Here is a 40,807-nt window from a genome sequence, read left to right on the forward strand (position 1 = left end):
GGGGGCCTCCGGCCATGGGGGGGGGCCCCTGTTACGGGGGGGAGCCGCTTTTGGTGGGCGGGGGGAGGGGGGGGGGGGGGGAAGAACCGCAGATCCGCCGGATACCCCGTAGGCGCCCCCGGCCCCGCCCGCTTCCTCGAACGCCCGCTCCCTCGCGCCCCCGCCCCCGCCCCCGCACACCGAGCCCCCGCCCCCTCACACCGCGGCCCCCGCCCCCTCACACCCCCGCGCGTTGGGGGGCGTGGGCGAATTCCGTCATGCCATTGGTGAAGGGGGTTGCCGCGTGCCAGCCCAGCTGTTCGCGGATTCGGTGCGATGACGCGGTGATGTGCCGTACGTCGCCCAGCCGGTATTCGCCCGTCACCACGGGTGCCGGGCCGCCGAACGCCGTGGCCAGGGCGGTGGCCATCTCGCCCACCGTATGGGGGTCGTCGCTGCCGGTGTTGTACGCGGTCAGGGTGGACGGGGCCACCACTTCCGAGGCCGCCTCCAGGGCGGCGACATTGGCCGCGGCCACATCCCGGACATGGATGAAGTCCCGGCGTTGGCCCCCGTCCTCGAAGACCGTGGGCGCCTCGCCGCGCGCCAGGGCCGAGCGGAAGAAGGAGGCGACCCCCGCGTAGGGGGTGTCGCGCGGCATGCCCGGCCCGTACACATTGTGGTAGCGCAGCGACACCGCGCGGCCGCCCGCCGACCGGGCCCAGGCCGCCGCCAGATGTTCCTGGGCCAGCTTCGTGGTCGCGTACACATTGCGGGGATCGGCCGGTGCGTCCTCCTCCACCAGACCGGGCCGCAGCGGTGTGCCGCACCCCGGGCAGCGGGGGTCGAAGCGGCCCGCCGTGAGATCGGCCTCGGCGCGCGGACCAGGGCGTACCCGGCCGTGGCGGGGGCAGTCGTAGCGCCCCTCGCCGTAGACGACCATGGACCCGGCCAGCACCAGTTCGCGCACCCCGCGCTCCGCCATCGCCGCCAGCAGCACCGCGGTGCCCAGGTCGTTGCAGCCCACATAGGCGGGGGCGTCCGCGAAGTCCTTGCCGAGGCCGACCATCGCCGCCTGGTGGCATACGGCGTCCACGCCACGCAGCGCCGCCGCCACCGCCTCCCGGTCCCGCACATCGGCGTGGATCCACTCCCCGTCCAGCGGAGGGGGCGGCGGCGTCGGATGGGCGGCCGGCAGGAGGGCGTCGAGGACGACGGGCTCATGGCCGTGTTCGGTGAGGGCGGTGACGATGTGCGAGCCGATGAAGCCCGCACCTCCGGTGACCAGTACACGCATGGGCCCGACGCTAGGCCCGAGCGGGCGCCGGAGCCCGCGTCCACGCCGTTCCGTCACCGCCCCGTAAGACCTTCCGGAGGAGACGTGGTCACAAGATGGTCACAAGAGATACGGCCCGGCGTTGCCTTTCACTGCGACCGTGGCGGCCACTCGCGTCCCCCGGGACCCCGTCCCCGAGGACCCCGCCCCCCTGGGGATCCCGGACACCTACAACCGGACACGTCTCTCCAGACCGCCGCCATCGACGAACAGAGAGCCACATGACGGTCACCACCGCTCCCGCGGCCCAGCGTCCCCGCAATCTCAATGACGTCAAGGGCTGGTTCCCCAGCCTTGACCAAGTGCTGTTCGACCGCTTCCTCACCCGTCAGGAGCGCCTCGGGCAGCGTGGGGATCTGATGGAGATGGGCGCCTACATGGGCAAGAGCGCCATCTTCACCGCCTCCTATCTGCGGGCGAACGAGCAGTTCACGGTCTGTGACCTGTTCGACGCGGAGGCGCCGGACGAGAAGAACGCGGCGGAGGCGCGCAAGTCGTACTCCACCCTGACCCGCACCGCCTTCGAGCAGAACTACCTGGCGTTCTGGGACGAGCTCCCGGTCGTCATCCAGGGGCCGACCTCCGTCGTGCCCGACCACGTCGGCGCGAACACCTGCCGCTTCATCCACGTGGACGCCTCCCACCTGTACGAGCATGTGGCGGGCGACATCGACACCGCGCACAACACGCTGGTGCCCGACGGTCTCGTCGTCCTCGACGACTTCCGCTCCGAGCACACCCCCGGCGTGGCGGCCGCGACCTGGGAGGCGGTGTTCACCCGGGGCCTGCGGCCCATCTGCCTGTCCACGCAGAAGCTCTACGGCACCTGGGGCGACCCCGGGCCGATCCAGGACGAGATGCTCGCGGACGAGGCGTGGCGCAAGGGGATGCACACCAGCGTGCAGGAGATCGCGGGCCGCAGGGTGCTGCGGTTCTCGGGGAAGCCCGCGAACCCGACCCCGCCCACCTCCCGCTACGTCGATGAGCCGCGCGACCCCGACCCCGACCCCGAGCCGCGCTCCGCGTCCACCGCTTCGGCGTCCACCGCCGCGCCGCGCCGTCGCCCCACCGCGGTCCGGCGGATCGCCGCCGATGTGCTCCCGCCGGTCGTCACCCGCGCGATCCGCCGCCGCAGGGGCTGAGCGCTCCGCCGGCAGCTGGAAGTGCGCTGAGCCGCAGTCGGCCCGCCGCGGCCCCGTCGTGGCCGGCCGCGCGGTGCGAAAGGCGTCGAAGGGGCGCCTTTCGCACCGCGGCCGACTTCCGCCGATCCGCTGAGCCGGCCCCGGGAGCGGAAGGAACCCGGCGCGCCGCGGACGGCCTTACCGCCGCCGTAGCGCCGGGTGGTCCGCCACCACCGTGCAGGACCCCGGCGCGATCTCGGTGTACCCCGCGTCGCGCACCACCGGCAGCCCGCTCGTGGTGAGCTCGTCCCATCGCTCGGCCGACGCCGTGCGCACCGCCAGCGGGAACCCGGCCTCGCGCCAGGCCGCCCGCTCCGCGTCGTCCAGCTCCCACCAGGCCAGCTGCGCACCGTGTCCGGCCTGGGCCATCGCCTTGCCCGCCGACATCTCCACCTGGGGGCTCAGCCACAGCACCGGACCGGTGAGGTCGGGGGCGGGCGGCGGCACGGGGTCGTCCAGGTCGGTGCCGGAGACCTGGAGCTTGGCGAGTTCCTTGGGCCAGCCGTCCAGTGGCACCGGCGGGAACACCCGCACCTCGGCGGCGGCCGAGGTCTGGTCCCCGGCGGTCGCCGAAGGCTCGTCCCCGGCGGCGGTCGCGGCCGGTGTCCGGCCCGTGACCGTGATGCCCGGCAGCTGGGCCGCGCGCCGCCACTCCGCGCCGCGCGCCCGCCGTACGACCTTGCGGATCCGGGCGTCCTGCCAGTCCCGTACGGCCTGGGCCCACTCGCCGTCCACACCGTTCTCGCCGTCCGCGCCGTCGGTGGTCCTCGCCCGCTCGTCCGACAGCAGCACCAGCACCGCGCGCGCCGCCGTCTCCAGGGCGTCCGTGCGTGCCGGGGGCGCGGCCTTCTCGATCCGGACCACCAGGGGCAGGACGAACTGCGGCGCGGCGTCCCGGTCGGTCTCGGAGTGCCGGAAGGGGCTGCTGCGGGCGCCGGATCCGGTGCCCTGGTGAGTGGTCGCTGAGGTGCCGGTCTCGGTGTCGGCGTCGGTGCTGGTCACGCGCCCAGTGTGCCAGGACCGCCGCGGGGAGCCGCCGGACGACGGTCTCGGCACACGGCGTCCGGGCCGCCGGGCACCGGACTTGGCAGCGGGCGTCCGGGCCGTTGGGCGCCGGTCTGACACACGGCGTCCCGGCCGCCGGAAAACACGCTGCCCCCGCCGCCGGAAAACACACGCCGTCCCGGCCGCCAGAAGACACACGCCGCCCCGGCCGCCGGGAGCCGGGGGCGCGCCTATGCTCAACCGGCATGAGACTGCGAGGAGTCGGCCGCCGCTACGGCCTGGGCGGGCCGTGGGTGCTGCGTGGTGTCGATCTCGATGTGCCGCCGGGTTCGCTGACCCGCGTCCAGGGGCACAACGGCAGCGGCAAGTCCACGCTGCTGCGGGTGCTCGCCGGGATCGACGCCCCCAGCGCGGGCCGGATCACCGGCCGCCCGCCCACCGCCTACGTCCCCGAGCGGTTCCCGGCCGAGCTGCCCTTCTCCGCCCTCGGCTACCTCACCCATCTGGGCCGGATCCACGGGCTGTCACGCGCCGTGGCGGCACGCGGGGCGGGGGAGTGGCTGGAGCGGTTCGGCGCGGACGGATACGCCGCCACCCCGCTCGCCGAACTGTCCAAGGGCACCAGCCAGAAGGTCGCCGTGGCCCAGGCGCTGCTGGCCGCCCCCGGGCTGCTGGTCCTGGACGAGGCGTGGACCGGCCTCGACCAGGCCGCGCGCGGGGTGCTGGACACGGCGGTCACCGAGCGCGTCGCCGACGGCGGCGCGGTCGTCTTCGTCGACCACGATCCGCGCCGCCTCGCCGGGGTCCCGGCCCGGGTGCTGCGCGTCGCCGAGACCCGGCTGGAGCCGGTGGACCACGCGCCGGCGCCCCCCGCCGGGCCACGGGTCCGGGTGGAGGCCGAGGCGCCGCCGGGAGCCGGGGCCGCACTGCCGACGGACCTGCCGGGCGCGCCCGTCCATGACTCCGACACGGTCGCCACCGGCCGCCGCGTCGTACGGCTGAGTGTCGCGGCGCCGCACTCCGACGCCCTGCTCCGCGCCCTCCTCACGGCCCGGCCGCCCTGGCACATCCGCGCTGTGACGACCATCGGCGGCCCCCAGGAGCGGGCCGAGGCGCCGCAGGCGCCCCCGGAACAGCTCACCGAAGGGCTTCCGCGGCCCGCCGAAGGGCCGGAGGGGAAGGCATGACCGCGCTGCTGCGCTACCAGGCGGCCCTGCTGGTCCGCTCGCACCGCTGGCTGCCGCCACTGCTGCTCTACGGCGCGTTCCTCGGCATCGGGGTGCAGACCGGGCAGCCGATCCTCGACTCGCTCGGCTACGCCGCCGCCGCGCTGCTGCCCGTCGCCGCCTGGCTGGTGCGGGTGGGCGTCACCCAGGAGCCCGCCGCGGCCCGCGACTGCGCCGCCGCGGCGGTGGGGCCCGGCCGGGCGCACCTCGCCTCCGTGCTGACCGGGCTGGGCGCGGCGCTGGTGCTCGGCACCGCCGGGACGCTGTTCGTCGCGGCGGTCAGCGATCCGCACACCGCGGACCACCGGCAGGAGGTCCCGGTACCGGAGGCGACCGTCGCCGGGCTGCTCGCCGCCGTCGCGTGCGCTCTGCTCGGCACGGCCGTCGGCGCGCTGTGCAACCGGCCGCTGCTGCGGCGCCCCGGCTGGGCGATCCCGTCCACCATGCTCGCCGCGCTGCTGGTGTCGGTGGCCGGTGCCTCGCCCGCGAACGCCGCCGTGTCGGGGCTGGTCGACGGCTCGCACAGCGGCGCCGTGCCGATGCCCCTGCTGCCCCTGGCCCTGACCGGCGCGGCCGCCGCCGGGGCGACCGCGCTGGCCTGCGTGCTCAGCTCCCGCCGGTCGTAGGGTTCGGGGCATGGACGACCGTACGGAACTTCCCGAGGGCCCGCCGCACGCCGACTGCGTGCTGTGCGGCGAGCCCACCGAGTACCCCGCCTCGCGTCCCGGGGCCACGCTGTGCCCCGTCTGCGAATGGCAGGAGGGCCAGCGCACCGCCTGCTCGGGCTGACGCTCCGCTGGAAGTGCCCTGACCTGCTGGAAGTGCCCCGATCTGCCGTTGATCGTCCGCGGCGCCTTCGTGGCTGGTCGCGCAGTTCCTCGCGCCCCTTCGGGGCGCCCCGAAGGGGCGACGGCGCCGCAGACGATCAACGGCAGATCAGCCCACTTCCGCGGAGCCCTCAGTGGCGCCAGGGCCCCGTCACGGCGAACGTCGTGCCCGGGGTGTAGCAGTTGACATACATCGTGCGGCGGTCCGGTGCGAAGGTGACGCCCGCGAACTCACCCCACTCCGGCTCCTCCGGGGTGCCGAGGTTTTGCTGTCCCCGGGCCATCGCATAGACCTCGCCGCGCCGGGTGACCCCGAAGACGTGCTGCGCGCCGTTGCCGTCCTCGCAGACCATCAGGCCGCCGCTGGGCGCGAGCGTGATGTTGTCGGGGGACTCTCCGGGCAGTTGGACATCCGTCTCCGGGCCGAAGACGATCACCAGCGTGAGGCGCCGCCGATCGGGGTCGTAGCGCCAGATCTGACCGTAGTGGTCAGCGGCCGAGCCGTCCGCGCTCTTGGCGAAGCTGGAGACGAAGTAGACCGACGAACCGCCCCAGTAGCACCCCTCCAGCTTCTGGGCGTGGGTGATGCCTCCGGGGCCGAAGTCCTGGAAGCGGATGGGGGTTTGGCGGGCGAGTGGGTCGGGGACGTCCACCCACTCGACGCGGTCGAAGGTGGTGCCCGGCTCCTGGATGGTGGACAGATCGGGCACCCCCGGCACCCGCAGCGCCTGGAGCTCCCCACCGGCCCGCAGTGAGCCGATGCCGCCGAGGGGCTTCTTCGGCCGGAAGCGGTAGAAGAGCCCGAAGGGCTTGTCGAAGGCGTCCTCGGTCTCGTAGACGACGCCGTTGCGCGGGTCGACCGCGATGGCCTCGTGCTGGAAGCGGCCCATGGCGGTGAGCGGCACGGCGCCGGTGCGGCGCGGATCGTAGGGGTCGACCTCGAAGATGAAGCCGTGGTCCTTGGTGTAGCCGTTCGTACCGGCCTGGTCCTCGGTCTCCTCGCAGGTCAGCCAGGTGTGCCAGGGGGTGGGGCCGCCCGCGCAGTTGACCGCGGTGCCCGCGATGGCCACCCGCTCGGACCGTACGCGGTTGCCGGAGTCGAGCTCCAGGGCGGTGCAGCCGCCCATGCCCGTCGGGTCGTAGGTGAGACCGGCCACGGCGGGGACGCGGATCGCGGCGTCCGGGCGGTTCTCATGGTTGCGGACCAGGTGTCTGGCACCGTGGCGGCCGCCGGAGCGGCCCGGGAAGGCGGCCATGCCGTCGCAGTGGCTGGGGACCTTGCCCTCACCGGAGCGGAGCTCATCGCCTTCGCGCGAGAGCACCCGGTAGCGGAACCCCTCGGGGAGGTCCAGCAGTCCATCGGGGTCGGGGACCAGGGGGCCGTAGCCGCCCCGGCCGAGCGGCTGGGGATCGGGTTCGGCGGCCGCGGCCGTTCCGGCGAAGAGCTCGGAGACGGCGCCGGTGAAGGCGATGGAGGCCCCCAGCGCACCGGTGCGGCCGAGCAGTTGACGTCGTGTCGCTGACATGCGGTAACTCCCTGCTGGCGGACAGAGAAGATGACCGCATGTGTGTATCACGGGTGCGGGTGCTCGGGAACCGTTCGATCAGCGATGCGCTGGAACCGTCCGGTCAACGGCTGTACGACGCCTCGGCCAGCCCCTTGGCGTCCCGGGCGAGGGCGGTGAGCCGGGATATCGCCCGGAAGTACTTCTTCCGGTAGCCGCCGCTCAGCATCTCCTCGCTGAAGAGCCGGTCGAACGGCACCCCGGAGGCCAGCACCGGCACCTCGCGGTCGTAGAGCCGGTCGGCCAGCACCACCAGCCGCAGCGCGGTCGACTGGTCGGGTACCGGGGTGACCCCGGTCAGGCAGACGGCCTGGACGCCGTCGCACATCGCGCCGTAGCGGCTCGGATGCACCCGGGACAGATGGTCCAGCAGGGCGGGGAAGTCGTCCAGCGAGGCGCCGGGGGTCCGGTGCGCCGCCTGGATGACTATCTCGTCGGCGTACGGGGGCGGGGCCGCGGGCAGCCCGCGGTGGCGGTAGTCCTGGCCGTCGATGCGCAGCGCGCGGAAGTGGGCGGACAGCCCCTGGATCTCGCGCAGGAAGTCGGCCGCGGCGAACCGGCCCTCGCCCAGCTTGCCGGGCAGCGTGTTGGAGGTGGCGGCGAGCGCCACGCCCGCCTCGACCAGCTTGCCCAGCAGCGTGGAGACCAGGACCGTGTCGCCCGGGTCGTCCAGTTCGAACTCGTCGATGCACAGCAGCCGATGGCCGCTCAGGGTCTTCACGGTCTGCTGGAAGCCGAGGGCGCCGACCAGGTTCGTCAGCTCCACGAAGGTGCCGAACGCCTTCAGCTCGGGGGCCGCGGGGGTGGTGTGCAACAGGGAGGCCAGCAGATGGGTCTTGCCGACGCCGTAGCCACCGTCGAGATATATGCCGCGCGGTCCGCCGTCCACGGCGGGCCTGGCCTCCCGGCGGAACCAGTGCCTGCGGCGTCCGCCCTTCGCGTCCGCCCCGCCGCCGAGCCGTCCGGCGAACCCTCTCAGCGCCTCGACCGCCTCTGCCTGGCTGGGCTGGCCGGGGTCGGTGATGTAGTTGTCGAAGCTCACGGTCGCGAAGCGGGGCGGGGGCACCATCTCGGCGACCAGACGCTCCGCCGGAACCTGCGGCGCACGGGTGGTGAGGGCGGACGGAGCGGCCGGAACTGAAGGGGCTTCGGCGGCTATGCGGCCTGCCGAGCCGGATGCGGTGGTTGGTGCGGACACGGATGTCCAGGGTAGTCGCTCTTCACCGGAGCACTGTCCGAGAGGGAGGCATGTCACACTGCGGCCTATGCGACGCCTGTTCCCCGTGCCTGCCGAAACGTCTGCCGAAGCATCCGCCGTGGCGTCCGCCCGAGCATCCGCCGAAGATCGCGAATGGGGCCTTGGCGAACTGGCCGACGCCTATGCGTACCCGGAGCCGCCGCACGGCCCCTCCGGCGCCTGGCTGCGGGCGAACATGGTGTCCTCGCTGGACGGGGCCGCCCATCACGACGGCCGGTCGAAGGCCCTGTCCTCCGACGCGGACATGCGGATCTTCGGGGTGCTGCGCGGGCTCGCCGACGCCGTGGTGGTGGGCGCGGAGACCGTACGCCGCGAGGGCTACCGCCCGGCGCGTGCCCGTGAGGCGTTCGCCGAGCGGCGGGCGGCGCTCGGCCAGTCGTCCGCGCCCGCGATCGCCGTGGTGAGCGCGAGCCTGGACCTGGACTTCTCCCGGCCGCTGTTCACCGAGCCGCTGGTCCCGACGATCGTGATCACCGGCGCGACGGCCGCGGAGGAGCGGGTCGGGCGGGCCCGCGCGGCGGGGGTCGAAGTGGTGTTCGCCGGGTCGGGGCCTTCCGGGCGGGTGGACGCGGCCGCGGTCGTGACGGCGCTCGCGGAGCTCGGCCACACCCGGCTGTTGACCGAGGGCGGCCCCACGCTGCTGGCGGAGTTCGCGGCGGCCGGGGTGCTGGACGAGCTGTGTCTGGCGGTGGCCCCCCTGGCCACCGCGGGGGACGCGAAGCGAATCATGAACGGACCCGAGTTGAGGGAACCGGAACGGTTCGCTCTCGCTTCTGTTCTGGAGGAAGCCGGGTTTCTTTTCACCCGCTACCGTCGGATTTACCAATAACTTATAAAAACGTCTGCAAACCCGCGAAAAGGATCGCGAAGGAGAAGGGCATCCGCCGTGTTCACGAGCGTATTGATGATCGAGAAGCCCCTGACCCCCGCCGACGTGGAATTCGTCACCACCCTGCACGGCGATGACCCGATCTCCTTCGTCGTCCTGATGCAGCCCCGGGGCAGCAAGGACCGGCTGCTGCGCGCGATCGACGACATCGCCCTCGGCGAGCTGGAGCAGGCCGCCCAGGAGGGGGAGGAGCCGGAGGGCCGGGAGGCGCTGGAGCCCGCCGAGCGGGCGCTTGCCCACTCCGTGGCGGCGCTGGAGGCGGCCGGGAGCCGGGCCCGGGGCCATGTCGTCCAGCGGCATCCGCTGGAGGTGCTGCGCGGTGTCGTGGAGGAGACCCGGGCCGATGAGGTGATCGTGCTCACCGCCCCGCATTTCGTGGAGGAGTTCTTCCACCGGGACTGGGCCTCGCGGGCGCGCCACAAGGTGGGCGTCCCGGTGCTGAAGCTGTTCTCGCACGCGGTGGACGAGGACCAGCCCACGTCCGGCGGCTGAGCCACGACCCGGGGCCGTGGCCGGCGCGGCCCAGGCGGTCCCGGCGGCACCGGGCCCGGTCCAGGCCCAGGTCCAGGCCCGGCGGCCCCGGGCCCGGCCCCGGTTATGGCGCGGCGGGCCCGGCCCCGGTTCTGGCGCGGCGGTCCTGGCTCGGCGGCCCCGGGCCCGGCCCCGGTCTCGACGCGGTCCAGGCCCGGCTCTGGTCCTGGCGCGGCCCAGCTCCCGGCTTCAGTCCCGGCGTGGCCGAGCTCCCGGCCCCGGCCAGGCCCAGCCCGGCCCCAGTCCCAGCCCGGCCCCGGACCAGGCCCCGGCAGCCATCGGCCGAGCCATGCCCTCCGGTCCCGCGCCCTCCGGTCCCGCACCCCCGGTCCCGGTCCCGCACCCCCGGTTCCGCGGCCATCGGCGGGGGCGGGCCGCCGGGGGTGCGAGAATCGGCCCGACAGCACACACCGAGCACCAACCCACCGAGCACCAGGGGAGACCCGTACATGGCACCGGCCGGCACCGCCTCCGACCCGCTCGATCGACCGCACTTCATCGGCATCGGCGGCGCCGGGATGTCGGGTGTGGCGAAGGTCCTCGCCATGCGCGGCGCACGGGTCTCGGGCAGCGACACCAAGGACTCGCCGATCGTCGGGGCGCTGCGGGAGTCCGGCGCCACGGTGTATATCGGCCACTCCGCCGGGAACATCGCCACCGACGCCACCAGCGTCGTCATCTCCAGCGCCATCCGCCCCGACAACCTCGAACTGGTCACGGCGCGGGAGCGCGGTATCCCGGTGGTGCACCGCTCCGACGCGCTCGCCGCGCTGATGGACGGCTCCCGGCCGATCGCGGTCGCGGGCACCCACGGCAAGACGACCACGACCTCGATGCTGGCCGTCTCGCTGCGTACCCTCGGCCTGGACCCGTCGTACGTCATCGGCGGCGATCTGGACGCCCCCGGCTCCAGCGCCGTCCACGGCGATGGCGAGATCTTCGTCGCCGAGGCCGACGAGAGCGACCGCAGCTTCCACAAGTACGCGCCCGAGGTGGCGATCATCCTCAATGTGGAGCTCGACCACCACGCCAACTACGCCTCGATGGACGAGATCCATGAATCGTTCGAGACGTTCGTCGGCCGGATCCGGCCCGGCGGCGCGCTGGTGATCTCCGCCGACCACCCCGGCGCCCGTGAGCTGACCGCCCGGGTCACCGGGCGCGAGGGGCTCCGGGTGCTCACCTACGGCGCGGACGAGGGCGCGGACGTGCGGGTCCTGGCCATCGAGCCGCACGGGCTGACCAGCGAGGTCACCGTCCGGCTCGCGGAGTCCCTGGGCGGTGCGGAGCTCACCTTCACCGTCTCCGTCCCCGGCCGCCACTACGCGCTCAACGCCGTGGCCGCCCTCACCGCGGGCGCCGCCCTCGGCGTGCCGCCCCGCGAGCTGGCCCCCGCCCTCGCCTCGTACACGGGCGTCAAGCGGCGGCTCCAGCTCAAGGGCACCGCGGCCGGGGTGCAGGTGATCGACTCCTACGCACACCACCCCACCGAGATCGCCGCCGATCTCGAGGCGATCCGCGGCGGCGCCGGGGAGGGCCGGGTCCTGGTGGTCTTCCAGCCGCATCTTTTCAGCCGCACCCAGGAGCTCGGCGCCGAGATGGGCGAGGCGCTCGCGCTCGCCGACGCCTCCGTGGTCCTCGACATCTACCCCGCCCGCGAGGACCCGGTCCCCGGTGTCACCAGCGCCATGGTCATCGACGCCGCGGCCCGCCAGGGGGCGGATGTGACCGCCGAGCACGACCGGGGAGCGGTGCCGGAGCTGATCGCCGGAATGGCCAAGCCGGGTGACCTTGTTCTCACCATGGGCGCGGGTGATGTGACCGACCTCGGTCCGGAGATTCTCGCCCGTCTGCAAAGCCCGGAGAACTGAGGAGGTCCGTCCCCATGGCGTACGAGATCGACAAACCGGAGGAGCAGTGGCGCGCGGAACTGACCCCGCAGGAGTACCACGTACTGCGGGAGTCCGGTACCGAGCGAGCCTTCACCGGTGAGTACACCGATACCAAGACGGTCGGCGTCTACTCCTGCCGGGCGTGCGGAGCGGAGCTCTTCCGCTCGGATACGAAGTTCGAGAGCCACTGCGGCTGGCCGTCGTTCTACGACCCGGCGGACAGCTCGGCCGTCGAGCTGATCGAGGACCGTTCGCACGGCATGGTCCGTACCGAGGTGCGGTGCACCCGCTGCGGTTCGCATCTGGGCCATGTCTTCTCGGGGGAGGGCTACCCCACCCCGACCGACCAGCGGTACTGCATCAACTCCATCTCACTGCGGCTCGACCCCGAGCAGGGCTGACCCCGAGCAGGGCTGTCCCCGAGCAGGGCTGTCCCCGAGCAGGACTGTCCCCGAGCAGGGCTGACCCCGAGCAGGGCTGACCCCGAGCAGGGCTGACCCCGAGCGGGATCGGGCTCAGGAGCCCCGGCCCACGCGCAGCACGGCGGCGGTCTCGGGCGGCAGCCTCAGCGTGCCGTCCGGGCCCGGGGGCTCGATCCGCCGCCAGGCGGCGACCACCTCGGTGATCTCGCCGGTCCGGGGCCCCAGCCAGGTCCTGACCGGCCGGTCGCCCGGGTTGAGAAGGACCCGCAGCGGGCCGCGCTGAAAGCTGAAGCAGCCGTCCGAACCGGTGGACAGACCCGTGTACGACCAGGTGGGGTCGGTCAGGGCCGGTTCGGCACGGCGCAGCGCGATCAGCTTCCGGTACCAGTCGAGCAGCGCCCGGTGCGGCTCCCGCTCCGGCTCCCGCCAGTCCAGACAGGACCGCAGCCGGGTGGCCGGGTCCTGGGGGTCGGGCACATCGCGCTCCGCCCAGCCGTGGGCGGCGAACTCCCGGCGGCGGCCGGACCGCACCGCCTCGGCCAGCTCCGGATCCTGGTGGTCGGTGAAGTACTGCCAGGGCGTGCGGGCGCCCCACTCCTCGCCCATGAAGAGCATCGGGGTGAAGGGCGCGCACAGCACCACGGCCGCCGCGCAGGCCAGCAGCCCGGGGGAGAGCCGGGCGGAGAGCCGGTCGCCGACCGCCCGGTTGCCGACCTGGTCATGTGTCTGGGCGTAGCCGAGCAGCCGGTGCGCGGGGGTGGTGTGGGGGTTCAGCGGACTGCCGTGGCGGCGGCCCCGGAACGTCGAATGGGTGCCGTCGTGGAAGAAGCCGCCCATCAGCGTCTTGACCAGGGCCCCGGGCCCCTCGGCGGCGAAGTCCGCGTAGTAGCCCTGCCGCTCACCGGTGAGGAAGGTGTGCAGGGCGTGGTGGAAGTCGTCGTTCCACTGTGCGTGCAGACCGTGGCCGCCCGCCTCGCGCGGGGTGGTGGTGCGCGGATCGTTGAGGTCCGACTCGCCGATGAGGAACAGCGGGCGGCCGGTGCGGGCGGCCAGCGCGTCCACGGCGGCCGACAGCTCGGCCAGGAAGTGCCGGGCCCCGGTGTCGCGCAGCGCGTGCACCGCGTCCAGCCGCAGCCCGTCGAGGCGGAAGTCGCGCAGCCAGGCGAGCGCGCTGCCGATGAAGTACGCCCGCACCTCGTCGGAGCCGGGCGCGTCGAGGTTGACCGCCGCGCCCCAGGGGGTGTGGTAGGTGTCGGTGAAGTACGGGCCGAAGGCCGGGAGGTGGTTCCCGGAGGGGCCCAGATGGTTGTGGACGACGTCGAGGACCACGCCCAGGCCGTGCCGGTGCGCGGCGGCCACGAACCGCACCAGCCCCTCCGGCCCGCCGTACGGCTCGTGCACCGCCCAGGGCGCCACACCGTCGTAGCCCCAGCCATGGGTCCCGGGGAATGGACAGACGGGCATCAGCTGTACATGTGTGACGCCCAGTTCGGCGAGGTGCGGCAGCCGTTCGGCCGCCGCGTCGAAGGTGCCTTCATGGCTGAAGGTGCCGATGTGCAGCTCGTAGAGGACCGCGCCGGGCAGCGGCCGCCCGAACCACTCCCGCTCCCAGCGGAAGCGGGAGTGGTCGACCACCGCGCTCAGCCCCTCCGGGCCGTCCGGCTGGCGGCGGGAGCGCGGATCGGGCAGTGGCGGGCCGCCGTCGAGCGCGAAGCCGTAGCGCGTCCCGTGCCCGGCCCCGGCCTCGGCCCGCCACCACCCCGCGCGGTCCGGGTCGGGCTCCATGGGGCGGTCGTGTCCGTCCACATGGAGCCCGACCCGCCCGGCGTGCGGCGCCCACACCTCGAACAGCACTGGCGTCTCCCTACGTCGACCCGTCGGCGGTCCCCGACCATGCTGCGGGACGCGGCACCGGCGGCGCAGCAGGGCGACACCGGTCAGACGAGGTCGATGCGCTCCTGGGTGATCGGGTAGCCCGCCCTGGCGAAGTGCGCGGCCATGGGGAGGTTGGGCTGGTCCGTGGCCGCCGCGATCTTCGTGGCCCCCCGTTCCACCAGGTCGTGTGTGCACTCCACGAGCAGGTCGTACGCATAGCCATGGCCGCGCTGTTCGGCGACGACCCCGATGAAGCCCACACACGGACCCGACGGGTTGTGCGCGGGCACCTGGATGCCGACCAGCTCACCCTCGGGTGTCCAGGCCAGCCGCCACCACTCGCGCGGCGAGGGGCACCAGGCGAAGAAGTCCATGAGCTCGCGCACCGCGGCCTCGACACCTCCCCGGGCGATGGCGCGCCGGTCATGGGCGTCGAGCGTGTCCGGCATGATGCGCCGCAGCACGTCCTCGATCGCCGCGTCATCGGGCTCCGGCCGGAACTCCAGCCGCCCCGGGCGCTCGGGCAGCCCGCACTCCGACGTCCACTCATAGCGGTAGCGCTCGACCAGCGGCTCGAGCCCGGCCGCCACGGCGGCGTCGATACGGGCCCGGGCGGCGGCCCGTGCCTCGGGCTCATCACGCCAGCCGGGCGGCGCCAGCAGGCTGTACTCGGCGCGCAGCGGTGCGGTGCGCAGCAGTTCGGCGGCGGCGTCGGCCTCGCCCTCGGCGAAGTCGAACCAGTCCAGGGCGATGGGCGCGGAGTCCTCGGGCCCGGACCACCATGCGGCGCGGGCCACGACCCGCCCCTCGCGCAGCGCCACCCAGGTCCACTCGGGGCGGTATTCGCCGCCCTGGTCGACGGTGGCGTAGGTGTGGCCGAAGCGGCCCCGGCCGACGAGCGCGGGGACCCGCAGGGTGTGGAACAGATGGGCGTCGCCCTCGGTGAGGGCGCGGATGACCAGATCGGTCATGGGGTTCCTTCCAGGAGAGTGATGCGCTCCCGGTCGGATGCGTGATCAGACGCGGATACGCCCGGCGGACAGGGGGCGGGAGCGCGGAAACGTCGTGATGTCCATTGCTCTCGCCTCCTTCCTCGATCAAGGGCGTGCCCGCACTCTATGGGTGGCCGTCTCCCCGTGTCCACGCGGTTTTCCCGGGCGAGGCCGGTCTGCCGCCCACGAGGGGGAAGGAGCGGCAGACCGGCGCGGGATGAGGTGCACCTGACAGATCAGTGAGCGGGTCGGAGCACCTGCGTGGACCGGTGTGTGAAAGGCAGACTAGTGCACCATGCAGATCGGCGCGGCCGCGGTGTCCGGAGAGCCGCCGCCGGCCGCATAGCCGAAGGTCGTGGACGCCCCGGTGGCCAGTGAACCGTTCCAGTCGGCATTGGTGACCGACGCCGATGAACCGGTGGCGGTCAGCTTGCCGTTCCAGACGCTGTCGATGCGCTGCCCGGACGGCACCGTCCAGTCGACCATCCACGAGGAGATGGGCGTGGCACCGGAGTTGGTGACCGTCACCTCGGCCTGGTAGCCGCCGTTCCAGGTGCTGGTCACCTTCTGGGTGGCGGAGCAGGCGGCCGTCGGGGGGTTGCCCGGCGGGTCCGTGGGGTTGCCGCCACCGCCGCCGCTGGTGGCGCCCGGGACCGTCACCTCACCGTTGCCGCCGTCGAAGACCACGTCGGAGCAGCTGTAGAAGGTCTCCTGGCTGTCCGAGCGCGTCCACACGGTGTAGATGATGTGGCGCCCGCTCTTGCCGGAGGGCAGATTGGCCGTCCAGGTGTACTTGCCGTCGACCGTGCCGACCTGGCCGGACAGCGGCGGGTCCGTCACCGTGTTGAACGGCTGGTCCTCCAGGTCGTTCCAGGTGAGCGGCTTGGTCGGGTCGATCGGGGCCTTGGTGACGTAGCTGCGGAACGACCCCGGGTGCGCGGCCCAGGCGTTGTACGAGAACTGCATCGACTTCCCGGCCGTCAGATGGGTCACCGGCCAGTCGTTGCTGCCCAGGTCGAAACCGGAGAAGTCATAGACGGTGGCCGCGCCGCTGCACAGCTTGCCGTCCGGGATGAACCCCTTGGTGCGGCCCCCGCCGTCCGAGCGGAGCACCGCGAACCAGTTGTAGAAGGGCGTCGCCCCGCTCTTGTCGAACGCGGCCTTGCACGCCGGGTTGGTCGGCTTGACCTCACCGGTCGAGGACATGCTGTATTTCCAGCAGAGGTAGGTGCGGCTGCCCGGCGCCATCGGGGCGCCGTGTGCCGAAGCGTTGCCTCCGGAGAAGAAGACAAGGCCCAGGGCGGGCAGCACCGAGAGCAGGACCAGCAGTACGGACCGGCGCGCGCTGAAGCGGCCCGGTGGGCGTGTGGACATGGCGATGGTCAGTGATCGTCGAGGCATTGCGCGTGCTTTCCCTTCGACGTGAACGGGTCAGGAACCGTCGGTGTGGGAGCGCTCCCAATTTCTTGGTGAACGTAGCGCGCCCCCGCGCACCTGTAAATGCTTCAGGACGTGAAGACGGCGGACTTTCTGGTGGGCCGTCAGGCAGGGAGGCGGACGGGCCGTTCAGCTGGGTCCTGTGGACCCACCCGTCAGATCCGGACCAGCAGCGCCACCGGAAGCCGGGACAGCAACTCCTCCAGCGGCACGGCCCCCTCGGCCGTCCGCCCGGTCAGCAGATCCCGCCAGCGGCCCGGTGGCAGCGGCAGCCGGGTGGTGCCCCAGCCGCCCGCCTCCGCCAGCCGCCGCGACAGCCGGGTGACGACGGCGACCGCCCCGCGCTCGCCCACGGCGGTCCCGGGGCCGTCCACGCTTGTGCGGACGGAGGCGCCCGTCTGCTCGGAGGCCCCTGTCTGTACGGGGGTTTCCGTCCGTTCGGAAGTCCCCGTCCGTACGAAGGCCGTACAGTGCGCCGCCGTCGGCCCCTCGGCGGTCAGCGGCGCATAGCCGCTTCCCGGGCCGAACCATCCCGGGTGCTCCCGGCGCAGCCGCAGCGCGGCCCTGGTCAGCAGCAGCTTCTCGGCGGAGAGGCTGTGAGCCTCGGGCTTGCGACCGAGCTCGGGCGGTCGGCGGTTGTCCGGGTCGACCAGGGCCGGGTAGATGTGTTCGGTGCCCATGTAGAGGTCGGGGACGCCCGGCATGGTGAGCTGGAGCAGAGCGGCGCCGAGCGCGTTGGCCCGCGCCGGTCCGTCGAGTTCGGCGCCGATCGCGGTCCACACCGACGGGTCGGCCGCGCACGGCCCGGCCTCCAGGAAGGCGGTCACCTCGGCCTCATACGCGGCGTTCCGCTCCGTCCACGTCGTCCGCAGCCCCGCCTCGCGCACCGCCTTGAGCACGGCCGGGACCAGCCGTTCGGCGTCCCCGTGGCCCAGTGCCAGCGCGGTCTGCCAGGCCGTCCAGGCCAGATGGGGATCGGGGGCGGGAGCCGAGCGGGTCAGCTCCGCCACCGTCCGCCCCCACCAGGCCGGGCATTCGGTGAGCGCCGCGAGCCGGGCCCGCGCGTCCGCGCTGCGCTTGGTGTCATGCGTGGACAGCACCGTGCCGGTGGCGGGCCAGTCCCGTGAGCGCCGGGCGGCGAACGCGTGGAACTCCTCGGGGGACACGGCCGGCCGCCCCGGATCGCCGCCCACCTCGGCGGCCGACAGCAGCGGGGCGTAGCGGTAGAAGGCGGTGTCCTCGACCGACTTGGCGCGCAGCGCGGCCGCCGTCTGGGCGAAGCGGGCGCAGAAGTCGCGGTGGTCCGGACCGTCCCCGAGCCCGCCCAGCGCCGCGTCCCGCACGACATGCACCACCTGGGCCTCCTGCTCCACCGTGAACGCCTCCCGGGCGTCCGCCGCCGCCGAACGCAGCATCATCGCGTCGGCGCCGGTCGCGGACGGCCCGCCCAGGGAGGCGTGAGGCCCGCCCACGGAGGTGGACGGACGGTAGATCGAGGCGAACGGCCTGCCCACCGAGGCGTACGGACGGTAGACCGGCAGCCGCACCAGCAGCTCGCGGATCGCCGTACGCAGCGCCCAGGGCGCGTGGTCGCGCAGCCGGGGGTCGGCCGCGCAGATCCGGGAGGCGGTGCGGGTCAGACGTGCCACCTCGGCGGCCAGTTCATGCGTGACCACCTCATGGGCGGCGCGGCGGACCGTCGCGGCCCAGTCGCCGCCGAGGTCGGCCGGGGGAGCGGCGAAGGCGCGGTAGAGGGCGGTCAGTTTCTTTAGACCGTCCGGATCGACGAAGAGCCCGTCGATGTGGTGCAGCGCGTCATAGCCGGTGGTCCCGGCGACCGGCCAGGTGTCGGGGAGCCGCTCGTCCCGAGCGAGGATCTTCTCGACCACCGTCCACCGCCCGCCGCCGCCTTCCGGCGTGATCCGTTGCCCGCCGCCTTCGGGGGCGGTCCACCGACCGTTGCCGCCTTCCGACGCGGCCCCATGGTCGTCCCCGTCTTGCGGCGCGATCTCCCGGCCGCCGTTGGCTTCTGGCGCGGTCCCTCCGCCACCGCCTTCCGGCGTGATCCGTTGCCCGCCGCCTTCGGGGGCGGTCCACCGACCGTTGCCGCCTTCCGACGCGGCCCCATGGTCGTCCCCACCTGCCCCCGCCTGCCCCGTCGCCGCCCGTACCGCCCGGTCCAGCCGCCGCAGATACCCCTCCGGGTCGGCGAGGCCGTCCGGGTGGTCGATCCGCAGCCCGTCCACGACCCCGTCCCGCATCAGCCTCAGCAGCGTGGCGTGGGTGGCGTCGAAGACCTCCGGATCCTCCACCCGCACCGCGATCAGCTCGGAGATGGTGAAGAAGCGCCGGTAGTTGAGTTCGGTGCGGGCCAGCCGCCACCAGCAGAGCCGGTACCACTGGGCGTCCAGCAGCCCGGCGAGCGGCAGCCCCTCGGTGCCGGGCCGCAGCGGGAAGGCATGGTCGTAGTAGCGCAGCGTGCCGTCCTCGACCCGCAGCCGCTCCCACTCCTCGCCCAGCGGACCGCCGAGCACCGGCAGCAGCACCTTGCCGCCCTGCGCCTGCCAGTCGATGTCGAACCACCGCGCGTACGGCGACTCCGGGCCCTCCCGCAGCACCTCCCACAGCGGGGCGTTGAGCCGTTCGGGGGCGGGGGCGGCCATATGGTTCGGCACGATGTCGACGATCAGCCCGAGGCCGTGCGCCCGCGCCGTACGGGCGAGGGAGCGCAGCCCCTGCTCACCGCCCAGTTCGGCCCGGACGGCGCGGTGGTCCACCACGTCATAGCCGTGGGTGGAGCCGGGCACCGCCTCCAGTACGGGGGACAGATGCAGATGGGAGACGCCGAGCGAGGCCAGATACGGCACCGCTCGCTCCGCCGCCGCGAAGGGGAAGGCGGGCTGGAGCTGGAGGCGGTAGGTGGCGGTGGGCGTGCCGGGGTCAGCCGTCATATGAACGTACGTACCCACCCGGCGCGCCCCACCAGAGCCTCACCCACCCGAACGGATGGCGACGCGCGCGTGTTGTCCGGCGGATCGGGCCGCCTGCGGCGGGCTGTTCCCCGCCCCTTCCCGACACCTGACGATATGCGGCTCCGCCGCGTGGGGGCTCTGCCCCGGACCCCGGCCGCCTCGCAGACGGCGCAGACGGCGCAGACGGCGCGAACGCCGCAGGCGGGGCGGTCGGCGCGGTCGGCGCCCTGGCCGGTGAGCTGATCGCGGCGACGGTCGGCTCACCGGCCCCGGGTTCCAGGGGGCGGAACCCCTGCCACGCGTAACCCCCGCCACGCGGCAGTTACGACGGAGCCGCAGGAGAAGCAACCGGTACTCCCAGCGGAGCGCTCAGGCCGGTCGCTGCAACACCATCAGGCTGCGGTCCACCAGGGTCAGCCGGTCGCCCGCCGCGACTTTCGCGCCGCTACCCGGCGGCACGCCCTCCTCCGGGACCGCCGTGTCCACGATGACCTGCCACTGCTTGCCGTGGTCGATGGGCACGACGAAGTCCAGCGGTTCGTGGTGCGCGTTGAACAGCAGCAGAAACGAGTCATCGCTGATCCGCTCACCGCGCACCCCCGGTTCGGAGATCGCGCTGCCGTTGAGGAAGACCGCGAGGGACTTGGCGTGCGCCGCCTGCCAGTCGCGCGGGATCATCTCCTCTCCCTCATGGGTGAACCAGGCGATGTCCGACAGCTCGTCATGGGTGCCCTCCACCGGTCGCCCGTGGAAGAAGCGGCGGCGCCGGAAGACCGGATGGTCGCGGCGCAGCCACACCAGGGAGCGGGTGAAGCGCAGCAGCTCCAGCGCCGAGCGGTCCTCCCGCTCGCCGTCCTGCCCCTTGGCGTGGTCCGGCCAGCGCACCCAGGACACCTCGCTGTCCTGGCAGTACGCGTTGTTGTTGCCGCCCTGGGTGCGCCCGAACTCATCGCCGTGGCTGAGCATCGGCACGCCCTGGGAGAGCATCAGGGTCGCGATGAAGTTGCGCATCTGGCGCTCGCGCAGCGCCCGTACCGCCGGATCGTCGGTCTCGCCCTCGACCCCGCAGTTCCAGGACCGGTTGTAGCTCTCGCCGTCCTGGTTGGACTCGCCGTTGGCCTCGTTGTGCTTCTCGTCGTAGCTCACCAGGTCGCGCAGGGTGAAACCGTCGTGGCAGGTGACGAAGTTGACCGAGGCCAGCGGGCGGCGGCCGTCGCCCTGGTAGAGGTCGGATGAGCCGGTCAGCCGGGAGGCGAATTCGGCCAGCGTCCTCGGCTCCCCGCGCCACAGATCCCGCACGGTGTCCCGGAACTTGCCGTTCCATTCGGTCCACAGGGGCGGGAAGTTGCCGACCTGGTAGCCGCCCTCGCCGACGTCCCAGGGCTCGGCGATCAGCTTCACCTGGCTCACCACCGGATCCTGCTGGACCAGGTCGAAGAACGAGGACAGCCGGTCCACCTCGTGGAACTGCCGGGCCAGCGTCGCCGCCAGATCGAAGCGGAAGCCGTCCACATGCATCTCGGTCACCCAGTAGCGCAGCGAGTCCATGATCAGCTGGAGCACGTGCGGGGAGCGCATCAGCAGGGAGTTCCCGGTGCCGGTGGTGTCCATGTAGTACCGGCGGTCCTCGGTCAGCCGGTAGTACGAGGCGTTGTCCAGGCCCCGGAAGGAGAGCGTGGGGCCCAGGTGGTTGCCCTCGGCCGTGTGGTTGTAGACCACATCCAGGATGACCTCGATACCCGCCTGGTGCAGCGCCCGGACGGCCGATTTGAACTCCAGCACCTGCTGGCCCCGGTCGCCCCAGGAGGCGTAGGCGTTGTGCGGGGCGAAGAAGCCGATGGTGTTGTAGCCCCAGTAGTTGGCCAGCCCCGCGTCGGCCAGCCGGTGGTCGTGGACGAACTGGTGGACGGGCATCAGCTCCAGCGTGGTGACGCCCAGCTCCGTCAGATGTTCGATGATCGCCGGGTGGGCGAGCGCCGCGTACGTCCCGCGCAGCTCCTCCGGCAGCCGGGGATGGCGCATGGTCAGCCCCTTGACATGCGCCTCGTAGATGACCGTGCGGTGGTAGTCGGTGCGCGGCGGGCGGTCGTCGCCCCAGTCGAAGTACGGATTGACCACGACCGACGCCATGGTGTGCGGGGCGGAGTCGAGGTCATTGCGCTTGTCGGGGCGCCCGAAGTGGTAGCCGTAGACCTCTTCGCCCCAGTTGATCCGCCCGCTGATCGCCTTGGCGTAGGGATCCAGCAACAGCTTGGCGGAATTGCAGCGGTGGCCGAGCTCCGGTTCGTACGGGCCATGGGCCCGGAAGCCGTAGCGCTGCCCCGGCATGACCCCCGGCAGATAGGCGTGGCGTACGAACGCGTCGGACTCCCGCAGCTCGACCGCCGTCTCCGAGCCGTCGTCGTGCAGGAGGCACAGCTCGATGCGGACGGCGGCCTCGGAGAACACCGCGAAGTTGGTTCCGGCGCCGTCGTAGGTGGCGCCAAGGGGGTAAGCCTGTCCCGGCCAGACCTGCATACGTCGACTCTTCCACTTCTTCTCCGGGGGCCGCGAGCACCCCGGGCACCGGACGGAACTGACCGACCCTGCATCCTTTCCCAACTGACCGGAGCCATCCGCTCTTTCGATAGAACTTCCTCAAAAGGGAGGCAACCTACGGCCATATCGGTTCGTCCTACCGGGTGACCCGAGGCATACGCGTATCCCGCTATGCGATCCGATATGACGACAGGGGGGAATGGGGGAGGATGTGCGCAAGATGATGCACCACCGCCACCTGGGCAAGGTGGTGGCGGGCGCGGCCGTGGCGGCCACCGCGACGGCGGTCTTGATCGGGGTGACGCTCCCGGGGAGCGCGTCCGGCGAGGAGAGCTCGGGCGGGGGACCCCAGAGCTCATCGGCGGAGCAGGGCCAGGCGGCGGCCCGGCAGCTGCCCGGTGTGGTGGAGGACGCGCCCGAGCAGGGCCGGACCGGCACCGGCCGCGATCCGCTGACCGACGATGAGATCAAGCGCGCCCAGACGCTCGCGGCCGGCCGCGACTTCCGCGCGAGCAGTGAGGACGTCAAGGGCGCCAAGGGCCCCGAGCGGCTCTCCACCGACCTCGCGGAGCTGGGCCCCGACGAGGTGGGGGCCGCCGAGGCGCCGCGCCGCGCCGAGGTGACGTACTACGACTACAAGGACGACACCTACGTCACCAAGACGGTCGACCTCGGCAGCGGCAAGGTCACCGGCACCGACACCCAGCACGGGGTGCAGCCGCCGCCCGGCCATGACGAGGTGATGGAGGCCGCGCGGCTGCTGATGGCCGACAAGCTGGGCGAGGGGCTGAAGAAGGACTTCAAGGACGCCACCGGCAAGGCGCTGACCCGTCCGGACCAGCTGACCGTCACCGGCTTCGTCTACCGCGCGGGCGAGGGCAGCAACCCCGGTCCGGCCTCGGTCGGGGACTGCGGTGAGCACCGCTGCGTACGGCTGTTCACCCGGGTGGTCAACGGCCCCTGGATCGACACCCGCCAGATGGTGATCGACCTCAGCGCCCACAAGATCGCCAAACTGAGCTAAGGCTCCCCTTTTTTCGGGGCTCGGTTCGCCTCCGGGGCGCCTTGGTCTCCCCCAGCTACCGCTGGGAGGTGCCCCCTGTCGACGGTCGACGTGCTCGGTCGCTCGTTCCTCGCTCCCTGCGCGCGACTCCCTTTCGACAGCGACGCGCCCCTTCGGCTCGCCCCCAGCTACCGCTGGGAGGTACCCCCGGCCGGAAGACCCAAGCTCCCCCCTCGACGCTTCACTACAGGAGTCTCCCCATGCCTGAGAACAGGCTCCGCCGCGCCCGTGCCCGGGCCGCGGCGGCCATCGGCGCCTCGGCGCTGCTCGGCACCGTGGCGATCGCCGCCGGGCCGGTCGGCAGCGCCCAGGCGGCCCCGCGGACCCCGGCCGCGGCGGATTGCAGCGCCCCGTACAGAATCGAGCAGAAGCTGGACGGCGGCACCACCTGGCGGATGTGCTGGCACTACGAGAGCAAGGCCGGCCTCGTGCTCGACGACGTCTCGTACCAGCCCAAGGGCGAAAGCGCCCCGATCAAGGTGCTGACCTCGGCCAAGCTGGGCCAGATCCATGTGCCGTACGACGACGGCAGCAATGAGTACGACGACCTCACCGGGCAGAACTTCGCCCAGGGGCTTCAGCAGCTGGACCCGGCCGAATGCCCCGGCGGCACCATCAAGACCGTGCGGGTGCCCGGCGCCTGGGACCCCGAGCATCCGAATGTGAAGGGGCTGTGCGCCACCACCCGGGCCCACGGCCACGCCTACCGCATGGGCGAGGGGGGCTTCGGCGGCTCGGACAACAAGGTCTACCAGTTGCAGGGCAAGGACCTGCTGCTCTACACCGTCAACCAGGTCGGCTGGTACGAGTACATCACCGAGTGGCGGTTCTCCGGAGACGGCACCATGACCATGCAGGTCGGCGCCACCGGCACGCTCTCCCCGATGGACTACGACGCGGGCGACGGGCGCGGCTGGCCGATCGGCAAGGGCGCCAAGGACTACGCCACCAGCCACGCCCACAACGTCTTCTGGCGGCTGAACTTCGGGCTCGACGGCTCGCCCAGGAGCAAGGTCGAGCAGTACGACTCCAAGACCACCGCGACCGCGGGGCGGATCCCCAAGACCAAGACCACCCGCACCCAGGTCACCAAGGAGCTGGCGGGCGACGCGGCGGCGGCGCGGTGGTGGCGCGTGGTCAGCACGGCGGGCAAGAACAAGGACGGCCATCCGCGCAGCTACGAGATCGTCCCCGGCCACACCACCAAGTACCAGGGACGTAGTTTCACTAAGCGCGACGTCTATTTCACCGAGTACAACAAGTGCGAGCAGTTCGCCAGCAACAACCTGCGGAACTGCGGCGCGGGGGCCGGGAAGAGCGTCGACAAGTGGGTCAATGGCCAGACCCTCAAGCACCCGATCGTGTGGGTCAATATCGGGTTCCACCACATCGCCCGGGATGAGGACCAGGAGCCCATGCCGGTGCACTGGCAGGGCTTCCAGCTGTCCCCGCGCGACGTCACCGCTATGAATCCCCTCACGCCTCCTGCACTGTCCGGACACAACGGCCATACAGAAGAGGCAGGTTGATTCGATAGGCAGGACCTGAGTGTCGCACCGCCCCCGCCAGCGCAGTAGTCTGCGGTGATCGTTGAACGGGGGCGGAAGGCGGTGCACAGGTGAGCTCGGGCGGGCTGGAGCTGCCCCCTGGGGACGGTGGTCCCGGGGGTGACGGCTCCACCGACGCACCTCCCGGCGCGGTGTCCCTGGTGCGGCCGATGGAGATCGGAGCGGAACTGGACTGGGGCGCCGACGCCTGGAGCGAGGTGCGCACACGCGCACGCCGGGCCGGGAGGGCCTATATCTGGCTCAATCTCGTGGAACAGCGGCTGCGCGCGGTCGTCAGCGCCGTGCTGCGGCCCATCTATGAACCCGTCCACGGCGAGGACTGGGTCATCGCCGCCGCCGGACCCGCCGGACAGGAGTGGGTGCAGCGGGCGGTCGCGGTACGGGAGGTGAGCCGCCGCAAGGGCTATCTGCTCGACCCGGCCGACGACAACGTCATCAGCTTTCTGACCCTCCCGCAGCTGCGGGAACTCCTCGTCCAGCACTGGCCGTGCTTCGAGCCGTACCTCGACGACCGCCGCGAGGTGGAGCTGGTCCTGGACGAGCTGGAGGTCGCCCGCAATGTGGTCTCCCGCAACCGCGCCCTGTCCGAGACGGTCCTCGCCCAGGCCGAGCGCGCCTCCGCCCGGCTGCTGGAGATCCTCGGCAGCGGCACCGGCTCCCCCTCCGCCGACCGGCTGCCCATCGACGCCGTCGAGGACCTCGTCGGCGACCGCTACGCCGATGTCGTGGGCGTCCATCCCGACCGGGTGCGGCTACAGCGCCAGCTGCCCGCCGAGGACCTCTTCGGCAACGCCCGCCGCCTCGACGCCGTCGGCATCGGGCTGAACCTCCTGGTCCAGAACTACTCCGGCCGCCGGCTGGTCCGGCTGGCGGAATCCGGCTGCCGGGCCCGGCTGCTCTTCCTCAACCCCGCGAGCAGCGCGGTGCGGCGCCGGGAGCGCGAACTGGGCCTGAAGAAGGGCGAGATGAGCCGCTCGGTGGAGATGAACATCCTCCATATGCGGCGGGTGCGCGCCCGGCTGCGGGACCCCGACGCCTTCGAGATCCACGTCTTCGACGAAACCCCCCGTTTCACCGCCTACCTGGTCAACGGGGACGGCGCGGACGGCCTCGCGGTCGTCCAGCCGTATCTGCGCAAGGCCCGGGGCATGGAGGCCCCGGTCCTGGTGCTGCGCGGCGGCGGGCGGGGCAGCGAGGTCGTCCGGGAGGGCGGACCCGAGGAGGGCGGCCTCTTCGGCACCTACCGCGAGGAGTTCGAGAGCGTCTGGGCGGACTCCCGGCCGGTGTCCTGAGGCGTCGGCGGGACCCGGTACGGCCGCCCCGCAAGAAGTCGCCGCGCTGGAGCGTGCTAGGGGGCTTTTGTCGTGCCCGGGGTCAGTGCAGGGCCTCGATGGCCTTCAGGATCAACGCCCGCGCTTCGGCCCCGTACACCGCATGTCGGTGCAACTCTCCGAACGCCTTGAGGTACTGCACCACCTCATCAGGCGCCGTGATCTTCACGGAAGCCGACAGCGGCTCGTGGTCCACGCGTTCGTCGTCAAAGACCGTGAAGGACTCAATGGACCACATGGTCCGCTCCACGGAGGCCGGGATGATCCCCAGCGACACCGAGGGCAGGTCCATCGCTGAGAGCAGCGATCCGAGTTGCCCGGCCATGACGCCCGCGTCTCCGAGCCGGTATCGCAGCACCGTCTCTTCCAGGAGGATGGCGAAGGTGCGCCCGGGCTGCCGGATGATGGAAGAACGGTCCATGCGGGCAGTGACAGCGTCGGCCACATCGTCGGGTAGGCCACGGAACGTGGCGATGGCGCGGAGGAGCGCGGTGGCGTAGCCGGGGGTCTGGAGGAAGCCGGGAACCACGTTGGAGCAGTACACCTTGAAGTGCTTGGTGCGCTCGAACAATGGCAGGTTTGCCTTCTGGAGCTGCTTGAGCCCTGTGCGCTGGAGCCGCTTCCACTGGACGTACATGGAATCGGCCTCTCGATTGGCCGCGACCAGGGCGGGCGCCTGCTCCTCGGCCTCGCAGGCACGGCACCAGGCCCGGAGGTCGTCGTCGGAGGGCGCGGTGCGGGCGTTTTCGATTCGAGAGGATTTCGCCTCGCTCCACCCGCACCGGACTGCCAACTCTCGCTTGGTGATCCCCGCGTCCAATCGGATTTCGCTGAGCCGCGCAGCGAGCGCTTCACGCGCGGCCTGCACTCTGGATGATGGGGAACTTGGCGGCATGCTGTTCTGTCGTACTCGTACTAACGGATCTCGTACTGGTCGTGCGGTACAGCCCGCTCCCAGATGCTCTCAAAGGCATCTGCGTTGCGCTCGACGAGTGCCCTGTCGTCGAAGAACTCCTCACCGAGCCAGTCGCCATTCCCTGAAAAGTTGTGGACTCGGATCACCTGATTGTCGAAGATCCAGAAGTCGCAGCCGGGCATCAGGAGGTCGGCGGTTCGGCGGCGGGGCAGCCACCGCACCTGCTCGCCCGCTTCCATGTTGGCGCGAGTCTGGTAGTGCTCCCAGCGGATGTAGTCGCTGACCGGCTCCGAGACGACCCGGGCACGGCGTACCGCCACGCCGCGGGCTACGGCGTCCGAGATGTCCTGGTGGAACGGACGCCACCAGGAGGCGCGGTCGTCCCAGTTGACACGGTCGCCTTCCTGCCATGCCTCGAAGCGCGGATTGCTGTAGTACGTGTCCCGCATCTCCAGGTGAACGGCAGACCGCTTGGCATTGCCCAACTGCTCATCGAACGACGTCGGGATGCTCGATGGCATCACATGCCTCCCTCAGAATGTGCACCATGCGTGCGGGGATCCGCACGACCGCCTCGTAGTCGGGCAGCGGCCCGGTGGACCGCACCTCACCCTCCAGCTCCTCGCAAGCCTTCCAGCCCTGGAAGACGAGCTCCTTCTTCTCCTCGTCCACCCACACGCGGGGACAGTTCTTCTCGTCGGTGTCCGGATCAATGCCGATGAACCGTAGCGCCATGATGCCCTCCAACGCTCTCTTGTTTACACGGACTTGCACCACCGTGGGCCCTTCGAGTGAGGCCGTCAAGGGCGCGAAGAGGCATCGGACCTCATGAGAAAACTCAGGTGCAAGCTGCTGCAAGTTTGTGGCGTCTGCAAGGCCCGGGTTCCTAGCGTCGGCGGGTACGTAAAGACCCCGGCGAGGTGCTGGTCTCCCGGGGCGCGGCCAACGTCACCAGGAGCGTCAGCATGGCCACTTCTACCGCCCAAGCCTTCCCGTGGGCGCCGCCGAACGCCATGGACGTCGAGGCGTTACCGGTGGGCGAATGGTGGGATGCCATCTCCGCGCCCACGTCTGTCGCGGACCGAGCCTTGGAACTGCTCGGCGACCGGTCCGGAGCCGTCATCCAGGACGACACCTACGGCAAGACGTACTGGCTCATCGGCATTGACACCGCCCGTAGCTGGTGCATGCGGCAAGTCCGCGTCCTTACTGCACTCGCCGACGAGGGCACTCTCCTGGGTGTACCGCCCGTTTCCTGGGGGCCCGAGCACCGGACGCACTGGCGGATCCCGCTCGGCCCGGACCGGTATCTGACCGATACCAACCGCCTTGCCCGTGCCCTGCGCCGCGCCGTTGACGAGGTCCTCGGTCCGGCACCGGACGGCCGACAGCTGTGCTACCGCTGCCAGCTCCCCACGGATGAACCGGTCCTCGTCGCGATCGAGCACAGCGGCAGCGTCGCCAGAACGACCGTCTACGCCTGCCCCGCCCACGCCCGGGACTACTCGCGCGACACGGTGGCTCAGGCCGCCGCGAGGCGCCGCGCCCGCGAGTTCGGAAGGTCCCGATGACGGCCCCCGAGCAGACCGCCGAGGAGGCCAAGGGCCCGTCCACCGGCCAGGCATGGCGTACGGCCATCGGGCACGCCGCGGGCTGCCTGGTCTGCTGGACGCCCGGCGTCGAGTGCGAGACCGGGAGGCAACTGCTCAGCGCCTACGAGGAGGTCATACGGGAGGCCCGCGCGGAGGAGATCGCGTGAAGCACCGATGTGCGGCCACCGGCGAGCGGGCGGCGCTCTTCGCCTTCCGCGCGGCCGGGCGGGGCCTGTTGCTCGCCGCGGTCCCCGCGCTGCTGGTGCTCGTGGTCCGGCTCTGTCTCGTGAGTACCCCGGCCCCGTAAGCCGGGTGGGTCGTTGGTGTTCTGGGCTCCCGTCCCGGACGTGTCGACGCCAGCGGCCCATCCCTTCCAGACACCCTGCGGTCGGTGCAGCCGAAGTGTGGCCGCCGGCCGCAGGGCAGGCACTCCGGCCCCGACTTGGGGGTCGTGGGCCGGAGTCCCATTCACACCAGCGGTCAACCGACGAATTACCTGACCTGGAGCTTCGCCGATGGTCGGGTGTGCGGATCCGGCGCTTAGTCGGCCTCTCGCCCGCCAGAAGTAACTCGCCGTCTGCGGTAGCCACGAAAGCCCCGGCGCAGCGCAAGGGCGCACCATATGAACGCTGCCGTCAGTGCGGCTGCGGCCGAGGCAGCCAGCACCGGTGGCTCCGGCCGAAAGCCCAGGGAAAGCCGGGTGCCCATGAAGGTGAGTATGACTACGAGCGTATCCGGGCCGTGGAGCGGAACCCTGGCGGCGACAGCCCGCAGCGCGGCTGCCGCCGTCAGACCGGTCGCGGTCCAGGCCAGCAGATACGGCCGCACCTGCCCCGGAGCGGCGAGCGGCATCCCGAACTCATCGGGGCCGGAACGGAACGACGCGCCGGCCCAGCCCAGGCCCACCCCGAGGATGGTGACGCCCGCTGCCCACAAGGCATGGCGCCATAGCGGACCAGGCCGCAGGGACGCTTCGTCGCCGTCAGAGCTCGCGCAGTTGTCAACGCCGGAGAGGCCGGGCGATTCAGTCACGGCCAGAAGGACGCGGCCCGGAAGCCGCAGGTTCCCGCCCGAATCGCCGACCGATGCTTTCGCGCCGGCCGAAAAGCACCGCCGAGGGGTCCTTGCCGGATGCGCTGCCTTCTCAAGGCTGACGGGGCCGGTCTACGGGGCCTCTGTCACGCCCGGAGTCAGTGCAGGGTCTCGACAGCCTTCACGACCAACGCCCGCGCCTCGGCCCCGTACACGGCCATGCTGCGCAAGCGCTGGAATGCTTTCAGGTACAGGTCGATCTCGGAGGGCTGTGTCACGTTCACCTCGGCGGAGACCAGTTCGACTGACACGAACTTGTCGTCGTACACACTGAACGTCTCCTCCGGCCAGTGCCCCCGCTCTCGCGTCGCCATCGGGATGATGCCGAGCGACACTGTCGGTAGCGTGCCCGCACTGAGCAAATGGCCGAGTTGGCCATCCATCGCGTCCGTGTGAGCCATCTGGCAGTACAGGACGGATTCCTCTATGAGCGGTGTGCATCGTGAAGTCGCAGGTCGCGGGTCTGGTGTGAATGGCGAGTGGGGTACTCGTGCCGGTCGGCGGCCGATGACCCTGGCGTAGATCATCGGGCGGGTCCGGCTCCGGCGGGATGCCGGGTTCGGCTGCGCCCACGGCCGGCCCCCGCCTACGATCCGTCAGCAGGTCGGCACGCCGTGAGAACGCGGGAGGGTGCGGGGGATGCAGGAACGGCAGTGGATCACCGATCGGCGGAGCGAGCTGGACACCCTCGCCGAGCAGCTGACCAAGCAGCTTCAGGAGGTCCAGGCCGAGCGCGATGAACTGGCGATCGCGGAGCGGGTGTTGAACCGCCTGGCCGAGCAGGCCCTCGCCGACGCCGCGACTGTCGCTCCGGCATCGGCGAAGGTGGCCGGGCGGGCAGTCCTGCTCATCCCGCACCGCGGCGACGCTGCCGACGAGGGCGCGCTGCCGGGCGACTACCGCAAGATCCTGGCGATCGTGCGGGAGGCCGACGGTCCGGTGCAGGTCAGGGCGGTCGGCGAGCGGCTGGGCCTGGATGCCTCGGTGCGCGGCAAGCTGGAACCTCTGCGGGCCAAGATGACCAAGCTCGCCGACCGCGGCTGGTTGCACAAGCGGGGCGACGGGCGGTTCACGGCACGTCCGTAGTCGCGCGGGGCGCGCCAGTAACTGACGGTCCCCCGAAGGCAGTTGAGTTTGTGTGAAGAAAAACAACAGTTCCGTCGAGGGCCCTGACGGTCTTGTCTACACCGCCCGCCTGCCGCTGTCGAGTGCCACCCTGAACTGGCTCGCCGACCTGATACGCGGCCGCCTCAAGAAGATCGGTTCGCGGTGGCGTGCCCTGCCCGCGGGGAACATCGCCACCATCGTGCTGGCAGTGCTGCGCTGTGACCAGCGGCCCGGCGACCTGGCCGGCGGCAACGGAGTGCACCGCACCACCGTGACCCGATGGGTGAGGGAGGTCGTCGGCCTGCTCGCCGCCCGCGCCCCACGCCTGGACCGGGCCCTGAAGAAGATCGCCCGAATGGGCGGCGGCATCGTACTGCTGGACGGATCGGTGATCCGCACCCGGCGCAGAACCGGGAAGGAGAACCGGAAGAACTACTCCGGCAAGAACAAATGCCACGGCCTGCTTGTGATCGCCCTCACCGACGACCGGGGCCGACTGCTGTGGATCTCGGCGGCCCGCCCCGGGCGCACCTCGGAGATCACCGCCTGTCGGCACGACCAGCTCACCGCCAAGCTACGGGCGGCCGGACTCGGGGCCATCGCCGACCTGGGCTTCGTCGGCCTCGACGACAGTGATCCCGGCGCCGACCCGGCGGTGATCACCGGCTACAAGGCCGCACGCAACCGGCCCCTGACCCGAGGGCAGAAACTGTCCAAGACGGCACTGGCAGCCGTCCGGGGACCCGTCGAGCACGGCTTCGCCCACCTCAAGAACTGGCGCGTCCTCGGCAAGGTCCGCACCGACCCGAAGTGGGCGACCGCCCTGGTCCGGGCCCTGCTGGTCCTCACGAACCGCGAAGTCGCCCGATGACCGACGATCTTCACCAAAGTCACCTGCCAGCGACCAGCACGAGCATCCCGACGCCCACACCCCCGTGACCAGCAACTTCAACTTGCACACCGCTCAGTGGCCGAAGCGGCCTGAGAGCGGCGGAGTACGAGACGTTCAGCCCGGTGGCATCGGCAAGATCCGCCAGCAACCGTGCCCCGGCATGGCCGACCACCCCCGAACCGTCAGCGGAGATTCGGAGCTTGGGACGAGAACCGATACCCTGCACGCAGAAAATGCCTTCCGCCTGGACCGACAGAACCCCTCGACAAGGTTCATCGTCCCAGCTCAGAAGGCACTTTCCTGATTCCGCCCCGCATCCGGCCTCACCCCGATCGAAACGGCGAGGTCAGACGGCTGCGCGCTGTCGTACGCTCAGCCCACCTGCACCGGTCCGCCCGCCCCGGTCACCAGCAGGCCGTAGTTCTCAGTGGTGAGGTAGGTCGACAACTGGGCGTGCCGGGCACCGACGTTGAGGTCCCGCCAGAAGCGTTGCAGCGGGTTGTCAAGGGCGAATGCACTGGAGCCGTGCAAGTCCAGCAGCAGGTCGACGGCGCGCAGGAACTGCTGCAGGATGGAAACCACCTCCATCCGTAGGCTCGATCGCTGCACGGCGGTGACGTCGTCGCCGGGCCACTGCTCGACGATGCGGCCCGCCAGGCTGATCAGCCGGTCGTAACCACTGGTCACCATGTGCTCGGCCTCGGCGAACACGTGTCGGGCCGACGCTGATTCGGCGAGACTGTTGTACTGCGTCATGGGCGGCTTGCGCGTTTTTACAACGGCTTTCACCACGTCCAGCGCACCGAGCGCCGCTCCGGCCAGAGGCGCTGTGACCGAGACCGCCTGCAAGACGACCTCCAGTGGCCTGCCCATGAGGAAATCGGGCCCGCCATCGGGACCGAGGGGGAACTCGAAGAAGCGCTCCGCAGGAACGAAAACGCCGTCGGCGACAACAGTGTGACTGCCCGTGCCCTGCAACCCGGCCACTCGCCAGGTCCGCTCAATGGCCAGCTCGGACATCGGCACGAGCGCACCCCCCACATGAGGCACACCGTCGTCTCCCACGGACGCCACCGCCATGAACGCCCAGTGGGCATCCTCGGCTCCCGAAGCGTAGGCCCATCGCCCGGTGACCTTGACCCCTCCGGGAACCGTGACAGCCTGGCCGGGTGTCGAGCCGGCACACCACCGCACATCGGGATGGGAGTAGACCTCGGCAAGGACCTTCTCGGGGAACCCCCTGGAGAAATGGGCCTTCGTTCCCGTCGAGATCGACACCACCCACGCCGAGGACGGACAAGCGCGCCCCAACTCGGACAGCACCCGCACCAGGGTGACCAGATCCACGTCCGCACCGCCGAACTCGACCGGAGTGCCCAGCTCGAACAGGCCGGCCTCACGCAACGCCTCGAGGCTCTCCGGGGCAAGGCGTCCCTGCTGGTCGGTGGCGTCCGCGTGCGCGGCCAGCACCGGCACGGCCGCACGTGCCTTCGCGACCAACGCTTCGGTCGTCTCCCGCATGTTTCCAGCCGCCTCTGTCATGGTCATGTAATGTTCCTTTTTCCCAAGAATGGCTTGCCGCGCCAAGCGGCATCCCTGTGCCGATAAGCGGTGCCTTGTGCCGGCCGCGCAGACGCACCTCCCGAACGTCGCTGCGCCAGCCAGAGGATGACGTCGACCCCCGAGATAGAACGGTCGGCCTCGAAGCAATCTAGCAACATCGTGAGAACGGTGATCAAGGCGGTCCCGCTGGGTATGCGACCTGGCCGTGCAATGCCGAGAACCAGCGGCTACGGACACGCTGCGTCACCACCCGTCGAGCCCGCGGACACCTCCGCACCCAATGCCGCGTAGTTAGGCGGATTCCGCCCTGGTCAAGGGCATGGAGCTGGGTCTGCGACGGTGTACTGCGCGCGTCCCGTCGTGCGGATGATGCCCGCGCTTGCCCATTGAGTGGCGTGCATTGTGAATTCGCAGGTCACGGGTCTGGTGTGAGTGACGGCTCGGGTACTCGTGCCGGTCGGCGGCTGATGACTATGCCGTAGATCATCGGGCAGGTCCGGCATCGGCGGCTGCCGGGTTCGGCTGCGCCCGTGGCCGACCCCCGCCTACGATCCGTCAGCAGATCGGCACGCCACGAGACCTCGGAGATCACCACCTGCCGACACGACCAGCTCACGCACAAGTTGCGGACGGCCGGGCTCGGGGCCATCGCCGACCTGGGGTTCGTCGGACTCGACGACACAGATCCCGACGCCGACCCCGCGGTGATCACCGGCTACAAGGCCGCCCGGAACCGACCTCTGACGCGAGGCCAGAAGCTCTCCAACAAAGTACTCGCGGCCGTCCGGGCTCCGGTCGAGCACGGCTTCGCCCACCTCAAGAACTGGCGCGTGCTCGGCAAGGTCCGCACCGACCCGAAATGGGCGACCACCCTGGTCAGGGCCCTGCTGGTCCTCACAAACCGCGAAGTCTCCCGGTGACCGATGATCTTCGCCGTAGTCACCCGCCCACGACCAGCCCGAGCACCCCGAACCCCGCGCACACCAGACACTTGACCTGCGGCTTCACGATGCACACCGCTCTATGAGGATCATGAACCGGTGGCCCCGCTCGTGGATGACGCGGGAGCGCTCGACCCGGGCCCGTGCCGCTTCGAGAATGTCATCGACGGGGAGTTCCCGGAAACTGGCGGACGTGCGTAGTACGGCGGCCGCGTAGCCCTCGGTCTGCAACAGGCCGGGGACCAGGGTGGACGAGTAGACCCGCAACAGCTCGGTGTTCCGGTAGATCTGCACCATGCTGTCTTGCAGCTGCTTCATGCCGCCGCAGAGCCGCTCGCTCCACTCGGTATGCGTGGTCATCGACATTCCCCTCCCAGTCGGCGTCGGAAGCCTTCAGCTTCTGGCCACTCAGGGTCATACACCCTTGACCCATCGTTGGCATCACAACGAAGGTGGCCATGCACCAAGGTGCAACGCCTTCGCGGAGGAGATCGCCATGCGTCTACAGTTCCTGGGCATCATCCCAAACACTCCGAACACGGACTCACCGACCATCTGGCTCGATGAGGAGACCGGTGACCTGCTGATCCAGTCCTACAAGGCCACAGAGGAAGAAGTGAAGGCGTGCCAGGAGGTCGGTTCGATCCCCGGGCACTCCACGGACGTCCCGGATCACGAGACGATCATCAGGCTCCCTAAGGTGATGCGGAAGTTCCTGCCCCGCGACGACGAGGACGACCGTGGCCAGCTTTCCTGAACGCCTGCGCACCACCCAACGGACGGCGTTCCACCTGGAGATGCGCGACAGCTACACCCCGGATGACCCGACCTATCTGAGCTGGAAGCGCGGCGAACAGCTCGACGTAATGGAGGTCTACCGGCCGTGGGTCGACATGGTGCGCGAGGTCGTAGCGCGCGGCGTCGTCGTGCGCCGGGCCCGCATCGTGTCCGAGCCGGTCACCGACTACATCCGGTTTGAGCATGCGGTGACCTCCATGAACATCGCCGCAGGCGAGGAGGTGCGCTGGCTGCCGCGCCGCCACGCCTCGAACATCGCGCTGCCCGGCAATGACTTCTGGGTCCTCGACGACACGCTGGTGCGCTTCGGGCACTTCTCCGGCGACGGGGAAATCCTCAGCGAGGAATGGACAGAGGATCCCGCGGTCGCGCGCCTGTGCGTTTCAGCGTTCGACACCGTGTGGGAGCGAGCCATCCCGCACGAGGACTACAAGATCTGACCAAGCAGAACATGCCCGCGTCACCGTCATCCAGCGCCGAGGCCGCGCGGAAGGCCCTCGCTGCCCGCTTACGAGACCTGCGCCTGGACGCTGAGTTGACGGTGCGCGAGCTCGCCGACCGCGCCGACTGGAGCCACTCCAAGGTGTCCCGGATCGAGAACGTCCGAACGGCTCCGTCCCCCGAGGACATCCGCGCATGGGCGCGCGCGTGCAGGGCGGACGGCCAGGCCGAGGACCTCGTCGCCGCACTGCGCACCGTGGAAGGCATGTGGATCGAGTGGCGCCGTATGGAGCGCAGGGGCCTACGCAAGGCGCAGGAATCCGTGCGGCCGCTGTACGAGCGCACGCGCGCGTTCCGTGCCTATGACTCGTGGCTGGTGCCGGGCCTGTTGCAGACCATGGGCTACACCACAGCGATCCTGCACGCCACCCGGAAGCGCCGTGGACTGGTCGATGACGTCGATGCCGCCGTAGCTGAGCGCATGGACCGCCAGCACGTGCTGTACGAGGGCCGCCACACGTTCGCTTTCCTCCTCGAGGAGGCCGTCCTGCGAGCAGGGATCGGCGGCCGGGAGGTGATGCGCGAGCAGCTGCGACACCTGCTGACGGTCGGGTTCCTGCCCAACGTGAGCCTCGGCATCGTGCCGATGCAACCCTCGCGCGAGGCAATGCGCCCCGTGGAAGGCTTCTGGATCTTCGACAATGCACAAGTGGCCGTCGAGCTGGTCTCCGGCTACCTGACAATCAGCCAGCCACAGGAAATCGAGATGTACGCCCAGGTGTTCCGCGAACTGGGTGATCTCGCCGTGTACGGGGAGAAGGCCCGAACTCTCATCCACGAGGCCATCACAGTCCTGGGGTGAATCGCGTGCACCAACGTGCACCAAGCTAGAACCTTGAGTCGCCCTCTCCGTACGGTCCGTAACAGGACCCGGCGAGGCGGTGGAGCCTCGCGGGGCGTCGGCCTACGCCTCAAGGAGCGTCAGCATGGCCACTTCTACCGCCCAAGCCTTCCCGTGGGCGCCGCCGAACGCCATGGACGTCGAGGCGTTACCGGTGGGCGAATGGTGGGATGCCGTCTCCGCGCCCACGTCTGTCGCGGACCGAGCCTTGGAGCTGCTCGGCGACCGGTCCGGAGCCGTCATCCAGGACGACACCTACGGCAAGACGTACTGGCTCATCGGCGTCGACACCGCCCGTAGCTGGTGCATGCGCCAGGTCCGCGTCCTTACCGCACTCGCCGACGAGGGCACTCTCCTGGGCGTACCGCCCGTTTCCTGGGGGCCCGAGCACCGGACGCACTGGCGGATCCCGCTCGGCCCGGACCGGTACCTGACCGATACCCATCACCTTGCCCGCGCCCTGCGCCCCGCCGTCAACGAGGTCCTCGGCCCGGCACCGGACGGCCGACAGCTCTGCTACCGCTGCCAGCTCCCCACGGATGAGCCGGTCCTCGTCGCGATCCAGCACAGCGGCAGTGTCGCCAGAACGACCGTCTACGCCTGCCCTACCCACGCCCGGGACTACTCGCGCGACACGGTGGCTCAGGCCGCCGCGAGGCGCCGCGCCCTTGAGTTCGGCAGGTTCCGATGACGGCCCCCGAGCAGGCCGCCGAGGAGGCCAAGGGCTCGTTCACCGGCCAGGCATGGCGTATGGCCATCGGGCACGCCGCGGGCTGCCTGGCCTGCTGGACGCCCGGCGTCGAGTGCGAGACCGGGAGGCAACTGCTCAGCGCCTACGAGGCGGCCATACGGACGGCCCGAGCTGAGGAGATCGCAGGAAGTACCGATGTGCGGCCACCGGCGAGCGGGCGGTGCTCTTCGCCTTCCGCGCGGCCGGGCGGGGCCTGTTGCTCGCCGCGGTCCCCGCGCTGCTGGTGCTCGTGGTCTGGCTCTGTCTCGTGAGCCCCCCGGCCCCGTAAGCCGGGTGGGCCGTTGGTGTTCTGGGCCCCGTCCCGGATGTGCCGACGCCAGTGGCCCACCCCTTCCAGACCCCCTGCGGTCGGTGCAGCCTAAGCGTGGCCGCCGGCCGCAGGGCAGGCACTCCGGCCCCGACTTGGGGGTCGTGGGCCGGAGTCCCATTCAGGACGGCTCGCCCCTGCCTCCCGCTTGCAGGCCAGTGGCTGGGGACGAGCACCGCGCCATCGCGCGGGGACGCCCCTGCGCGCGTGAACTCACCGGAGGCCCGATGCGATTACAGCACGTCGTCGTCCGCCAGGACCCGGACGACGGCGACACCATGCCGGACACCGACACCCCATCCCCGAGCGGTCGGACACCCGGTGATTCCGACGACGGCCGCCAGTACGCGAAGTAGTCGGCGCCCGACGTCAAAGCGGCGGCCCTCCTCGGCTGGATCCCATCCGGCCGGGGCGGGCCGCTTCCACTACGCAGGAGGTACCTGGGATGACCGCTCCGCCCCCGCCCATGCCGGCTCACTGGCACTGTTACCGGTGGACGGGAGAGCGCCGCACCTTGGATGACGAGTCCGCCCGGCGGCCGCCACACATGGTCGTGCGGGATATTTCGGCCCAGGAGTGGAAGCAGATCGCGGCGGCCAGCCCCGCCTTCATGGCGAGCGAGGTACCGCCGCTGGAGGTACCGCACTGGCTGCTCCGCCCAGCCAAAATGATCAAGGCAACATTCGAGGCCCCGGACAGAGCCTCTGCCTGGTACAAACGCCAGGTCAGCGAGGTGAGCCCGTCATTCGCTGCCCACCATGACAAAGTTTCGTCCCGGCAGGCCGAGTGGTTCGCGAACGTGGACGGTCGGCTCCGGTGGGGTGGCGATGTCGTCGGCGGCTGGTATCTGAGGGGGACTGGATTCGCGTCGGTCCAGGTGGTCGCGTGCAGCCCGAACCGCATTCGCCCGACGATCCCGTGCCCGGTGCACTGACGCGTTCCTGCGGCTGGTCTGGCCGTGCGTTCAGTTCGCTGATGCTGCTACTCGGAAGCAGGTCGTCAGCTTGGCTCGCCCGATCCACCGCGTCGGGCGGACGCATTCACCATGCCTGGGAGTTAACCGCCTCACACGACAACGGCCCTGCCCCATACTCTGGCAGTGACGAGCTGGACAGAGAGGGGCAAGGCCATGTCATCTGATGCTACCCCGGACCCACTGGACCACCCGCTGGTCTTCGGCCAGCGCATGCAAGTCCTCCGGACACGCCGAGGCATGAGCCGAACTGTCCTCGCCGGTCTCCTCGACAAGTCCCCGAGTTGGGTGAAGCAGATCGAGAACGGCACCCTCCACACTCCCGGCCTTCCCATGATCTTGCGCATCGCCGAGGTGCTACGCGTCCGCGACCTCGCCGAACTCACCGGCGATCAGAGCCTGCCCATCGACCTCTTCATCGGGCCTGGCCACGCCAAGTTGCCGGCCGTACGAGCCGCGATCGATGCTTTCCCGCTCGCCGCTGATCGCGAGGCGCCGTCGCCCGCGTACCTGGGCGCACGCCTTGAAAGTGCCTGGGTTGCCCGCCACTCCGCGCCCAACCACCGCGAAGTGATCGGTGGTCTCCTGCCGGTTCTCCTGAGGGAGGCGCAACTCGCTGTACGCCAGGCCGACCGTGCTCCCGAACGGCGAGCAGCCCAAGCGGTCCTCGCCGAGGTGTACAGCCTCAGCCAGTTCTTTATCGCCTACCAGCCTGACTCCGCCCTCCTCTGGCGCGTGGCGGAACGCGGCATGGTCGCAGCTCAGGAGAGCGAGGATCCACACGCCATCGGCGTAGCCGCCTGGCTCGCCGCCCAGGCCCACCGTGATAGCGGACCTGCTCATTTCGAGGCAGCCGACGCTGTCACGCTGGAGACGCTGCGCTACCTCACACCGCTGCTGCCGGACGCGACGGACGATGTCCGCGCCATCGCGGGTGCGTTGCAGTTCGAGGCCGGATACACCGCTGCTTGCCGTGGCGATACCGGTACCGCGTGGGGTTACTGGGACACTGCCGGCAAGGTGGCCGAGCGGCTGCCTGCCGACTACTACCACCCCGTGACCTCGTTCTCCCGGGCCATCATGGGCGCGCACGCGGTAACGGTCGCCGTGGAGCTGCGGGCGGGTGGGGAGTCCGTGCGGCAGGCCGCGAAGGCGGACTCGAAGACAATCCGTTCGCGGCCGCGGCGAGCCCGGCACCGGATCGAGGAGGCGCGCGGCTACCAGCTGGACGGGCAGTCGGAGACCGCGCTGGCGGCGCTGGACAAGGCGTTTGAGGCCGCGCCGGAGACCATCCGGTACAACGGCTACGCACGGCGCATCATCTTGGAGGAGGCAGAGTCGAGGTCTCCTGCGCATCGGCGTCGTGCTGCCGAGCTGGCGGTGAAGATCGGCATGTTGGCTGCCTGAACGGGGGTTCGAGGGGCAGAATCTCTGCCCCTTCTCCGCCTCCGGTGCTCTTACGGTCGGTCATCACCTGATCACTGCTGATGCCCGGGGGCCAATGTGCCATCGAATCTCGAACCTCTACCGTGGACACCGCCACCCGCCGTGGACGTTGAGGCGTTACTCGTCGGTGAATGGTGGGACGCGGTGTCCACCTCGGTCTCCATTGGAGACCGCGCCCTTCAACTGCTCGGCAACGCATCCGGCGCCGTCATCCAGGACGACACCCACGGCAAGCTGTACTGGCTTATCAGGGTCGATACGGCCCGTAGCTGGTGCCTCCGCCACGTCCGCGTCCTCACCGCACTCGCGGACGAGATCGTCCTCCTCGGCGTACCCCCTACCACCTGGACCGATGGTCATGACCCGTACTGGCGCGTGTCCCTCGGCCCCGGCCGGTTCCTGACCGACACGCAGCGACTGCACGAGGCCCTGGCTCAGGCGACGATCGAGATCTGCAACTCGGCACCGCAGGGTTCCTCTTTCGTTTCCCGGGACGAGGGCCATCTCCCCTTCAACTCGGTGGAGCCGAAGGCCCATCTTGAGCTGGGCGGAGTGTCGTGACCGCCACCGCCAGGCCCTCCGCCGTCGGGGTGCCGGCCTACTCGCAAGTCCTCCTGCGTGAGCCGGGGGCCGCCGCGCTCGCCCGGCAGATGGTGCGGACGGTGCTGGACACCTGGCACCTGCCGCATCTCGCCGACGAGGCGGCACAAGTCACATCTGAGCTGGTCACCAACGTCGTGGACCACGCACGCGGCGGCAGCATGCGCCTCAGCCTGACCCGCGTCAGCGAATACCGCGTGCGTCTCGCGGTCACCGACAAGAGCCGCAACGAACCGGTGCGCAAGACCCCCTCTCCCGGTGAGGAGCGCGGTCGCGGCCTGGCCATCGTCGACGCTTACTCCGCTGCTTGGGGCGTTGACCTGCTGCCGTGGGGAAAGCGGGTCTGGTGCGAGCTGGAGGCTGGCGCGGGGGAGGACCAGCGGTGACTGGTCTGACTCCTCCCTGTTGGCCCTGGTCAAGCCTGCTGCCGACCACACCTTGGCAAGGTCGTCCTGGGGGCCGGCCGTCGCCACGTCTTCGCCCCGGCTCACACGGTTTCGTCGGGCGGACACCACCCACGCACCGTCTGAGGAAGGAAGTTCCATGAGCCGGGTCGCGCTCGCCACCCTCCTGCCTGAGCAGCCGATCGAGTTGAGGCGT

Annotated in this window: 40 protein-coding genes and 2 pseudogenes; 26 read left to right on the forward strand and 16 right to left on the reverse strand. The window is 70.9% G+C overall.

What is annotated here, in order from left to right:
* Window positions 1–217 precede the first annotated feature (217 nt).
* Window positions 218–1,276: an NAD-dependent epimerase/dehydratase family protein gene (locus tag NQU54_RS41475; RefSeq protein ID WP_257635511.1), complete on the reverse strand. Its 1,059-nt coding sequence runs from the start codon at window positions 1,274–1,276 to the stop codon at window positions 218–220.
* 260 nt (window positions 1,277–1,536) lie between these two features.
* Between NQU54_RS41475 and NQU54_RS41480 the strand changes: the two genes are divergently transcribed.
* Window positions 1,537–2,457, forward strand: a complete 921-nt coding sequence (locus NQU54_RS41480; protein ID WP_257635512.1) for a class I SAM-dependent methyltransferase — start codon at window positions 1,537–1,539, stop codon at window positions 2,455–2,457.
* Between the two features lie 177 nt (window positions 2,458–2,634).
* On the opposite strand, the gene NQU54_RS41485 is transcribed toward NQU54_RS41480, so the two are convergent.
* Window positions 2,635–3,498, reverse strand: a complete 864-nt coding sequence (locus NQU54_RS41485; protein ID WP_257635513.1) for a peptidyl-tRNA hydrolase — start codon at window positions 3,496–3,498, stop codon at window positions 2,635–2,637.
* A gap of 248 nt (window positions 3,499–3,746) precedes the next feature.
* Here NQU54_RS41485 and NQU54_RS41490 point away from each other — a divergent pair, with 248 nt between their 5' ends.
* From NQU54_RS41490 to NQU54_RS41500, 3 genes are read left to right on the forward strand one after another with little or no spacing between them, the layout of a single operon-like run.
* The gene (locus NQU54_RS41490; protein WP_257635514.1) at window positions 3,747–4,688 is read left to right on the forward strand and encodes an ABC transporter ATP-binding protein; all 942 of its coding nucleotides are present in this window, start codon (window positions 3,747–3,749) and stop codon (window positions 4,686–4,688) included.
* Complete coding sequence (locus NQU54_RS41495) at window positions 4,685–5,353, forward strand: ABC transporter (RefSeq protein WP_257635515.1); 669 nt, start codon at window positions 4,685–4,687, stop codon at window positions 5,351–5,353. Before NQU54_RS41490 ends, NQU54_RS41495 begins: the two co-directional genes overlap by 4 nt.
* Before the next feature lie 10 nt (window positions 5,354–5,363).
* A complete protein-coding gene (locus NQU54_RS41500; RefSeq protein WP_167459947.1) occupies window positions 5,364–5,516 on the forward strand; it encodes a hypothetical protein in 153 nt (50 codons plus the stop codon).
* A 169-nt stretch (window positions 5,517–5,685) separates the two neighbouring features.
* Here the strand turns inward: NQU54_RS41500 and NQU54_RS41505 are convergent, their stop codons facing one another.
* Both NQU54_RS41505 and zapE read right to left on the reverse strand, forming a co-directional pair.
* On the reverse strand, window positions 5,686–7,080 hold the full coding sequence (locus NQU54_RS41505; protein ID WP_257635516.1) for an alkaline phosphatase PhoX: 1,395 nt from the start codon (window positions 7,078–7,080) through the stop codon (window positions 5,686–5,688).
* A gap of 103 nt (window positions 7,081–7,183) precedes the next feature.
* On the reverse strand, window positions 7,184–8,278 hold the full coding sequence (gene zapE, locus NQU54_RS41510) for a cell division protein ZapE (protein WP_257635544.1): 1,095 nt from the start codon (window positions 8,276–8,278) through the stop codon (window positions 7,184–7,186).
* A gap of 106 nt (window positions 8,279–8,384) precedes the next feature.
* Between zapE and NQU54_RS41515 the strand changes: the two genes are divergently transcribed.
* From NQU54_RS41515 to msrB, 4 genes are all read left to right on the forward strand, one after another.
* On the forward strand, window positions 8,385–9,206 hold the full coding sequence (locus NQU54_RS41515) for a pyrimidine reductase family protein (RefSeq protein ID WP_257635517.1): 822 nt from the start codon (window positions 8,385–8,387) through the stop codon (window positions 9,204–9,206).
* A 75-nt stretch (window positions 9,207–9,281) separates the two neighbouring features.
* Window positions 9,282–9,758, forward strand: coding sequence for an indole-3-glycerol phosphate synthase (locus tag NQU54_RS41520; protein WP_069867159.1), 477 nt, complete (start codon window positions 9,282–9,284; stop codon window positions 9,756–9,758).
* Between the two features lie 488 nt (window positions 9,759–10,246).
* Entirely contained in the window at window positions 10,247–11,668 is a 1,422-nt protein-coding gene (murC, locus tag NQU54_RS41525; protein ID WP_257635518.1) for a UDP-N-acetylmuramate--L-alanine ligase, read from the forward strand.
* A gap of 14 nt (window positions 11,669–11,682) precedes the next feature.
* On the forward strand, window positions 11,683–12,090 hold the full coding sequence (gene msrB / locus NQU54_RS41530; RefSeq protein WP_069867157.1) for a peptide-methionine (R)-S-oxide reductase MsrB: 408 nt from the start codon (window positions 11,683–11,685) through the stop codon (window positions 12,088–12,090).
* Window positions 12,091–12,204: 114 nt separating this feature from the next.
* Here the strand turns inward: msrB and treZ are convergent, their stop codons facing one another.
* From treZ to glgX, 5 genes are all read right to left on the reverse strand, one after another.
* The gene (gene treZ, locus NQU54_RS41535; RefSeq protein WP_257635519.1) at window positions 12,205–13,965 is read right to left on the reverse strand and encodes a malto-oligosyltrehalose trehalohydrolase; all 1,761 of its coding nucleotides are present in this window, start codon (window positions 13,963–13,965) and stop codon (window positions 12,205–12,207) included.
* Between the two features lie 83 nt (window positions 13,966–14,048).
* Entirely contained in the window at window positions 14,049–14,957 is a 909-nt protein-coding gene (locus tag NQU54_RS41540) for a GNAT family N-acetyltransferase (RefSeq protein WP_257635520.1), read from the reverse strand.
* Between the two features lie 306 nt (window positions 14,958–15,263).
* The gene (locus NQU54_RS41545; protein ID WP_257635521.1) at window positions 15,264–16,379 is read right to left on the reverse strand and encodes a lytic polysaccharide monooxygenase auxiliary activity family 9 protein; all 1,116 of its coding nucleotides are present in this window, start codon (window positions 16,377–16,379) and stop codon (window positions 15,264–15,266) included.
* Window positions 16,380–16,570: 191 nt separating this feature from the next.
* On the reverse strand, window positions 16,571–19,366 hold the full coding sequence (gene treY, locus NQU54_RS41550) for a malto-oligosyltrehalose synthase (protein ID WP_257635522.1): 2,796 nt from the start codon (window positions 19,364–19,366) through the stop codon (window positions 16,571–16,573).
* Between the two features lie 390 nt (window positions 19,367–19,756).
* Complete coding sequence (gene glgX / locus NQU54_RS41555; RefSeq protein WP_167503735.1) at window positions 19,757–21,904, reverse strand: glycogen debranching protein GlgX; 2,148 nt, start codon at window positions 21,902–21,904, stop codon at window positions 19,757–19,759.
* Between the two features lie 241 nt (window positions 21,905–22,145).
* On the opposite strand from glgX, the gene NQU54_RS41560 reads away from it, so the two are divergent.
* The 3 genes from NQU54_RS41560 to NQU54_RS41570 all read left to right on the forward strand — a co-directional run bounded on the left by NQU54_RS41560 (window position 22,146) and on the right by NQU54_RS41570 (window position 25,848).
* Window positions 22,146–22,949, forward strand: coding sequence for a Tat pathway signal sequence domain protein (locus NQU54_RS41560; protein ID WP_257635545.1), 804 nt, complete (start codon window positions 22,146–22,148; stop codon window positions 22,947–22,949).
* 239 nt (window positions 22,950–23,188) lie between these two features.
* Window positions 23,189–24,517 (forward strand): copper amine oxidase, encoded by a 1,329-nt coding sequence (locus NQU54_RS41565; protein ID WP_257635523.1) that lies wholly within the window; start codon window positions 23,189–23,191, stop codon window positions 24,515–24,517.
* A gap of 89 nt (window positions 24,518–24,606) precedes the next feature.
* Window positions 24,607–25,848, forward strand: a complete 1,242-nt coding sequence (locus NQU54_RS41570) for a DUF5919 domain-containing protein (protein WP_257635524.1) — start codon at window positions 24,607–24,609, stop codon at window positions 25,846–25,848.
* An 82-nt stretch (window positions 25,849–25,930) separates the two neighbouring features.
* Here the strand turns inward: NQU54_RS41570 and NQU54_RS41575 are convergent, their stop codons facing one another.
* The 3 genes from NQU54_RS41575 to NQU54_RS41585 are packed head-to-tail and all read right to left on the reverse strand — an operon-like array spanning window position 25,931 to window position 27,538.
* Complete coding sequence (locus NQU54_RS41575) at window positions 25,931–26,782, reverse strand: helix-turn-helix domain-containing protein (protein ID WP_257635525.1); 852 nt, start codon at window positions 26,780–26,782, stop codon at window positions 25,931–25,933.
* Between the two features lie 20 nt (window positions 26,783–26,802).
* Window positions 26,803–27,324, reverse strand: coding sequence for a DUF6879 family protein (locus NQU54_RS41580; RefSeq protein ID WP_257635526.1), 522 nt, complete (start codon window positions 27,322–27,324; stop codon window positions 26,803–26,805).
* Window positions 27,293–27,538: a hypothetical protein gene (locus NQU54_RS41585; RefSeq protein WP_257635527.1), complete on the reverse strand. Its 246-nt coding sequence runs from the start codon at window positions 27,536–27,538 to the stop codon at window positions 27,293–27,295. Before NQU54_RS41585 ends, NQU54_RS41580 begins: the two co-directional genes overlap by 32 nt.
* A 230-nt stretch (window positions 27,539–27,768) precedes the next feature.
* Between NQU54_RS41585 and NQU54_RS41590 the strand changes: the two genes are divergently transcribed.
* The 3 genes from NQU54_RS41590 to NQU54_RS41600 are packed head-to-tail and all read left to right on the forward strand — an operon-like array spanning window position 27,769 to window position 28,702.
* The gene (locus NQU54_RS41590) at window positions 27,769–28,374 is read left to right on the forward strand and encodes a hypothetical protein (protein WP_257635528.1); all 606 of its coding nucleotides are present in this window, start codon (window positions 27,769–27,771) and stop codon (window positions 28,372–28,374) included.
* Window positions 28,371–28,562, forward strand: a complete 192-nt coding sequence (locus NQU54_RS41595) for a hypothetical protein (RefSeq protein ID WP_257635529.1) — start codon at window positions 28,371–28,373, stop codon at window positions 28,560–28,562. Before NQU54_RS41590 ends, NQU54_RS41595 begins: the two co-directional genes overlap by 4 nt.
* Entirely contained in the window at window positions 28,559–28,702 is a 144-nt protein-coding gene (locus NQU54_RS41600) for a hypothetical protein (protein ID WP_257635530.1), read from the forward strand. The genes NQU54_RS41595 and NQU54_RS41600 overlap by 4 nt, the downstream gene beginning before the upstream one ends.
* 233 nt (window positions 28,703–28,935) lie before the next feature.
* Here NQU54_RS41600 and NQU54_RS41605 read toward each other — a convergent pair whose 3' ends face one another.
* Both NQU54_RS41605 and NQU54_RS41610 read right to left on the reverse strand, forming a co-directional pair.
* Window positions 28,936–29,427, reverse strand: coding sequence for a hypothetical protein (locus NQU54_RS41605; protein ID WP_257635531.1), 492 nt, complete (start codon window positions 29,425–29,427; stop codon window positions 28,936–28,938).
* A 158-nt stretch (window positions 29,428–29,585) separates the two neighbouring features.
* Window positions 29,586–29,981, reverse strand: a pseudogene (locus tag NQU54_RS41610) (Scr1 family TA system antitoxin-like transcriptional regulator); the annotation flags it as partial.
* Between the two features lie 145 nt (window positions 29,982–30,126).
* On the opposite strand from NQU54_RS41610, the gene NQU54_RS41615 reads away from it, so the two are divergent.
* Together NQU54_RS41615 and NQU54_RS41620 are read left to right on the forward strand one after the other, a co-directional pair.
* Complete coding sequence (locus NQU54_RS41615; protein ID WP_257635532.1) at window positions 30,127–30,573, forward strand: hypothetical protein; 447 nt, start codon at window positions 30,127–30,129, stop codon at window positions 30,571–30,573.
* A 52-nt stretch (window positions 30,574–30,625) separates the two neighbouring features.
* Window positions 30,626–31,465 carry a transposase family protein gene (locus tag NQU54_RS41620; protein WP_257635533.1) on the forward strand — a complete coding sequence of 280 codons (840 nt, stop codon included), beginning with the start codon at window positions 30,626–30,628 and terminating at the stop codon, window positions 31,463–31,465.
* A gap of 393 nt (window positions 31,466–31,858) precedes the next feature.
* Here NQU54_RS41620 and NQU54_RS41625 read toward each other — a convergent pair whose 3' ends face one another.
* Window positions 31,859–33,034 carry an acyl-CoA dehydrogenase family protein gene (locus NQU54_RS41625; RefSeq protein WP_257635534.1) on the reverse strand — a complete coding sequence of 392 codons (1,176 nt, stop codon included), beginning with the start codon at window positions 33,032–33,034 and terminating at the stop codon, window positions 31,859–31,861.
* A 545-nt stretch (window positions 33,035–33,579) separates the two neighbouring features.
* Between NQU54_RS41625 and NQU54_RS41630 the strand changes: the two genes are divergently transcribed.
* The gene (locus tag NQU54_RS41630) at window positions 33,580–33,969 is read left to right on the forward strand and encodes a transposase family protein (protein WP_257635535.1); all 390 of its coding nucleotides are present in this window, start codon (window positions 33,580–33,582) and stop codon (window positions 33,967–33,969) included.
* 99 nt (window positions 33,970–34,068) lie between these two features.
* Here the strand turns inward: NQU54_RS41630 and NQU54_RS41635 are convergent.
* Window positions 34,069–34,356, reverse strand: a pseudogene (locus NQU54_RS41635) (Scr1 family TA system antitoxin-like transcriptional regulator); the annotation flags it as partial.
* A 130-nt stretch (window positions 34,357–34,486) separates the two neighbouring features.
* Between NQU54_RS41635 and NQU54_RS41640 the strand changes: the two are divergent.
* The 9 genes from NQU54_RS41640 to NQU54_RS41680 all read left to right on the forward strand — a co-directional run bounded on the left by NQU54_RS41640 (window position 34,487) and on the right by NQU54_RS41680 (window position 40,593).
* Window positions 34,487–34,747: a hypothetical protein gene (locus tag NQU54_RS41640; protein ID WP_257635536.1), complete on the forward strand. Its 261-nt coding sequence runs from the start codon at window positions 34,487–34,489 to the stop codon at window positions 34,745–34,747.
* A complete protein-coding gene (locus tag NQU54_RS41645; protein ID WP_257635537.1) occupies window positions 34,731–35,228 on the forward strand; it encodes a DUF6879 family protein in 498 nt (165 codons plus the stop codon). Before NQU54_RS41640 ends, NQU54_RS41645 begins: the two co-directional genes overlap by 17 nt.
* Window positions 35,229–35,239: 11 nt before the next feature.
* Complete coding sequence (locus NQU54_RS41650) at window positions 35,240–36,091, forward strand: helix-turn-helix domain-containing protein (RefSeq protein WP_257635538.1); 852 nt, start codon at window positions 35,240–35,242, stop codon at window positions 36,089–36,091.
* A gap of 124 nt (window positions 36,092–36,215) precedes the next feature.
* Window positions 36,216–36,821, forward strand: coding sequence for a hypothetical protein (locus NQU54_RS41655; protein WP_257635539.1), 606 nt, complete (start codon window positions 36,216–36,218; stop codon window positions 36,819–36,821).
* 594 nt (window positions 36,822–37,415) lie between these two features.
* A complete protein-coding gene (locus NQU54_RS41660; RefSeq protein WP_257635540.1) occupies window positions 37,416–37,544 on the forward strand; it encodes a hypothetical protein in 129 nt (42 codons plus the stop codon).
* A gap of 158 nt (window positions 37,545–37,702) precedes the next feature.
* A complete protein-coding gene (locus NQU54_RS41665; protein ID WP_257635541.1) occupies window positions 37,703–38,122 on the forward strand; it encodes a hypothetical protein in 420 nt (139 codons plus the stop codon).
* A 195-nt stretch (window positions 38,123–38,317) separates the two neighbouring features.
* Window positions 38,318–39,568 carry a helix-turn-helix domain-containing protein gene (locus tag NQU54_RS41670; RefSeq protein ID WP_257635546.1) on the forward strand — a complete coding sequence of 417 codons (1,251 nt, stop codon included), beginning with the start codon at window positions 38,318–38,320 and terminating at the stop codon, window positions 39,566–39,568.
* Between the two features lie 183 nt (window positions 39,569–39,751).
* Window positions 39,752–40,168 (forward strand): hypothetical protein, encoded by a 417-nt coding sequence (locus NQU54_RS41675; RefSeq protein ID WP_257635542.1) that lies wholly within the window; start codon window positions 39,752–39,754, stop codon window positions 40,166–40,168.
* Window positions 40,165–40,593 carry an ATP-binding protein gene (locus NQU54_RS41680; RefSeq protein WP_257635543.1) on the forward strand — a complete coding sequence of 143 codons (429 nt, stop codon included), beginning with the start codon at window positions 40,165–40,167 and terminating at the stop codon, window positions 40,591–40,593. The genes NQU54_RS41675 and NQU54_RS41680 overlap by 4 nt, the downstream gene beginning before the upstream one ends.
* The last annotated feature ends 214 nt before the right edge of the window (window positions 40,594–40,807 follow it).

It is taken from the genome of Streptomyces malaysiensis subsp. samsunensis (genome assembly GCF_024519315.1).
In the GTDB taxonomy this organism is placed as follows: domain Bacteria; phylum Actinomycetota; class Actinomycetes; order Streptomycetales; family Streptomycetaceae; genus Streptomyces; species Streptomyces malaysiensis.

Excerpts from the sequence above, each read along its gene's own strand:
- NQU54_RS41475 (WP_257635511.1), bottom strand. The coding sequence starts at position 1,276 with ATGCGTGTACTGGTCACCGGAGGTGCGGGCTTCATCGGCTCGCACATC.
- NQU54_RS41480 (WP_257635512.1), top strand. The coding sequence starts at position 1,537 with ATGACGGTCACCACCGCTCCCGCGGCCCAGCGTCCCCGCAATCTCAAT.
- NQU54_RS41490 (WP_257635514.1), top strand. The coding sequence starts at position 3,747 with ATGAGACTGCGAGGAGTCGGCCGCCGCTACGGCCTGGGCGGGCCGTGG.
- NQU54_RS41495 (WP_257635515.1), top strand. The coding sequence starts at position 4,685 with ATGACCGCGCTGCTGCGCTACCAGGCGGCCCTGCTGGTCCGCTCGCAC.
- NQU54_RS41500 (WP_167459947.1), top strand. The coding sequence starts at position 5,364 with ATGGACGACCGTACGGAACTTCCCGAGGGCCCGCCGCACGCCGACTGC.
- NQU54_RS41505 (WP_257635516.1), bottom strand. The coding sequence starts at position 7,080 with ATGTCAGCGACACGACGTCAACTGCTCGGCCGCACCGGTGCGCTGGGG.
- NQU54_RS41515 (WP_257635517.1), top strand. The coding sequence starts at position 8,385 with ATGCGACGCCTGTTCCCCGTGCCTGCCGAAACGTCTGCCGAAGCATCC.
- NQU54_RS41520 (WP_069867159.1), top strand. The coding sequence starts at position 9,282 with ATGATCGAGAAGCCCCTGACCCCCGCCGACGTGGAATTCGTCACCACC.
- murC (WP_257635518.1), top strand. The coding sequence starts at position 10,247 with ATGGCACCGGCCGGCACCGCCTCCGACCCGCTCGATCGACCGCACTTC.
- msrB (WP_069867157.1), top strand. The coding sequence starts at position 11,683 with ATGGCGTACGAGATCGACAAACCGGAGGAGCAGTGGCGCGCGGAACTG.
- NQU54_RS41540 (WP_257635520.1), bottom strand. The coding sequence starts at position 14,957 with ATGACCGATCTGGTCATCCGCGCCCTCACCGAGGGCGACGCCCATCTG.
- NQU54_RS41545 (WP_257635521.1), bottom strand. The coding sequence starts at position 16,379 with ATGCCTCGACGATCACTGACCATCGCCATGTCCACACGCCCACCGGGC.
- treY (WP_257635522.1), bottom strand. The coding sequence starts at position 19,366 with ATGACGGCTGACCCCGGCACGCCCACCGCCACCTACCGCCTCCAGCTC.
- glgX (WP_167503735.1), bottom strand. The coding sequence starts at position 21,904 with ATGCAGGTCTGGCCGGGACAGGCTTACCCCCTTGGCGCCACCTACGAC.
- NQU54_RS41560 (WP_257635545.1), top strand. The coding sequence starts at position 22,146 with ATGATGCACCACCGCCACCTGGGCAAGGTGGTGGCGGGCGCGGCCGTG.
- NQU54_RS41565 (WP_257635523.1), top strand. The coding sequence starts at position 23,189 with ATGCCTGAGAACAGGCTCCGCCGCGCCCGTGCCCGGGCCGCGGCGGCC.
- NQU54_RS41575 (WP_257635525.1), bottom strand. The coding sequence starts at position 26,782 with ATGCCGCCAAGTTCCCCATCATCCAGAGTGCAGGCCGCGCGTGAAGCG.
- NQU54_RS41580 (WP_257635526.1), bottom strand. The coding sequence starts at position 27,324 with ATGCCATCGAGCATCCCGACGTCGTTCGATGAGCAGTTGGGCAATGCC.
- NQU54_RS41585 (WP_257635527.1), bottom strand. The coding sequence starts at position 27,538 with ATGGCGCTACGGTTCATCGGCATTGATCCGGACACCGACGAGAAGAAC.
- NQU54_RS41590 (WP_257635528.1), top strand. The coding sequence starts at position 27,769 with ATGGCCACTTCTACCGCCCAAGCCTTCCCGTGGGCGCCGCCGAACGCC.
- NQU54_RS41595 (WP_257635529.1), top strand. The coding sequence starts at position 28,371 with ATGACGGCCCCCGAGCAGACCGCCGAGGAGGCCAAGGGCCCGTCCACC.
- NQU54_RS41615 (WP_257635532.1), top strand. The coding sequence starts at position 30,127 with ATGCAGGAACGGCAGTGGATCACCGATCGGCGGAGCGAGCTGGACACC.
- NQU54_RS41625 (WP_257635534.1), bottom strand. The coding sequence starts at position 33,034 with ATGACCATGACAGAGGCGGCTGGAAACATGCGGGAGACGACCGAAGCG.
- NQU54_RS41640 (WP_257635536.1), top strand. The coding sequence starts at position 34,487 with ATGCGTCTACAGTTCCTGGGCATCATCCCAAACACTCCGAACACGGAC.
- NQU54_RS41650 (WP_257635538.1), top strand. The coding sequence starts at position 35,240 with ATGCCCGCGTCACCGTCATCCAGCGCCGAGGCCGCGCGGAAGGCCCTC.
- NQU54_RS41655 (WP_257635539.1), top strand. The coding sequence starts at position 36,216 with ATGGCCACTTCTACCGCCCAAGCCTTCCCGTGGGCGCCGCCGAACGCC.
- NQU54_RS41660 (WP_257635540.1), top strand. The coding sequence starts at position 37,416 with ATGCGATTACAGCACGTCGTCGTCCGCCAGGACCCGGACGACGGCGAC.
- NQU54_RS41670 (WP_257635546.1), top strand. The coding sequence starts at position 38,318 with ATGTCATCTGATGCTACCCCGGACCCACTGGACCACCCGCTGGTCTTC.